At 29.0% G+C, this 57,671-nt stretch carries 50 protein-coding genes, 4 tRNA genes and 1 rRNA gene (1 of these 55 running past the window's edge); 45 read left to right on the forward strand and 10 right to left on the reverse strand.

Going from position 1 to position 57,671, the window contains the following annotated elements; all coding sequences use genetic code 11:
- Positions 1–106: 106 nt before the first annotated feature.
- The 4 genes from L3B98_RS10515 to L3B98_RS10530 all read left to right on the forward strand — a co-directional run bounded on the left by L3B98_RS10515 (position 107) and on the right by L3B98_RS10530 (position 1,461).
- Positions 107–183 (forward strand) — tRNA-Ile (locus L3B98_RS10515).
- 1 nt (position 184) lies between these two features.
- Positions 185–260 (forward strand) — tRNA-Ala (locus L3B98_RS10520).
- 281 nt (positions 261–541) lie between these two features.
- Positions 542–979: a hypothetical protein gene (locus tag L3B98_RS10525; protein ID WP_015395612.1), complete on the forward strand. Its 438-nt coding sequence runs from the start codon at positions 542–544 to the stop codon at positions 977–979.
- A gap of 35 nt (positions 980–1,014) precedes the next feature.
- Positions 1,015–1,461 (forward strand): VanZ family protein, encoded by a 447-nt coding sequence (locus L3B98_RS10530; RefSeq protein WP_015395611.1) that lies wholly within the window; start codon positions 1,015–1,017, stop codon positions 1,459–1,461.
- A gap of 66 nt (positions 1,462–1,527) precedes the next feature.
- Here L3B98_RS10530 and L3B98_RS10535 read toward each other — a convergent pair whose 3' ends face one another.
- Both L3B98_RS10535 and L3B98_RS10540 read right to left on the reverse strand, forming a co-directional pair.
- Positions 1,528–2,763, reverse strand: coding sequence for an LTA synthase family protein (locus tag L3B98_RS10535; RefSeq protein WP_238916589.1), 1,236 nt, complete (start codon positions 2,761–2,763; stop codon positions 1,528–1,530).
- Between the two features lie 697 nt (positions 2,764–3,460).
- Positions 3,461–4,942 (reverse strand): hypothetical protein, encoded by a 1,482-nt coding sequence (locus L3B98_RS10540; protein WP_238916590.1) that lies wholly within the window; start codon positions 4,940–4,942, stop codon positions 3,461–3,463.
- A 257-nt stretch (positions 4,943–5,199) separates the two neighbouring features.
- On the opposite strand from L3B98_RS10540, the gene fusA reads away from it, so the two are divergent.
- The 4 genes from fusA to L3B98_RS10560 all read left to right on the forward strand — a co-directional run bounded on the left by fusA (position 5,200) and on the right by L3B98_RS10560 (position 10,460).
- A complete protein-coding gene (gene fusA / locus L3B98_RS10545) occupies positions 5,200–7,281 on the forward strand; it encodes an elongation factor G (protein WP_238916591.1) in 2,082 nt (693 codons plus the stop codon).
- Positions 7,282–7,516: 235 nt separating this feature from the next.
- Positions 7,517–7,753: a hypothetical protein gene (locus L3B98_RS10550; RefSeq protein WP_017810321.1), complete on the forward strand. Its 237-nt coding sequence runs from the start codon at positions 7,517–7,519 to the stop codon at positions 7,751–7,753.
- Between the two features lie 112 nt (positions 7,754–7,865).
- Complete coding sequence (locus L3B98_RS10555; RefSeq protein WP_238916592.1) at positions 7,866–8,819, forward strand: ROK family protein; 954 nt, start codon at positions 7,866–7,868, stop codon at positions 8,817–8,819.
- A gap of 405 nt (positions 8,820–9,224) precedes the next feature.
- On the forward strand, positions 9,225–10,460 hold the full coding sequence (locus tag L3B98_RS10560) for a competence/damage-inducible protein A (RefSeq protein WP_238916593.1): 1,236 nt from the start codon (positions 9,225–9,227) through the stop codon (positions 10,458–10,460).
- Between the two features lie 213 nt (positions 10,461–10,673).
- Here L3B98_RS10560 and L3B98_RS10565 read toward each other — a convergent pair whose 3' ends face one another.
- The 3 genes from L3B98_RS10565 to L3B98_RS10575 all read right to left on the reverse strand — a co-directional run bounded on the left by L3B98_RS10565 (position 10,674) and on the right by L3B98_RS10575 (position 14,743).
- Positions 10,674–12,977: a HAMP domain-containing sensor histidine kinase gene (locus tag L3B98_RS10565; RefSeq protein ID WP_238916594.1), complete on the reverse strand. Its 2,304-nt coding sequence runs from the start codon at positions 12,975–12,977 to the stop codon at positions 10,674–10,676.
- Positions 12,952–13,647: a response regulator transcription factor gene (locus L3B98_RS10570; RefSeq protein ID WP_238916595.1), complete on the reverse strand. Its 696-nt coding sequence runs from the start codon at positions 13,645–13,647 to the stop codon at positions 12,952–12,954. Before L3B98_RS10570 ends, L3B98_RS10565 begins: the two co-directional genes overlap by 26 nt.
- A gap of 358 nt (positions 13,648–14,005) precedes the next feature.
- On the reverse strand, positions 14,006–14,743 hold the full coding sequence (locus tag L3B98_RS10575; RefSeq protein WP_238916596.1) for an NAD-dependent protein deacylase: 738 nt from the start codon (positions 14,741–14,743) through the stop codon (positions 14,006–14,008).
- Positions 14,744–14,896: 153 nt separating this feature from the next.
- On the opposite strand from L3B98_RS10575, the gene rrf reads away from it, so the two are divergent.
- Positions 14,897–15,013, forward strand: a 5S ribosomal RNA gene (gene rrf, locus L3B98_RS10580).
- Positions 15,014–15,018: 5 nt separating this feature from the next.
- A tRNA-Phe gene (locus L3B98_RS10585) sits at positions 15,019–15,094 on the forward strand.
- Positions 15,095–15,311: 217 nt separating this feature from the next.
- On the opposite strand, the gene L3B98_RS10590 is transcribed toward L3B98_RS10585, so the two are convergent.
- Complete coding sequence (locus L3B98_RS10590) at positions 15,312–15,722, reverse strand: DUF3785 domain-containing protein (RefSeq protein WP_238916597.1); 411 nt, start codon at positions 15,720–15,722, stop codon at positions 15,312–15,314.
- 110 nt (positions 15,723–15,832) lie between these two features.
- Complete coding sequence (locus L3B98_RS10595; RefSeq protein WP_238916598.1) at positions 15,833–16,510, reverse strand: uracil-DNA glycosylase; 678 nt, start codon at positions 16,508–16,510, stop codon at positions 15,833–15,835.
- Positions 16,511–16,694: 184 nt separating this feature from the next.
- Between L3B98_RS10595 and L3B98_RS10600 the strand changes: the two genes are divergently transcribed.
- Entirely contained in the window at positions 16,695–17,441 is a 747-nt protein-coding gene (locus tag L3B98_RS10600) for a peptidylprolyl isomerase (RefSeq protein WP_077366533.1), read from the forward strand.
- Positions 17,442–17,559: 118 nt separating this feature from the next.
- Here the strand turns inward: L3B98_RS10600 and L3B98_RS10605 are convergent, their stop codons facing one another.
- Both L3B98_RS10605 and L3B98_RS10610 read right to left on the reverse strand, forming a co-directional pair.
- Complete coding sequence (locus tag L3B98_RS10605; RefSeq protein ID WP_238916599.1) at positions 17,560–18,204, reverse strand: HAD family phosphatase; 645 nt, start codon at positions 18,202–18,204, stop codon at positions 17,560–17,562.
- Positions 18,205–18,352: 148 nt separating this feature from the next.
- Positions 18,353–18,428, reverse strand: a tRNA-Pro gene (locus tag L3B98_RS10610).
- Positions 18,429–18,766: 338 nt separating this feature from the next.
- On the opposite strand from L3B98_RS10610, the gene L3B98_RS10615 reads away from it, so the two are divergent.
- From L3B98_RS10615 to rsmI, 3 genes are all read left to right on the forward strand, one after another.
- Positions 18,767–19,999 (forward strand): C40 family peptidase, encoded by a 1,233-nt coding sequence (locus tag L3B98_RS10615; protein WP_238916600.1) that lies wholly within the window; start codon positions 18,767–18,769, stop codon positions 19,997–19,999.
- Positions 20,000–20,135: 136 nt separating this feature from the next.
- Positions 20,136–20,885 (forward strand): tRNA1(Val) (adenine(37)-N6)-methyltransferase, encoded by a 750-nt coding sequence (locus tag L3B98_RS10620; RefSeq protein ID WP_238916601.1) that lies wholly within the window; start codon positions 20,136–20,138, stop codon positions 20,883–20,885.
- A 1-nt stretch (position 20,886) separates the two neighbouring features.
- Positions 20,887–21,732, forward strand: coding sequence for a 16S rRNA (cytidine(1402)-2'-O)-methyltransferase (rsmI, locus tag L3B98_RS10625; protein ID WP_077366532.1), 846 nt, complete (start codon positions 20,887–20,889; stop codon positions 21,730–21,732).
- Positions 21,733–21,896: 164 nt separating this feature from the next.
- Here the strand turns inward: rsmI and L3B98_RS10630 are convergent, their stop codons facing one another.
- The gene (locus L3B98_RS10630; protein WP_313885883.1) at positions 21,897–22,148 is read right to left on the reverse strand and encodes an AbrB/MazE/SpoVT family DNA-binding domain-containing protein; all 252 of its coding nucleotides are present in this window, start codon (positions 22,146–22,148) and stop codon (positions 21,897–21,899) included.
- A 555-nt stretch (positions 22,149–22,703) separates the two neighbouring features.
- Here L3B98_RS10630 and L3B98_RS10635 point away from each other — a divergent pair.
- From L3B98_RS10635 to rapZ, 31 genes are all read left to right on the forward strand, one after another.
- Positions 22,704–23,294: a DUF1836 domain-containing protein gene (locus L3B98_RS10635; RefSeq protein WP_015395593.1), complete on the forward strand. Its 591-nt coding sequence runs from the start codon at positions 22,704–22,706 to the stop codon at positions 23,292–23,294.
- Positions 23,295–23,425: 131 nt separating this feature from the next.
- Entirely contained in the window at positions 23,426–25,711 is a 2,286-nt protein-coding gene (locus L3B98_RS10640) for an ATP-dependent DNA helicase (protein WP_238916602.1), read from the forward strand.
- A gap of 133 nt (positions 25,712–25,844) precedes the next feature.
- On the forward strand, positions 25,845–27,026 hold the full coding sequence (locus tag L3B98_RS10645) for a DegT/DnrJ/EryC1/StrS family aminotransferase (RefSeq protein WP_238916603.1): 1,182 nt from the start codon (positions 25,845–25,847) through the stop codon (positions 27,024–27,026).
- Between the two features lie 53 nt (positions 27,027–27,079).
- Positions 27,080–27,658, forward strand: a complete 579-nt coding sequence (locus L3B98_RS10650) for an acyltransferase (RefSeq protein ID WP_015395590.1) — start codon at positions 27,080–27,082, stop codon at positions 27,656–27,658.
- A 148-nt stretch (positions 27,659–27,806) separates the two neighbouring features.
- Positions 27,807–29,123, forward strand: coding sequence for a nucleotide sugar dehydrogenase (locus L3B98_RS10655; protein WP_015395589.1), 1,317 nt, complete (start codon positions 27,807–27,809; stop codon positions 29,121–29,123).
- 110 nt (positions 29,124–29,233) lie between these two features.
- Positions 29,234–30,415, forward strand: coding sequence for a D-alanyl-lipoteichoic acid biosynthesis protein DltD (gene dltD, locus L3B98_RS10660; protein WP_077366529.1), 1,182 nt, complete (start codon positions 29,234–29,236; stop codon positions 30,413–30,415).
- Positions 30,387–30,527 (forward strand): hypothetical protein, encoded by a 141-nt coding sequence (locus L3B98_RS10665; RefSeq protein ID WP_015395587.1) that lies wholly within the window; start codon positions 30,387–30,389, stop codon positions 30,525–30,527. Before dltD ends, L3B98_RS10665 begins: the two co-directional genes overlap by 29 nt.
- Positions 30,528–30,601: 74 nt before the next feature.
- Positions 30,602–31,747: a D-alanyl-lipoteichoic acid biosynthesis protein DltB gene (gene dltB / locus L3B98_RS10670; protein ID WP_238916604.1), complete on the forward strand. Its 1,146-nt coding sequence runs from the start codon at positions 30,602–30,604 to the stop codon at positions 31,745–31,747.
- A gap of 189 nt (positions 31,748–31,936) precedes the next feature.
- Positions 31,937–32,764 (forward strand): YihY/virulence factor BrkB family protein, encoded by an 828-nt coding sequence (locus L3B98_RS10675; protein WP_238916717.1) that lies wholly within the window; start codon positions 31,937–31,939, stop codon positions 32,762–32,764.
- Positions 32,765–32,845: 81 nt separating this feature from the next.
- Positions 32,846–33,193: a single-stranded DNA-binding protein gene (locus L3B98_RS10680; protein ID WP_015395584.1), complete on the forward strand. Its 348-nt coding sequence runs from the start codon at positions 32,846–32,848 to the stop codon at positions 33,191–33,193.
- A gap of 706 nt (positions 33,194–33,899) precedes the next feature.
- Positions 33,900–34,229 (forward strand): DUF6514 family protein, encoded by a 330-nt coding sequence (locus L3B98_RS10685; RefSeq protein WP_015395583.1) that lies wholly within the window; start codon positions 33,900–33,902, stop codon positions 34,227–34,229.
- A gap of 75 nt (positions 34,230–34,304) precedes the next feature.
- Positions 34,305–34,676 (forward strand): holo-ACP synthase, encoded by a 372-nt coding sequence (acpS, locus tag L3B98_RS10690; protein WP_015395582.1) that lies wholly within the window; start codon positions 34,305–34,307, stop codon positions 34,674–34,676.
- Positions 34,676–36,181 (forward strand): NAD(P)H-hydrate dehydratase, encoded by a 1,506-nt coding sequence (locus L3B98_RS10695; protein ID WP_238916605.1) that lies wholly within the window; start codon positions 34,676–34,678, stop codon positions 36,179–36,181. Before acpS ends, L3B98_RS10695 begins: the two co-directional genes overlap by 1 nt.
- Before the next feature lie 62 nt (positions 36,182–36,243).
- On the forward strand, positions 36,244–36,873 hold the full coding sequence (locus tag L3B98_RS10700) for a germination lipoprotein GerS-related protein (RefSeq protein ID WP_077366527.1): 630 nt from the start codon (positions 36,244–36,246) through the stop codon (positions 36,871–36,873).
- 202 nt (positions 36,874–37,075) lie between these two features.
- A complete protein-coding gene (locus tag L3B98_RS10705; RefSeq protein WP_015395579.1) occupies positions 37,076–37,333 on the forward strand; it encodes a hypothetical protein in 258 nt (85 codons plus the stop codon).
- A gap of 10 nt (positions 37,334–37,343) precedes the next feature.
- The gene (locus tag L3B98_RS10710; protein WP_017810322.1) at positions 37,344–37,697 is read left to right on the forward strand and encodes a type II toxin-antitoxin system PemK/MazF family toxin; all 354 of its coding nucleotides are present in this window, start codon (positions 37,344–37,346) and stop codon (positions 37,695–37,697) included.
- 220 nt (positions 37,698–37,917) lie between these two features.
- Complete coding sequence (locus L3B98_RS10715) at positions 37,918–38,739, forward strand: transketolase (protein WP_015395577.1); 822 nt, start codon at positions 37,918–37,920, stop codon at positions 38,737–38,739.
- Positions 38,739–39,683 (forward strand): transketolase family protein, encoded by a 945-nt coding sequence (locus L3B98_RS10720; protein ID WP_238916606.1) that lies wholly within the window; start codon positions 38,739–38,741, stop codon positions 39,681–39,683. Before L3B98_RS10715 ends, L3B98_RS10720 begins: the two co-directional genes overlap by 1 nt.
- 174 nt (positions 39,684–39,857) lie before the next feature.
- Entirely contained in the window at positions 39,858–40,712 is an 855-nt protein-coding gene (locus L3B98_RS10725) for a YitT family protein (RefSeq protein ID WP_015395575.1), read from the forward strand.
- Positions 40,713–40,965: 253 nt separating this feature from the next.
- A complete protein-coding gene (gene ftsE, locus L3B98_RS10730; protein WP_015395574.1) occupies positions 40,966–41,652 on the forward strand; it encodes a cell division ATP-binding protein FtsE in 687 nt (228 codons plus the stop codon).
- A complete protein-coding gene (gene ftsX, locus L3B98_RS10735; protein WP_015395573.1) occupies positions 41,642–42,532 on the forward strand; it encodes a permease-like cell division protein FtsX in 891 nt (296 codons plus the stop codon). The genes ftsE and ftsX overlap by 11 nt, the downstream gene beginning before the upstream one ends.
- A 153-nt stretch (positions 42,533–42,685) precedes the next feature.
- Positions 42,686–43,951 carry a S41 family peptidase gene (locus tag L3B98_RS10740; RefSeq protein ID WP_015395572.1) on the forward strand — a complete coding sequence of 422 codons (1,266 nt, stop codon included), beginning with the start codon at positions 42,686–42,688 and terminating at the stop codon, positions 43,949–43,951.
- Between the two features lie 10 nt (positions 43,952–43,961).
- Positions 43,962–45,308, forward strand: a complete 1,347-nt coding sequence (locus L3B98_RS10745) for a signal protein PDZ (protein ID WP_238916607.1) — start codon at positions 43,962–43,964, stop codon at positions 45,306–45,308.
- A gap of 122 nt (positions 45,309–45,430) precedes the next feature.
- Positions 45,431–47,398 carry an excinuclease ABC subunit UvrB gene (gene uvrB, locus L3B98_RS10750; RefSeq protein WP_077366522.1) on the forward strand — a complete coding sequence of 656 codons (1,968 nt, stop codon included), beginning with the start codon at positions 45,431–45,433 and terminating at the stop codon, positions 47,396–47,398.
- A gap of 194 nt (positions 47,399–47,592) precedes the next feature.
- Positions 47,593–50,415 (forward strand): excinuclease ABC subunit UvrA, encoded by a 2,823-nt coding sequence (uvrA, locus tag L3B98_RS10755; protein ID WP_238916608.1) that lies wholly within the window; start codon positions 47,593–47,595, stop codon positions 50,413–50,415.
- 270 nt (positions 50,416–50,685) lie between these two features.
- Positions 50,686–51,129 (forward strand): FHA domain-containing protein, encoded by a 444-nt coding sequence (locus L3B98_RS10760; RefSeq protein WP_077366520.1) that lies wholly within the window; start codon positions 50,686–50,688, stop codon positions 51,127–51,129.
- Positions 51,130–51,268: 139 nt separating this feature from the next.
- Positions 51,269–52,492, forward strand: coding sequence for an FtsW/RodA/SpoVE family cell cycle protein (locus tag L3B98_RS10765; protein WP_077366519.1), 1,224 nt, complete (start codon positions 51,269–51,271; stop codon positions 52,490–52,492).
- 3 nt (positions 52,493–52,495) lie between these two features.
- Entirely contained in the window at positions 52,496–53,971 is a 1,476-nt protein-coding gene (locus L3B98_RS10770) for a penicillin-binding transpeptidase domain-containing protein (protein WP_238916609.1), read from the forward strand.
- A 285-nt stretch (positions 53,972–54,256) separates the two neighbouring features.
- Positions 54,257–56,131 carry an excinuclease ABC subunit UvrC gene (gene uvrC / locus L3B98_RS10775; RefSeq protein ID WP_015395565.1) on the forward strand — a complete coding sequence of 625 codons (1,875 nt, stop codon included), beginning with the start codon at positions 54,257–54,259 and terminating at the stop codon, positions 56,129–56,131.
- A 123-nt stretch (positions 56,132–56,254) separates the two neighbouring features.
- Positions 56,255–57,169 carry a UDP-N-acetylmuramate dehydrogenase gene (gene murB, locus L3B98_RS10780; protein ID WP_238916610.1) on the forward strand — a complete coding sequence of 305 codons (915 nt, stop codon included), beginning with the start codon at positions 56,255–56,257 and terminating at the stop codon, positions 57,167–57,169.
- Between the two features lie 240 nt (positions 57,170–57,409).
- Positions 57,410–57,671 carry the start of an RNase adapter RapZ gene (gene rapZ / locus L3B98_RS10785; protein ID WP_015395563.1) on the forward strand. Its footprint extends 623 nt past the window's final position, so the window shows 262 of its 885 coding nt (coding positions 1–262); it begins with the start codon at positions 57,410–57,412; its stop codon lies off the right edge, out of view.

Consider the following 57,671-nt stretch of genomic DNA (forward strand, 5'->3'; position numbering starts at 1 on the left):
AGGAAAGTTAAGGTCTATAGCGCCGATGGTACTGCATGGGAGACTGTGTGGCAGAGTAGGACGTTGCGAGGTATTCTTGTAGAATACAAGAGTTTTATAAGTTAATGGATCTTTAGCTCAGTTGGTTAGAGCAACCGGCTCATAACCGGTAGGTCTAGGGTTCGAGTCCCTGAAGGTCCACCATGGGGGTATAGCTCAGCTGGGAGAGCACCTGCCTTGCACGCAGGGGGTCAAGAGTTCGAATCTCTTTATCTCCACCATTTGAAACTATGAATTTTAATTCATAGTTTTTTTATTTTGTAAGAATATATCACAATTTATATTTAATTCATAACAATATGTTTGGTTAAAATTGTTTAAGAAAAAAGTAGAATTATTTCGTAAAATAAACTGAAAATATCATATATTAGTATGTATAACAAGGGAAAAGCAGCATATAATTTACATGTAAAATACATGCAAAGATATAATTAAGTATCGTTGAATGTTATATAAGTTAAAAATGATTTATACTAAAAATATATGATGAGAGGGTATGGATATGGTAAGAACTATTGTGTGTAAAAAGGATGGATGTAGTGGAAATGAATTTCATATAGTGACTGAAGATGGTAGACTAAAATTAACATGTAAAGATTGTGATAGTACTTATTATTATGATGTAAGTTATTATGAATTTATGATGTTATCAAATTGTGAAAAATGTGGAAATGATACATTTAAAGTATTTACTAATTTAGAAAAACAGGGCTTGTATGCGAAGTGCACTAAATGCGGTTCTCCACCAGAAAAAGTGTTTATTGATGATGAAGGAGTTCAGGTAACATATGAAGCTAAGCTATTGCAAGATATTAAGCATTTTATGTATCAAATAGATCAAAGAATTTGTAACTTAGAAATAAAAATTGATGGATTGGAAAAAGGTCAAGAGTTATTAGAAGAATCACTTGCATATATAAATAGATATATGTCAGAATAGATTATATATGAATTTTTATTAAATGAGGATAAAAAATGAAGAACAAGAGGAAAATTTTAGATTGGATGTTGCTAATCGCTTGGATGATTTTAATATTTACAATGTCAAATCAGCCAGCAAATATATCAGACTCGCAAAGTGAAGGAGCAATAAAAGTACTTTTATTAATTGGGATAGATGCAAATAGTATTTTTGGGCAACTGGCTAATTTTATTGTTAGAAAGTGCGCACACTTTCTAGAGTATATGGTGTTAGCTTTATTGTATATTAATGTAGCAAAGCATTATTTCACAAAAAAAGTGGTGATTATAAGTACTGTAGCATTTGTATTTACTTATGCTTGCTCAGACGAAATACATCAGCTATTTGTTCAGGGAAGAGAAGGTGCATTTAGAGATGTTTTAATTGATACTTGTGGAGGTGTAACTTTATTATTGATTAGGTTAGGGATATCGAGTATAAAGCTATTAAAATTAAGATAAAAAGGTTCTATAAGTTAATTGATATAAAAATCAACTAAACTTATAGAACCTTTTTAATATATAAATCTAATGTTCCTTTTTTGTGTCTATAGAAAGGTAATTGTCTTTAATTATTTTTTCACCAATGCTATAAGCATCTAGTAAATGCTTTTCTTCCTCAGAATCTTTTATAGTTCCTTTTATATTATTCCCTTTTATAATGGTTGCGTCTCTATTAGTATTTACAAGGACTCTTCCCATAGAAGTATCCTTGTATAGAGACTTATCTAGTCCTAATAAATATGATATAGTTGGAAGCATATCAACTTGCCCTCCAGATGCTGTTATATTTTGAGCAGGAGCGTTTGCTGAATAAATTATTAATGGGAGTTTGTGATCATATTCTTGCCACCAATTATTATCGAAATCTAATTTTTGTATAGAGTCATTATAGTATTTATGAACACCTGCATGGTCACCATAAATGACTATAACTGAATTATCTAATAAGTTATACTGTTTAAGTTTGTTAAAAAACAGTTCTATTTGACTATCTGTGTAGTGTAAGCTTTCAAAATATCCACCAAGATAACTTTCATCAATTTCTTTAGGTAAATTTAATTGTCTATATTTATTATCTATATTAAATGGACCATGACTAGATAAAGTAGGCATTTGTAAGAAAAATGGTGGCTTAACATTTTTTAGTTTTTCACTCAATTGTGTAAAGAAACTTTTATCTGATAATCCATATCCAACTACTTCATCATAATTATAATCTTTAATACTCCAAAGATCTTGTGCACCAAATCCATTTTTGTGTAATTCTGTCCAATTGAATTCACCATGTTCTTCTGCATGAGTTGAGATTGTAGTGTAGCCTATATTATTTAAAAGTCTTGGTAAGGAGTTTTGATAGATATTTTCACCATAGTTTGTAGCAGTTATTCTATCACCTAAAGGGTAAACTGATGTGTTTATCATAAAATCACAGTCTATACTATTTGCACCATTATTTTGTTCATAAAAGTTATTGAAGTATAAGCATTGTTTTGTAAGTTTATTTAGAAAAGGTGTAATTTCTTTTCCATTGATTTTATGGTTAATTACGAAGTTTTCCATAGACTCAATTTGAAGAAAAATTACATTTTTATTTTTAAAGATTCCAAAATATTCATTAGGCTTTAAATTTTCATCATTATATTTAAACCAGTCAGTAATCTCTTTTTTATCATTAGTACTTGAGTTGTAAAAAGCTTTAGAGGCACTCTTAAAGGCTTCAAGGGTATGATAACCTAAAGGACCAGGAGCTTGAACTGACATTAGTGTGGACCATTGTTTATAAAGAATACTATTACCGAAATCACTGAGGGTAAAAACATCAAAGTATAATATAGAAATCATTATTATAATTATGGATGACTTTATAGCTATGATAAAATTGTGAATATTTTTTTTATATGGATTTTTTACTTTGAAAATAATAATCCAACTAATAATAATAATTAAATCTATGATGAAAAAAATATCGATAAATTTAAAATTAAATAATGGTAAACCAGTTGGATTAAAAGTTCCAGGGAATAAAAGATTTTTAACGCCTAAAAAATCTCGATTAGCTCTAAAGTACCATAAATCCCCTATTAGTAATATGCTATATAAAAAATTAAGAATTAAATAAAATAATGTTTGCTTATATTTTGAAAGTAAGTATCCAAATGAGTAAATAAAAAGTATGAAGCCTAAATATACTAAACTGAATTTTATACTAGTATATAAGGCATTATTGCGTGAAATAGCTGTATCGTGAAGCACTGTTAAAAATAATATTGTTTTTATTAGCATATCTAACACAGTCACAAAACGAAGTTTCTTAATTGACAGTGAAGATATTTCTTTTATTATTAGAATAAATTTTTTTATTAATGATATTGCATAATTTCGCAATTTAAACGCTAAGCTTGTTAATTTCATGAGATGAACTCCTTTAATCTTATAAAATCTTCTTTGGTAAAGTTACTCATTTTATTTTAATTAAATCAATTAGTTTAGAAATTACTATTGTGACAATTGATATGAGTAAACCATCAAAAATAAAATTAAATAGAAATAATTGTTTTGAAGTATCTGCATATCCATTACCAACAAATGGCATTGGAAACTGAATTACGCTTATTAACATTATAGTCCAAAGTAAAAGTATTTTAGTTTTTATTTCTAAATTTGCTTTGCTTTTAATATATTTATAAAGTGAAAAAACTAAAAGAATAATATAGCTTGAAATTATAAAATATAAGTTGTGAGGTAATACTGTCTGTTTTAAAGAAGACCAAAAAGTAAATCTGTGAAATTCTTTAACAGGTGTTTCACTATAACTTCTATAATATTTACCTAAACCTGTGCTAATATTAAATGACTTGCTTGCAGTATACTCCATGCCAGTTAATAATCTGCTAGGATGAGTCAAGTAGAAGATAGCAATTTTAAAATTGCTTATTTTATTATAAAATTCTTTGTCTGTCAATTCAGATTTTGTAGGCAAATATTTAACATATTTACTTTGGTCTAAGAAAGCACTTTTCCCAGCTTCAACAGACATATCTGGATTAAGACCTAAATCAATCAAATCTTGTTCAGGAGTTTTAGATTCCTTAAGGATACCATAAAATACAGAATCATATTGAGTAGATTTGTTTAAATTATGGCTATGATAACTAATTCCTGATGGATAAATAATTAGGATGCAATAAAAAGCACATAATATAGATAAATTCATTTTTCTTAAAGAATGCCTATTATCCCATATTATTTTACCAACGAGAAACAATATAAATGGTAATGAGGTTAGCACTTGTAATTTCGATCCTATAAATAAAAACGCTGTGAATAGCACAAAAAATAATTTGGACATTATTTTCTCGCTTCCTTTAATTACATACTTATAGTAAGTGTAATTTAGGACTGAAGCAATAAATAGCACTAAAGTGACAAACATCATTGGTTCACCATATAGACTATTGAACCAGATCAGATAGTTGCCATCAAAGAAAATAAATAGTATTAATATTATTAGTACAATTAGTTTAATATTATTCTTTATATTTAATGAACGTAATATTATAGAGAATGCAGAAATATATGCAATACTATATATAATAGATAAATACTGGGTTTTAAATACAGTTTGTCCAAATAACTTACATATGGTACTAATTATTATGATTATATAAGCTAAGCTGGAACCAAAAATAGTTAGAATTATATGTTGCAAATCAGATATTTGATAATCAGTAACAATATATTTAAAAAATCTACAAAAGTTTGGATCATTTACATCTGAATCTAATAATTTTAAACCAGATATACTCATAATTCTATCAAAATCACCTTGATCAGCAATTCCAATTTGAGGTTTTATGAATAGAACTCCAATAATTATTAAAGCTGCAAGTATAATGAACCAAATTTTATAATGATTTGCCAATCTTTTTTTTATCTTCATTAGATTCTTCCTCCAGAATAATAAATTAAAAGTTAGAATATCAACAAATAAGATTATAATGTTTTTTTTCTGATACTACAAGAAAACATAAAGATTAGTTAAAAAGTAAAGAAAAATATTAGAAATGAATTTTCAGAAAATTTAGAAAAAGAGAAGGATTTATGAAATAAAAATAGAAATATAATAACATACAGTATTATCAAGCGAAAGGCGGGTGGAAGCCAGCTTCTTATAGACTTAAGGGTTTGGCAGCGTTCATGAAAGATTATAGTATTAAAAATTTAAGAAATGTAGGATTAATGGGACATAATGGAACAGGAAAAACTTCTTTAGCAGAAAGTCTTCTATATTATTCAAAGATAACAGACAGATTAGGGAAGATTGAAGATGGAACTACTGTGTTAGATTTTGATACTGAGGAAAAGAAAAGACAATTTTCTATTGCACTTTCAGTGGCTCCAATTGAATTAGAGGATATAAAAATAAATATTATTGATATTCCTGGTTATGCTGATTTTCAAGGGGAATGCATCGAAGGTATGAGAGCTGTTGATGTTGGAATGATAGTTGTTAGTGCAGTTTCAGGAATAAAAGCTGGTACTGAAAGAGCATGGGAATATTGTAATAAGATTAAGCTTCCTAGAACAATTTTTATTAATAAATTAGATAGAGAAAATTCTAGTTTTGATAAGGTATTAGATGACCTTAATAGAAAATTTGGAATAAGTGTGGTTCCAATTCAATACCCAATAGGAAAAGAAGAGGGATTTACAGGAGTAATTAATGTAATTTCAAAGCAGGCTAGAATATATGATGTTAAAACTAAGGAAATAAAGGTATTAGAAATACCTGAAGAATTAAAGGAAAAAGTAGAAGATTGTAAGAGAATGATCATGGAAGCAGTTGCAGAAACTGATGAAGAATTACTTGATAAATACTTTAGTGAAGGTACATTAAGTGATGAGGAAATATATAGAGGATTAATAAAAGGCTGTGCTAGTGGAGACATTGCACCTGTTATGTGTGGAAGCGCTACTAAGGTTATAGGAATGGATTCTTTAATTGATGATATAGTAGAATGTTTTCCTTCACCAGAATATGCAATTCCTCAAAAGGCAATGGATGTTTCGAAGAATGAAGAAGTATTTATTGATCTTGATCAAGAAAAACCTTTTTCAGCATTAGTATTTAAAACGATTGCAGATCCATTTGTAGGTAGAATATCCTTCTTTAGAGTTATGACAGGAGAGGCTAAAGATGATATGACAGTATTAAATGTTAATAAGGATAAGATTGAAAAGCTATCTCATATTTGTTTTATTAGAGGAAAAACACAGATACCTACTAAGAAAATTATTGCAGGGGATATAGGAGCAATTTCAAAATTGCAATATACAAACACAGGAGATACTTTAGCTAGTTCAGATTTTAAAGTAATGTATGATAAGATGAATTTCCCAGGAACTGTTTGTTCTATGGCTATAATACCGCAAGCTAAAGGTGATGAAGAAAAGATATCACAAGCTCTAAATAAATTAAAAGATGAAGATCCTGTTTTTGAAATATCTAGAGATGTTGAAAATGCAGAGATTATTATTGCAGGATTAGGAGAGACACATATAAATGTAATTGCTAGCAAGATAAAAAATAAATATGGTGTTGATGTAGTGTTAAATTTACCAAAGGTTCCATATAAAGAAACTATCAAAGGAGTTGCAGATGTACAAGGAAAACATAAAAAGCAATCTGGTGGACATGGTCAATATGGAGATGTTGTTATAAAATTTGAACCTAGAAAAGATGGAGTTGATGACTTAGAATTTGTGGATAATGTTGTTGGCGGAGCTGTTCCAAGGAATTTTATTCCAGCAGTGGAAAAGGGATTAAGAGAATGTATTTCGCATGGTGTTTTAGCGGGATGTCCAGTTATCGGGCTTAAAGCTACTCTTCATGATGGGTCATATCATGCTGTAGATTCCTCTGAAATGGCATTTAAGATGGCAGCTTCATTAGCTTATAAGAAAGGGCTTGAGCAAGCTAAACCTATCTTACTAGAACCTATAATGAAATTAGATATAATAATGCCTAATGAATATATGGGAGATGTTATAGCTGATATTAATAAAAAGAGAGGAAGGGTAATGGGAATGGAGCCAGAAGGCGATAAGCAAAAAGTTTTGGCTGAGGTTCCACTTGTAGAGATTAGAAAATATGCTACTGAACTTCGATCATTAACACAAGGTAGAGGAGGCTTTACAAAGGAACTTGTTAGATACGAAGAAGTTCCAGAAATTGAATTAGTTAAAGCTATTGAGAGTATAAAAGAGGCAAGAAAATAGAAATAAATTAATATGTATATTAAATATAGTATGAAAATTATACTTATATTTTAGAAAGAATAAAGATTATGCTGCTATTGGTTTTGTGTAATATAATGCCAAATGGAAGCATAATCTTTTTCTTTATGCATTTTTTATATGTCAATTGATTTTTTATCAGGTTGGATGGCATAAAAGTAATTTTGTGAACATATACTATTTTTATTAGATAGTTCTCAAAGAGGGAGATGAAATGATGTCGGATTACAGCATGGACATAAAAGGGAATATGGAGCTGAGTGATTATAGTAATATTTTTGATTATTTAAATATAATAGATAAGGATGATAATTTTGTTATAAGGATAGATAAAAATAATAAAAATGATATTGATTTAATTAATTCTATGCTTAAGGATAATAAATTTATGATAAGTTATACTCAATGTGATGAATATGGAAACTATTACATAAGCGCAAATAAGATGTTTTAGAAAAATAAATATTTTAAATATAGGTTTTATTAACATGACATAATATAGTATAATATCAATTAAAAGAAATTGTTTTTAATTGGGAAATTAGAAAATGAAGGAGAGTTATGTTATGCAAAAATATGTAGTAGGAGTAGATCTAGGTGGTACTAAAATTAGTACAGCATTATCTAATTTAAATGGAGAAGTAATAAGTCAAACTACAGTGCCAACAAATGCACACGAAGGAGAAATTCCTGTATTAAATAGAATTATAGAATCTATAGAAAAAGTTATTAAGGATGGGTCTGTAAATTGTGAAGAAATTAAAGGTATTGGTATAGGTTCACCAGGTCCATTAGATGCAGAAAAAGGCACTATAATATATACACCAAATCTTCCTTTCAAAAATTTTAATCTAGTAGAGCCAATAAATAAAAAATTTGGATTACCTGTTTTTTTAGATAATGATGCAAACGTTGCAGCTATTGGAGAGTATATGTTTGGAGCTGGAAGAGGAGCTAAAGATATAGTATTCTTTACAGTAAGTACAGGTGTAGGCGGCGGTGCTGTCCTAAATGGAAAGGTGTACAGAGGACATACTTCAAATGCATTAGAAATTGGTCATATGACAGTTGCTCCAGATGGTCCAAGATGTAATTGTGGAAATATTGGTTGCGTAGAAGCAACATCATCAGGAACTGCAATAGCTAAGAGAGGACAAGAAGCATTAGCTAGTAAAGTTGAAACATCATTAAGAAAATATGAAACTATTACTTCATATGAAGTATTTACAGAAGCAGCAGCAGGAGATTCTGTTTGTAAAGATATAATTGATAATGCATTAAATTATTTAGGAATAGCAGTTGCTAATGCAGTATCTATTTTTGATCCAGAAGTAATAATTATTGGTGGAGGAGTATCAAAGGCTGGAGATATTGTTTTTGAAACAGTAAGAAAAGTTGTTGATAAGAGATGTTTTAAATCAATGGCAGAGTCAGTTAAGATCGTTCCAGCAGGATTAGGTACAGATGCAGGAGTAATAGGAGCGGTTGCATTAGCATTAATTGAAACAGAAAACAAATAACCTATAAAAATTATTAACTTTTAAAATAAATTGGTTAATAGGTATAAATAAGAGAAGTCATGCATACACTAGAAGTATGAAAGTTCTCTTAGCAATGAATTTTTTCTTCTCATACATATTACTAATCTTATTTTAAGTAAATACTTATTTTTAAGAGAATTTTGTTTTTTGTGATTTTGAGTATATACTTAAAATAGATTGAGATGAAAAAATTTTTTATATAAGCTATCTCTAAATTATATTTAGAGATAGCATATTATAAAAGAGATATTTTTACAAAGCCTATTCAATGTTTTATTGAGTAGGTTTTATTCTTTTATGTATTTAAAATATAGTTAGTTAATAGAATTAAAGACGTATAGACATATTTATAAGTTCATGAAGGTGTGATAGGAGGGAATAATAATGAAAGCAGAAATCATAGCAATAGGGACAGAAATTTTATTAGGTGACATAGTTAATTCAAATGCTCAGTATATAGCACAGGAATTAGCAGCACTAGGAATAGATATGTATTATCAACAAGTAGTGGGGGATAATGAAAAGAGAATTATTCATGCTTTTGATGAGGCATATAGTAGAAGTGATATTATAATAACAACAGGTGGGCTTGGACCTACAGAGGATGATTTAACTAAGGAAGTTGCTGCAAAATATTTTAAAAAAGAATTACTTCCAAATGAAGAAGCAATTGAAAAGATAAAAAATTATTTTAAGTTTAGGGAAAGAAAGATGACTGAAAATAATTTGAAACAAGGATTGATTCCAGAGGGAGCTATTATTATTAATAATGATAATGGTACAGCACCAGGTGTAATTATTGAAGAAAATAACAAAATAATGATTATTTTACCTGGCCCACCAAAGGAGATGAAACCTATGTTTGAGGATACAGTTAGACCATACCTTCAAAAAAAAGCTGATTCGATAATAATGTCTAGAGTAATTAAAATATTGGGAATTGGGGAAAGTGCTGTTGCTGAAGAACTGAAGGATATTATGACTGCACAAACTAATCCTACTATTGCACCTTATGCAAAAGAAGTTGGGGTAATGCTTCGAATAACTGCAAAGGCTAATAATGAAGAAGAAGCTATTAAATTAATAGAACCCGTAGAAAAAGAAATTAAAAATAGATTAGGAGATAATATTTATGCAACAGAAGATGTTAGTATTGAAGATGTTGTAGCCAGACTTCTAATTGAAAAGAAATTAACAATTTCTACAGCTGAATCATGTACAGGTGGAATGATAGCAGGTACTCTTATAAATTATCCGGGAATATCAGAAGTGTTTTTAGAAGGTGCTGTGACATACTCAAATGAAGCAAAACATAATAGACTTGGAGTTAAGAATGAAACTTTAGAAAAGTATGGCGCTGTAAGTGAGGAAACTGCAAGAGAAATGGCAATTGGTATTGCAAATACAGCTAAAACTGATGTTAGTATTGTAACAACTGGAATTGCTGGCCCAGAAGGCGGTACGCCAGAAAAGCCGGTTGGATTGGTTTATATAGGAGTTTATTTTAAAGGTGAAGTTACAGTAAAAAAATATGTTTTTAATGGTAACAGAAGCAGAGTAAGGCTTCAAGCAACAACAACTGGCTTGGACATGCTAAGAAGGGTTTTAATGCAAAAATAATATAAAAAGGTTAAATTTAATTATAATTAATTAGTAATTTAAATTGTAACATATATAACCTAAAAAACCATATTATATATCATTTTACTGACATATAATATGGTTTTTATAAATTGTATATAAATAAAAATGGGGGAGAGGCGATTAAATATTGAAGTTAAATACTTCATTATTATTTATTGCCAAGTTGAATTTATTTATACATAATTTAGATTAAAAATTTTCTTTTTTTAATAAAATTTTTACTTTAAATAAATCACCATCAAATTTAAGTTCAAAAATTCCTTTTTGAATTTCCACAAGGCTTTTGGCGATAGCTAATCCTAGGCCAGAACCTTCAGTTGTTCTTGAAGAATCACCTCTTTTAAATCTTTCTAGAATCTCATCTTCAGTAAAGGTTAATGGATATTTTGATATATTTTTAAAGGTTATAGACACGAAAGTATCCTTATCTTCGATATCTATATATACTCTGGTACCATTTAAGGAATACTTTAAAATATTCGAAATTAAATTTTGAAATACCCTAAAGGTTCTTTTACCATCTGCATATATTGTTAATTTATGCTCAGGTATAGTTTTAATAAAATCTAAATTTGAATTAATAATTCTATCTTCAAATTCTCCTAAAGTTTGTCTGAGAAGTGCCACAGGGTCTAGACTTTCCATATGCAGTTCTAAATTACCAGAAGAAGCTTTTGAGGCTTCAAATAAATCTTCGATTAAAACTTTTAATCTTGAGGACCTTTCTTTAAGAATAGCTAAATATTCACTTTTCTTTTCTTCTGTAAGGTTGTCTTTGTCTAATAAATCTACATAATTAATTATAGAGGTTAATGGAGTTTTTAAGTCATGAGAGACATTTGTGATTAATTCACCTTTCATTCTTTCACTTTTTACAGCTTTAGCTATAGCTTTATTTAGTCCAGCTTCTATATTAGTTATGTTATTTGCTAATTCTTTAAGAAGAAAAGAACCATGTATTTTAATTTCATTTTTATAATTTCCATTTAAAATGTTATCTGTTGCTGCCTTTATTTTTTGAGTATTGATAATTGAAAGAGCAGTATTTACAATTAGAGATATTATACCCAAAAGATTTATGGCTAAAAATGTAATAATGTAACCCGAAATACGAGCAAAAAAGAATACATTTTGTGATGTATAAACAGTACCCCAGATTATTAATGCGAGATATAAAGCAATTATAATTGATAAAATTGTAGTTCGATTGGTCGTTGATATACAAGACATGCTATTTTTAAATTTATTATAGAGTATACGTAAAATAGATTTCCTATGAACATATTGCTTAAATTCACGTATATTTTTACATAAATATAATTGATATAAGTCACAGATTATAAAATAACCTAATATAATAGAACCTATAAATAAAAAGAATACTTGTTCAAAAAATGTATTTGAGTTCACCTTAAGTAAATATATATTATCTACTATCTGCGAAATGTAATTCTCTATGATAGAATTTCCTAGGTAAACATTGCTATTATATAATCCAATTAATAATGCTATAAATAACCCAATTAACAATACTCTTGATTCTATAAAAAATCTATTAAGGAGTTTTAAAATAATATTTTTGTGAATTTCTAAATCTTTTTCTTTTATTATCTTTTTTACAGAAATAATAAGTATACACAAATCCAACAACAATAATGCTAAAGAACCATATGCAATGTAGTCATAAAAGGCATTTTTTTTGAATTTAGGGTAAATTTCATCACCTGGAAGTAGTGGATTTGAAAGTCTAACAATAATATTTTTGTAGTTATAGCTACTTAACATCCAATTAACTTTATTATTTTCAAAAAAGTCCTTATATGCCCATTTCATATTGCTTGTAATGTCTACTTCTGTTGGCAATTCTTTATTTATATCTAAAATAATTATATGATATTTAGAATTATTTTTAGTTTCCTGTACAATCTCATGTTTTGATTTATCCTTAATATTACTTATAATCTGTCCATCTTGACTTTCAACATAAAATTCAATGTTTTTTTGATTATCTGTAATTTTTTTGTCATCTAATTCATGATTAATCTGACTAATTGCTTCAGTTCTATATTCATTTTGACTTCTATTAATGTTTTTTTGAGCATAAATATAATTAGAATTTAAATCAGTATATGTTGAATAATCATCTTCAGAAATATTCTTATTTTCATTTGGTTTAACTTCTTCGTTTAAATTAAGTCCAAACTTTTTTGAAAAGTCTTCAAGTTCCCTTTTGCTTTCATTAAATTCATAGTTATCTTGGGCTTTAAGATTATTAATAGTGTCTAATATACGATCTTCTCGAATATTACCATCGCCATCTTTGTAGTGAATACTTCTTATAACATTAAGAAAATAATCTTCATAGCTAAATTTCTCTAATTGAAAAAATCCTTTTGATAAGCCTAAAAGAATAGGTAAAATAGCAATACATAGTGAGAGTATTATAAATTTTTTATTTATAGTTTTTTTAGTGATTTTCAAATTTGTATCCAATTCCCCACACCACCTTTAAATATCTTGGTTCTTTAGGATTTATTTCTATTTTCTCTCTCATACGTCTTATATGGACAGAAACAGTATCTACATTGCTATAAGCTGGTTCGTTCCAAATTCTTTCATAAATTTCTTCAATAGAAAATACTCTATTAGGGTTGTCCATAAGAAGCGTTAAAATTTTAAATTCTAATGGAGTAAACTTTATGTTTGTACCGTCAGCAAATACTTCCTTACTTTCTTTATTAAGCTCTATTCCTCCTATGCTGATTATATTTGTATTTTCTTTAAGAGGCGAAAACATAGCATATCTTCTAAGCTGAGAATTTACTCTAGCTATTAGTTCTAACGGATTAAATGGCTTAGTTACATAATCATCAGCACCAAAGTTTAAGCCCAATATTTTATCAGTATCCTCAGATTTAGCAGAAAGCATTATTATTGGAAGCTGCTTATCCTCCCTTATTTTAATTGTGGCTCTCATACCATCCATATTAGGCATCATTATGTCCATTAATATAAGATGTATGTTTTCAGATTGTAATACATCTAAAGCCTGTAGTCCGTCATAGGCTTTAAAAATATTGTAACCTTCATTAGTTAAATAAACTTCAATTGCATCAGTTATTGCTTTATCATCATCAACAACCAAAATATTATAGTTTTGCATTTTGTTCCCCCCAGAGTAGTTAAATTAATACTATTTTACCATATAAGTATAAGTGAATAAAAAATAGTGAAGTACATGAAAGAAAATAGGCTGGCAAATGAGCTTGATATCTTTTTGCATGTGTCTAAATCCTACAAAGATTATGTTAAAGTATAAAGATTACAAAAGAGTGATATAAATTCGAAAGAAAATCGAAAGATTATATTGAAGTGGTAATAATTCAAGATTTTTTAGATAATTAAAATTATATGAGAAATGAAAATAATTCCTATGAATGAATCTCAATAGGAATTATTATTTATTTCTTTTAAATTGAGAGTAAATTATTTGTTAGATATATATAAGGAATACGACGTTTTTAAAGGGCATCTACAGCAGCACTTAAAACTGCTCCAATAGAATCATTAATAACCAAATCAGCTTTAGAATCTGCAGAAGTAGAGCTCTTATTTATAAGTATAAGGTTTTTACCGTTAAAGTAATTTATAAGCCCAGCAGCGGGATATACTACAAGAGAAGTTCCTCCAATAATGAGTGTATCAGCTTTAGATATTGCATCTACTGCACCTCTAATTACTGTATCATCTAAACCTTCTTCGTAAAGTACTACATCGGGCTTAACAGATCCACCACATTTAGTGCAGATAGGAGCACCTTTTGCTTCTAAAACAAATTTTGCATCATAAAATTCATGACATTTAGTACAATAGTTTCTATGAACAGAACCATGAAGTTCAAAAACATGTTTATTTCCTGCCATTTGGTGAAGTCCATCTATATTTTGTGTTACTATAGCCTTTAATTTGCCTATAGCTTCAAGTTTAGCTAATGCTAAGTGCCCACTATTTGGTTTAGCTTCAGGATAAATAAGTTTTGATTTATAAAAGTTGAAAAATTCTTCTGGATATCTAATATAAAAGGAATGTGATACTAATTGCTCAGGTGTAAATGTAACATTCAATTTTTCATTAAATAATCCAGTGGAACTTCTAAAATCAGGGATGTTAGATTCTGTGCTAACGCCAGCTCCACCAAAGAAAACTATGTTGTTACTTGCTTTTAAAATTTGAGTTAACTTTTCTATTTCAGTACTCATAAAATCATCTCCAAACATTTAATAATTTTATTATTGCACAAATAATGAAAAAATCAAAATAGCATAATTCATCAATGTTCAAAATAAATTTTATCAAAAATATTAAAAAGTTGTTGACATAATATCTATATCTAGATATAATAAGTTTTGTGATCTGGTGATGACGGCGTAGAGGTAACACTCCTTCCCATTCCGAACAGGAAAGTTAAGGTCTACAGCGCCGAGGGTACTGCACGGGAGACTGTGTGGAAGAGTAGGACGTTGCCAGGTAAGATGGCTCGATAGCTCAGTCGGTAGAGCAGAGGACTGAAAATCCTCGTGTCACTGGTTCGATTCCAGTTCGAGCCACCATATTTAAAGCACTAACGTAAGTTAGTGCTTTTTGTTTTTATGAAATAACCAAACTTAATAATTAAAATTAGGTGTGACAATGTTCAACATTCATTGATTATGTTGAGTATTGATAATTACAATATACATAATTTAAAAGTAAAAATAAAAGGCTATCAGTTTGATAGACCTTATATTTTTGATATTTGCAACTAAATTCAATTGTAAAGCATAGTTATTAAACAGTGCATTGTTCAACAGATATTGAATATAAGCCGCAATTAGGACATACTGTGACAATAACTATGTAACTATCATCAATTTTTCCAGCATTAAAGAGTTTATTAAAAGACGTAACTTTATATTCATTTTCAATTGTATTTATTACATATTCTTTATTTTTTGTATAGATATAAAAATGATATTCCAAATAACGATAAGATTTATTTACTTCATCTTGCGTATTGCAAGAACATTTACCAGAATAGTATTCATTAGAAAAAGCAACTTCTTCACCTTCATTTAATGCATTTAAAATCAAGTCTAAAGATAAACCCGTAATTTCATTATCATCCTCGAAAAATAATCCTTCACAATTTTCATTTGTTAAAAGGTAGTCTTTATTATCATAAGCAAATTTATAATCCACAAAATAACCTCCTGATAGTAATTTTATAAACACATTATACACCAAACAGAGAAAATCACATATTATTTAATTGACTTAAAAGTCATTAAGAATAATTATAATTTTAGTCATTATATGTTTTCAATTTGCCAATCTATAGGCGTTTGACCTGTTGAAGTTAAAAATTCGTTTGTTTTTGAAAAAGGTTTGCTGCCGAAAAAACCTCTTGATGCAGATAGAGGACTCGGATGCACTGATTTCAAGATAAGATGCTTAGGATTAGTAATTAAGCTAGTTTTTGAAATAGCGTTATTACCCCATAGAATAAATACTATAGGGGTTTCTTTTTCATTTAAAACGGTAATAATTTTAGTAGTAAACTCTTCCCAACCTTTATTTCTATGAGAATTAGCTTCACCGGCTCTAACTGTAAGAACTGTATTTAATAATAATACTCCTTGATCAGCCCATTTTTTTAAATAACCATTGTTTGGAATATAACATCCTAGATCAGTATGAAGTTCTTTGTACATATTAACTAAAGATGGAGGTGCTTTTACTCCTGGGTTAACAGAAAAACTTAGACCATGAGCTTGATTTGGACCATGATAAGGGTCTTGACCTAGTATAACGACTTTCACATCTTTATAAGGTGTGAAATGTAATGCATTAAAAAGGTCGTACATATTAGGATAAATAATCTTTGAATTATATTCATTTACTAAAAATTTTCTTAAGTTGAGATAATAATCTTTTTGAAATTCAGATTCTAAATAGTTCTTCCAATCATTTTTTAATATTTCTGACATAACATCACCCAAAGTTATTATAGCATTATATTATAAATTTATGTATATTATGTTATTAAGAGTAGAAAATTAAAAATAATTTTTTTTATTATTGTGAGTAAATGTAGATACTGTTAAAATAAGAGGTATATTGAAATTTTAAATGGAAAAAATACAAAAATAATAATATTAAAGGAGAATTTACATGGAAAATAAAGTATTAGCTGTTGCTGCAGGAAATGAAATAACAGAAAAGGATTTAAGTGCAATAATTAGCAGATATCCTCAAGAACAAAGAGCAGCTCTTCAAAACGAAGTGCAAAAGAAACAATTAATTGAGCAATTGATTTCATTTGAATTAATGAGTAAGTTTGGAAAAGAAATAGGATTAAACGAAACTCAAGAGTATAAAGAAGCTATGGAAAACATATCTAAAGAAGTAATTACTTCAATGGCTATAAATAAAGTATTAGCTGATGTTACTGTTACAGATGAAGAAGTTAAGAATTATTATGATAATAATAAAGAAGCTTTTAGTAGCCCAGCAACAGTTTCAGCTAGACATATATTAGTTGAAACTGAAGAAGAAGCTAAAAATGCAAAAGAAGAAATCTCAAATGGAAGTATTTCATTTGGAGATGCAGCAATGAAGTATTCAACATGCCCATCTAATCAACAAGGTGGAAATTTAGGAGAATTCTCTAAGGGAATGATGGTACCAGAATTTGAAGAAGCTGCTTTCAATGCAGAAATAGGAAAAATTACTGAACCAGTTAAGACTCAATTTGGATATCATTTAATAGTTGTAGATGCAAAAAATGAAGCGTCAGTTAAGAGTTTTGAAGAAGTAAAAAGTAATGTTTTAAATGAATTATTAAAACAAAATCAACATACAAAATATGACCAAATGTTAAAAGAATTAGAAGGAAAATATGGAGTAGAGAGAAAATAAATTTTGCTTCTAAAATTTATAAATAAACAATAAAATGGCAGGTTATTCATACAATTTCTGTACCAGCAGTATATGTTAGTAACAGTGAATGAATAATCTGCCGTTTAAAATTTAGAAATTACAATAAGTCTAAAAAAGAATTAATATATATATCCGCATATTCAAGCAATTCTTCTTTAGAATTTGTACATTCATCATCTTGTACTGCAACAACTTTCATATTGGCTGCCTTAGCTCCTTGCATAGCTGGTAAAATATCTTCAAAAACTAAGCAATTCTTTGGTTTAACTTTTAATTTTTTTGCAGCCAATAAATAAACATCTGGACAATTTTTCCCATTACTAACTTCATCTGTGGTAGTAATGGAATCAAAATAATTGTAGATACCATTATTTTTTAAACAAGCTTCAAGCAAAGGCATGGAGTTGCTGGTTGCTAAAGCAATTTTAATTTTTTTTGATTTTAAATAATTAAAGAATTCTTTTACCCCAGATTTTAATTTAACATTATTGGCATAATGATCAAATGCCATGTCATGCCACGCTTGTAACATTTCTTCTACTGAATCAGCAAGTTTAAATTTTTCTTTAATATAAACAGCAGTTTGGGTAAAACTCAAATGTGATATTTCATTTTTAAGATCTTTGGGCGCATTATATCCTTTTGATTTAAGATAGTCAACGTCGATTTTAGACCAAACCCACATAGAATCAACTAAGGTTCCATCCAAATCAAATATTGCACCATTTATATTGGTAAGCATAAAGTACCTCCATAATATTATTAATAAGTAATTAAATTAGATGTGCTTAAAAATAATATTTTTAATTTCATTATATGAAAAACGAGCTTTCATAGGTTATTTAAGAAAGCTCGTTTTATATGGGGATGGCATCAATAGCCATAAAATTTGGTCGGGGTGACAGGGATTGAACCTGCGACCTCATGGTCCCAAACCACGCGCGCTCCCATCTGCGCCACACCCCGAGAACATATTTAATTATATAGTCAAGTTATTCATGTGTCAAGAATTTTGAGAGATTTAAACTAATGTAGGATTAATTAAATAGAAATTATATTAGTTGAAACAAGTGATACTATTCTCATAAATTAGTTAAATTTGTAGATTTAGGAGTAGGTTTGGCTTAAAACGAGCAATATAAAGAATAACTTAGAAATAGTGGGGAATATGGACGATATATAAATTTTATTAAAATAAATTAAAATCTTGGAGGATGGATTAATTGTCTATCTTTAGTGAAAGTGTTATAATGTTAAAGGTAGTATATAAATGAAGGAGGGAAGGTTTGGAAAACCGAATATGAATGAGACAGAGAATTCTAGCTATTATGTTAGCGAGCGTAATCGTTATAGGTGGTTCAGTGCCAGTATATGCAGCTCCAGATAGTCAGCAGTTAAGTGATTCGAGACAGAAATATGCAGAAATTCAAAGCAAAATAACGGACATTCAAAATAAGATTTACGATTTAGATGCGCAGATAGAACCACTACAATTAACGGTGGATAAGAATAAAAAAGAAATAGCTAACATTAATAAGGTTATTGACAACACTACAAAAGATATCGAACAATGTAAAAAAGATATCAACATAATGGATTTAGCATTAGGACAAAGAGTTAAAGAGATGTATAAATCCGGTGATTTAGAATTCAGTTATTTAAATTTTATGCTTGAATCAGAATCAACAAGTGATTTCTTTACTAGAGCAGAAGCGGTTAGTAAAATAGTAGGGAAAGATAAGTCCCAAATAGAGGAAGTTACAAGTAAAAAACAAGAATTAAATGATAAAATGCAATCTCTAGAAGATAAAAAGGCTGAGATAGATAAGCTTAATCAGGAAATACAAGCTAATTTAAGTCAATTAGAAGGTAAGAAAAGTGAAGCATCAGCTTTAGCAAAACAAGCTCAAGATGAAAAGAAGAATTTTGATTCACAATATTTATCACAATTAGAGAGAGATATTGTTAAGCCTCAAATTGATGTGTTGAGTAATTCTAATAGTTCAGCAGATGAACTTCAAACAGCAATAGAGCAATTAAGAAAGATTAGAGATAATCAAATTAAGAGTGAAATTGTTACATCAGAAATTAATGATAAAATTACGAAAGCTAAGGCAGTAATAGATGAAAAGAAAAAGGCTCAAGTAAGAGCAGCAACACCAAGCAGAGGTGGAAAAGTATCAGTACCATCAGCAGGAAATGCACAGGCTATTTTAAATATGGCTTATGCACAATTGGGAAAACCTTATGAATGGGGAGCAACTGGTACAAGAACTTTTGATTGTTCAGGATTTACTAGTTATGTATATCAAAATGCTGCGGGAGTAGGGATAGGAAGAACAACATATGATCAAGTCGATAGTGGACAAGCTGTAAGCCAAGATCAACTTAGACCAGGAGATTTGGTGTTTACTCATGCAGGTCATGTAGGAATATATGTTGGAAATGGACAAATGATTCATGCACCACAAACTGGTGATGTTGTTAAAGTTGGTCCTGTATATAGTTTCTATGCAGGAAGAAGAATTCTTAATTAGTAAACATAAGAAGTTAGTTGTTAATATCTGATTTCAAGACTAAGTTTTTCTGTCATTAGACAGAAGAACTTTTTTTTATTTATTTGTGATGCTATAATATGAAAGGTATGTTTATTTTATAGTAAAGGAAAATATTATGAATAATTATTTGAAATATATAAAAGATGATGAAACTATTGATGATTTACAGCTTAAGGAATTACAATTGATACAAAAGAAAGATGGATTTAAATTCGGTATTGATGCAGTATTATTATCAGATTTTGCTCAGGTTAAAAAGAAGCACGAAGTTATGGATTTGTGTACAGGAACTGGGATAATTCCATTTTTAATATATGGCAAGTATAATCCTAAAAGTGTGTATGGGTTAGAAATTCAAGAAGAAATGGTTGATATGGCAAAAAGAAGTGTAAAATTAAATTCACTAGAAGAAAAGGTTTCTTTTATTAATGAAGATTTAAAAAACATAGAGTATTTAAAGAAGCTAAAAAAATTTGATGTTATTACTGTGAATCCACCATACAAATTAAATAATGCTGGAATTATCAATCCGAATGACAAATTGGCTATAGCTAGACATGAAATATTATGCAATTTAGAGGATGTTATATATGCAGCAAGAATTTTATTAAAAGATAATGGAAGACTTTTCATGATTCATAGACCAGAAAGGTTGGCGGATATATTTACCCTAATGAGAAAATATAAGATTGAACCGAAGAGAGTAAAAATGATTCATCCTAAAATAGGTAAAGCTCCTAATATTGTGTTAGTTGAAGGACAAAGAGATGGTGGAGCATATCTAAAATGGGATGCACCACTATATGTTTATGATGAAAGTGGTAAATATACCAAGGAAATAGATTCGATATATTGGAGGAAGTAAAATGAATAGTGGAAAATTATATTTAGTACCAACTCCTATTGGAAATTTGAAGGATATTACGTTAAGAGCCTTGGAAACATTGCGTGAAGTCGATATTGTAGCGGCGGAAGATACAAGACAAACACTAAAATTACTAAATCATTTTGAAATAAAAAAGACATTAATAAGTTATCATAAATTTAATGAACAAGATAAAAGTAATAAGATTATAGATTTATTATTTGAAGGAAAAAGTGTTGCAGTGGTATCTGATGCAGGAACGCCAGGAATATCAGATCCGGGAAGTGTTATAGTTTCAAAATGCATAGAAGAAAATATTGATTTTGAAGTACTTCCAGGTGCAACAGCTATAACAACGGCTTTAGTATACTCTGGATTAGATACTACAAAGTTTTTGTTTAGAGGTTTTCTACCTAGAGAGAATAAAGAACGTAAAAGAATCACTGACGAATTATTAAAGAGTCAAGAAACACTTATTTTTTATGAAGCACCGCATAGGTTGCTGGATACTCTGTCATTTTTGTTTGAAACATTTGGTGACAGAAAAATTGCAGTTTGTAGAGAGCTGACTAAGATTTATGAGGAAATATATAGAGGAACATTAGAGGAAGCAATAGAATATTTTGTTAGGAATAAACCTAGAGGAGAATTTGTTCTAGTTCTAGAAGGGAAGAAACTTGAAGATATAAAAGAGGAACAACGAGAGTTATGGATTAATTTATCGATTCAAGAACATATAATTAAATATATGAATGATGGATTAAATAAGAAAGATGCCATAAAGTGTGTAGCTAAGGAAAGAGAAATACCTAAGAGTGAAGTATATAAGTTTTCAACTGAAATTTAAAAGAATTTGTAAATATATTTATCGAAATATTTGTTAAGATGATACTAATGTAAAATAATAGTTTCTGTAGTTATTATTAAGTAAAAAAAGACTATCTCGAGTTGAACTGAGATAGTCTAATAAACAATACTATATTTGTGATAGGAAATTACCTACATCAAATATTATCTGTTAGCTTTAATTTCGTCTAAGCATTTTGTACAGATATTTTTACCTTTATAGTTGATAACATCTCTAGCGTCACCACAGAAGATACAAGCTGGCTCGTATTTCTTTAAGATGATTTGCTCTCCGTCTACATAAATTTCTAATGCATCCTTTTCAGCAATATCTAGAGTTCTTCTAAGTTCTATAGGAATAACTATTCTTCCTAATTCGTCTACTCTTCTAACTACACCTGTTGATTTCATAAAAATTCCTCCTCATTCCATTATTCGACATTCTACTATGATATATTACCAAGGATGTAATATAAAGTCAATGGATTTTTTCAAAAAATTTATAAAAAATTACAAAATTCAACTTTAATAAACATCTTAAGTAAAATATACTACCATATTTTAGAAAAGTCAAGTGGATTTTTTTGACAATTTGATAGGAGAATTGGGAAAAAAGTTTTTTGTGATGTTATAAATATTAAAGTTGAGTTGCTATATATAATAGTTGGTGAATAAAAAATAGAATAATTAAAAAAATACATAGAAAAATGAACAAAAAAGTAATAAAAAAGGCTTTTTGCGGAATGGAAGGTTATGTAAGAAATAATGTCGATTAATTACATAAATTAGATATTTTTTAAATAGGTATGAAGAAGAGCTCTAATGCAAATTAGAATTAAAATTATTAATATCTTAATAGTTATCAATAATGTGAAATAAGATAAAATAAATGGTGTTTAATGTAACTTGTAATAAGTTGATAATTACTATATAATGTATGCATAAAGTTCAATGAAAGAATAGGTGTAAAGAATGGGGAAAAATTTTGATTCAAATTATATTAAAGAATTAGCTGAGGAAATATCGAAAAATAGTTTGATTTCATATGAAGATTTTCCTAAGTACGATTTATTTTTATCACAAGTAATTGATTATTTAAATGATAAATTTTTGGATGAAAAGTTTACTAACAATATAGTTCAAAACTATACTAAAAGTGAAGTAATAACCAAACCAGAGGATGGTAAAAAGCGAGGATATACAAAAACTCATTTGACACAATTAGTATTGCTTGGATATATGAGACCTATTTTAACGACAGAAGAAATAAAAAAAGTATTTAGACTTGCTTTTAATGAAATAAATGATAGAAATGATGATATTTTAGCATGGGAAGAAACTTACAAGACTTTTATTCAAATTCAAAAAGAAAGCTTGGAGAATAATTTAATTACATCTTTAGCAAGTGAAGATAAATTAGAAGAAATTATTAAGACTTTTAATTTGAAAGATAAAGATAAGGAAAGAATAAAAATTTTTCTATTAGTTTTATCGTTAATTGCAGAAGCAAGTGTTATAAAAAAACTAGTTCAAAAAATAGTTAATGAATATGAAACAGAGTAGTTATAAATAATTTAGAAATACTTACTTAATTGGTATCTATAATTTTAGAGGACTGATTGAGTAAGTTTTTTCATATCAAATAAGTATTTTGGAAGTTTTAATTTAGCATGTTAAATAATGGAGACAATATTATGGATAAAATTATTATAAAAGAATCTGTAAGAAACTTAGTGGAATTTTGTTTAAAACAAGGTGATATAGATAATAGGTTTTCAGGAAGTGGCAGAGCTTTAGAAGGTACAAAAGCACATCAAAAACTTCAAGAAGATAATGGAAATATTTATAAAAATTATCAAAAAGAAGTCTATTTGACTCACGAATTTGAAATGAAAAAAAGTGTTATGAATATTGAGGGACGAGCAGATGGAATAATAAATGAAGAGGATAAAATAATTATTGAGGAAATTAAATCTACATATAAAAATTTTGCATATATCGATGACTCAAATGAAGTTCATTGGGCTCAAGCAAAAGTATATGCATTAATTTATTGTGAGCATAATAAAATAGATACATTACATATAAGGTTATCTTATGTACAGCTTGAGACAGATGAGGTTAAAAGCTTTGAAAGGAAATTTACTTTGAATGAATTGAAGGAATTTACATTAAAGCTATTAGAAGAGTATGAAAGATTTAGTATTTTAATATATAAGAAGATGTGTAATAGAAATGAGTCTATAAAGGATCTTGAATTTCCGTTTGAAAAATATAGAGAAGGTCAAAGAAAATTAATAAATATAGCATATCAGACGATTAAAGAGAAAGAAATGTTGTTTACTCAAGCTCCAACAGGAATAGGTAAGACAATATCAACTATATTTCCAGCAGTAAAAGCTTTAGGGAGTGGAATTGGAGAAAAAATAATATATTTAACAGCGAGGACAATTAATAGGCAGGTTGCAGAAGATACTTATGATAAACTTAGGCAAGGTGGCTTAAAATTTATAAGTATTACAATTATGGCAAAAGAAAAAATATGCATAAATAAGGAGTTTGATTGTAACCCGGAAAAATGTATATATGCGAAAGATTATTATAGTAAAGTAAAAAAAGTAATATTAGATATTATTGATGGGGAGGATAGGATTTCCTCGGAAATATTACAGAATTATGCTGAAAAATATGAGGTTTGTCCTTTCGAACTTTCTTTAGATTTAAGCTTGTATTGTGATGGAATTATAGGAGATTATAACTATATTTTTGATCCGAGAGTATCATTAGGAAGAATTTTAGAGAATAAGGGAAATATAGTTCTTATTGATGAAGCACATAATTTAATAGACAGAGCAAGAATGATGTATTCGGCATCTTTATCAAAGGATAAAATAATGGAATGCAAGAAGATTGCTAAAGGTAAACTTAGTAAAATACATTCAGTATTGGGTAAAATAAATAGTTATTTTATTGATTTGAGAAATGAGTGTGAGCATAAGAGCGTAGAATGGTTTTATGAAGTTGAAGAACCTAAAGATTTAATTAAATATTTACAGTTGTACCTAAAAGAAAGTGAAGAAATTTTAATAAGAGGAAATAGATTTGAAGGATATGGAGAGATACTACAATTATATTTTGATATAAATGCTTTTATTTCCACCATGCAATTATATGATGAGAATTACAGGACATGTATTGAAAAGGAAGCACAAGATTTGAAGCTTACGTTATATTGCGTAAATCCAGCAAAAAATTTAAAGGAATATCTATCAAAATGTTATTCTGCAATTTTCTTTTCAGCAACTATATCGCCGATAATGTATTATGTCAATATGCTTGGAGGAAATGATGAAACCTATAGATTGAAACTTCCATCACCATTTAAAAGAGAAAATTTAAATGTGTATTTGAGTCCAATTAATATAAGATATAAATATAGGGAAAGAACAATAGGATTAGTAAAAAACAAAATTTTAAAGTTTGTAGAAGAACAAGTAGGGAACTATATAATTTTTTCACCATCATATGTATATATGGAGTTACTATATGATGAATTAACAAAAGAAACTATAAAGGAATTTGAAATTGTAAAGCAAAAACAAAATATGAGTGAAGAAGAGAAAAGGGAGTTTTTAAGCAAGTTTAAAGAAAATAGAAATCTATTAATGCTTTGTGTACTTGGTGGGATGTTCTCAGAGGGAATAGATTTACCTGGAGAACAATTAATAGGAAGTGTTATAGTTGGTGTTGGTTATCCAATGATATCAATGAATAATGAAATAATAAAGGATTTTTACAATGAAAATGGTTATGATTATGCGTATGTGTTTCCAGGGATAAATAAAGTGCAACAGGCAGTAGGAAGAGTTATAAGAACTGAAACTGATAAAGGAAGAATTTTACTTATTGATGATAGATATGCTACAAATAAATATAAATTGCTATTACCGAGTGAATGGTATCCTATAAAGAAATATTAACCTAGAATTGTCATTTATAAGTAATTATTGTACATTGTTAATTAAAAATAAGTATGTTAAAATATTCATGTTAGTTTTATAGAATAAAATAGATTACGATAAAATTTTTATGTAGAATTAAGGAGCGAGGGAAATGAATATTCCATTAATTGATTTAAAAGCTCAGTATAAATCTATTTCTGAAGATTTAGATAGAGTAACTAAGGAAGTACTTTCTTCAGCAAATTACATCATGGGCAAAAATGTAACAGAATTTGAAATGGAATTTGCAGAATACATAGGTGTTAAGCATGCAATATCCGTAGGAAACGGAACAGATGCATTAGTTATTGCATTAAAATCTTTAGGAATAGGAAATGGTGATGAAGTAATAACTTCTACATTCACTTATTTTGCTTCAGCAGAAGCTATTTCAGCAGTTGGTGCAACACCTGTTTTTGTTGATGTGGAAAAAGAAACGTTTAATATAGATCCAACTAAGATAGAAGAAAAAATTACTGATAAGACAAAAGCTATTATACCAGTACATATCTTTGGTCAATGTGCAAAGATGGATGAAATAAATGAAATAGCTAAGAAACATAATTTAAAGATTGTAGAAGATGCAGCACAAGCATCAGGTGCTAAATATAAAGGTAAAAGAGCAGGAGCATTAGGAGATGCTGCTTGTTTTTCATTCTTTCCAACAAAGAATCTTTCATGTGCTGGAGATGGTGGTATTATAGTAACAAATGATGATGGAATAGCAACCATAGCAAGAGCTTTAAGGACTCATGGAAGTGGTGAAAATGGTCAAAAAGCATACAATCTATTAAATAATATTAAAGAAGAAATTGAGACATCAAAAGAAGGTGATGATACAGTATATAATCCATTAAAGTATTATAATTACTTAATAGGATATAACTCAAGACTAGATGCTATCCAAGCAGCTATTTTGAAAGTAAAATTACCGTATTTAGATAAATGGAATGCTGGAAGAAGAAGAATTGCTAAAATATATGATGAAAAATTTAAAGATTCAAATGTAGTGACACCAATCATAGCTGAAGAAAACGAAACTATCTATCATCAATATGTACTTCAGTGTGATGATAGAGATGCTATGCTAGTTAAACTTAAGGAAAAGGGAGTAGCGACAGGAGTGTATTATCCAGTTCCGCTACACTTACAAAAGGTATATAAAGATCTTGGATATAAAGAAGGGGATATGCCTATAGCTGAATACTTATCGCATAGAACTTTTGCAATTCCTGTTTATCCAGAACTGACAGAAGAAGAAATTAATTATATAGTTGAAAGCATTCAAGCTTAATATTATTAATTAATGTTTCAATAGAAAAATTTTTAAACATGTGAGGATTATTTATGGATAATGGTTATTTTGTACATGAATCCAGTTATGTAGACGATAATGTCAAAATAGGAGCTGGAACAAAGATATGGCATTTTTCTCACGTTATGAGCAATAGTGAAATGGGAGAAAAATGTAACATAGGACAGAATGTTGTAGTATCACCAGGTGTAAAACTTGGAAATGGTGTAAAGATACAAAATAATGTTTCTGTTTATACTGGAGTGATTTGTGAGGATGATGTTTTCTTAGGACCTTCATGTGTGTTCACAAATGTGGTAAATCCGAGAAGTTTTATAGAAAGAAAGAGTGAATATAAGGAAACTATAATTGGCAAAGGTGCATCCATAGGCGCAAATGTTACAATAGTATGTGGGCATAATATAGGTAAGTATGCCTTGATAGGAGCAGGTGCAGTAGTTACTAAGGATATACCAGATTATGCTTTAGTTGTTGGAAATCCAGCAAAAATGTTGGGATATGTATGCCAATGTGGTGAGAGGCTGAATTTTAATGATGAGCATGCAACATGCAGTGCTTGCGGAAAGAATTATGATATAAACGGTGAAAAAGTTAAATGCATAAATGACTAGTTCAATTAAGTATGTATAAGATAATATGTAATAAATGAACTATATACATTGGTTTAATAATATTTATTAAAGAAATTCTGTAAGAATTTCATCAAAAACTGTTAACTGTAAACTGTGAACTGTTAACTGAAATAAGTGGAGGTATAAGATGTCAGCATTAAAACAACAATTATTAGATAAAATAAATAATAAAACTGCCAAAGTTGGAGTGGTTGGTCTTGGATATGTAGGATTACCATTAGCTGTAGAAAAAGCTAATGCAGGATATAAAACTATAGGTTTTGACGTTCAAGAGCAAAAAGTAAAAATGGTTAATGACGGACAGAATTATATAGGAGATGTAGTTGATGAAACTTTAAAGAAATTGGTAGAAGCAAAAACTCTACAAGCAACAACTGATTTTAGTTTTGTAAAAGATGTAGACACCATATGTATTTGTGTTCCGACTCCGTTGGATTTATATAAGCAACCTGATTTATCATATGTAGTTGACTCAACAAAAAGTGTTGCACAATATTTACATAAAGGTATGCTTGTTATTCTTGAAAGTACTACTTATCCAGGAACAACAGAAGAAGTTCTTAAGCCAATTTTAGAGGAAAGCGGACTTAAATGTGGAGAAGACTTTTTCTTGGCTTTCTCACCAGAAAGAGTTGATCCAGGTAATAAGGATTTTAATACTAAAAATACTCCAAAAGTTGTTGGAGGATGTAGTGAAGAATGTACTGAAGTTGCAGCAGCATTATATAGAAACATTTTAGAAGGAGATATACATACAGTATCATCACCAGCTGTGGCTGAAATGGAAAAGATATTAGAAAATACTTTTAGAAATATAAATATTGGATTAGCTAATGAAATGGCTATATTATGTAACAGAATGGGGATAGACGTATGGGAGGTTATAGATGCAGCAAAAACTAAACCATATGGATTTATGCCATTTTATCCAGGACCAGGACTTGGAGGTCACTGTATTCCGCTTGATCCATTTTATTTAGAGTGGAAAGCAAAAGAATATGATTATCATACAAGATTAATCGAAACATCAGGAGAAATTAATGATTCAATGCCTGAATTTGTACTTGATAATGTTATGAAAATTTTAAATAAGAATAAAAAAGCATTAAATGGAGCAAAAGTTTTATTATTAGGTGTAGCTTATAAAAATGATATTGATGATTATAGAGAATCACCAGCATTTAAGGTAATAGAATTACTAGAAAAGAATGGTGCTGATCTTAAAGTAAATGATCCTTATTGTGCTGTATCAAAGTATAAAGGAAAAATATATAATTCAGTTGACTGGAAAGAAGTTATCGATGACTCTGACATTGTTATAATTACAACAAATCACAGCTGTTATGATTACGAATCGATTGTAGCTAGAGCTAAGGTTGTGTATGATACAAGAAATGCAACTAAGAATGTAATAAATAACAGAGAGAAGATTTATAAGTTATAATTATATTATAGACAGATGAGGTATATTCGTAAAAATTTAATTTAGGAATATACCTTTTTATATGATAACTATGTAAATTAAAATTATAACGGCAAAGAGGTTGCTACACAATGAAAAAAATAATAAGTTTACTAATACCAATAATGATTGCTGTACTTGTAACAGTTGCAGTAAATTCATTTTTGGATAAAAAAATAGAGGTATTAACCAAGCAAAAAGATATTAGTGTAATGGGAAAAAAGTTTTCTGATTTTGTAAAGGATAAGAGTTCTCTAGATAAAAAATTATTGTCTGACAAGGGAGATTTATTCTTGCTTGCTTCTTCCGAAATGAGTATAAAGGTACCACAAAATCCGTTGAAGTTATTTCCTATTAAAGGAGAAAACTATGATTTAAGTGGTTTTGGAAGGGCATTTTCACAAAGTTTACAGCAAGCTAATTATCTTGGTGGTGCAGATATTAATGATAATCAAAAAGTTGCATATGTCCTATCGATTCAATGGTTTGAAAAACAAAATGAATTAGATCCAGCTAGCTTTGTGGCTAATTTTTCAGAAGTGCAATTTTATAAATTTTTAAATAATCCTAAGATAAGTGAAAATAATAAAAGATATTATGCAGATAGAGTCTATAACTTTCTAACAAAAGCTAAAAAGTATTCACCAGAAGCATATTACGCTAAGTTATATTTGGATTCTAGCAAATTTTCGACGTTTCAAAAGGCTGCATTTAAACCATATTATGAGATGAAGCAATATTTGCTAGATGTTCAAGATAAGGCATTAATTTATGAGGAGCTTAAAGATTTGCCAAACATAGCTGATAAAAAACAGCCAAAAGAAATTAATTGGGATGAAGAATATAAAAAAATTGAGAATGAAAATGAAAAATTAATATCAACAAATGAGTTGAAGTTAGAGGATAACTATTATAAGGAGTACTTGGGAAGTACAGTGAGTAAACATAAAGGGGAATGTAAATCAGATGATTTGCTTTCAGCAAAGGAAATGGATGATTATAAATTTTTCTTGAGTGTTTGCAAAGATTTAAATATAAAACCGTATATTATATTGCAACCAGCTAATGGATGGTATGCTGATTATGAAGAACTTAGCAAAGATGCTAGACAGAATTATTATGAGGAGATTAAGAAGTTATCTAAGGACAGTGGATTTGAGGTTCTTGATTTATCTCAATATGAATATAAACAATACTTTTTATTTGATACTCAACATTTTGGAAAAGAAGGGTGGCTTAAGGTAGATGAAGAAATTTATAAACATTTTAAATAAAAATAGAGATTTGAGCAGAAGTATAATTTTATCAATTGTGCTAGTTTCAGCATTAATGGCATATTTCTTCTACTCTGCAGCAGATTTACCATTTGTATATAGTCAATTTTAGTACAATAAATAGCCTTGTGGATATTTGAGTAAATTAACCTATAATTATCCACTAATAACCATGGAGGAATTAAAATGACATTAGTTGAATATGGCGATTACTTTTATTTATATGTGCTAGCAATTGCCTTAATACCTGCTATTATTATGGGATTGTTTGAAAAAAAAATTAAATATTATGGGATTTTCTTATCAATATTAATGATAATGGCAATAATGGGAATGGGGAAAATATTTCCTTTATTTTTACTTTTTGAAATTACATTAATTAAAACTTACTCTGTTTTAAGAAAAAAGACAGATAACAAATATTTATATTTTTTAGTACTGCTTTGTTCAATGTTGCCAGTTGTTATTTTTAAAATAAGTGCTGTAACGATTGAAAGAAGTATAGGATTTATAGGTCTTTCGTATATGAATTTCAAAGCTATTCAAATGGTTATAGAAATATATGACGAGACTATTAAAGAAGTTAGTATATTAAAAACACTATATTTCTTCTTGTTTTTTCCAACTTTAATTTCTGGTCCTATTGATAGATCAAGAAGATTTGAATCGGATTTAGATAAGAATATAAGCAGGAATGAATATGTTAATGAATATTTGTATTATGGGATAAAATGCATAATAAGAGGGATAGTATATAAATTTATTATAGCTAGTATAATTAATTCAATATGGATGAGTAAAATACCTACGCATATAACCTTTATTAATAGTATGAATTATATGTATTCATATAGCTTATATTTGTTCTTTGATTTTGCAGGATATACAGCTTTTGCAGTTGGTACAAGCTATATTTTAGGGATAAGAATGCCAGAAAACTTTAATAAACCATTTATTAGTAAGGATATGAAGGAGTTTTGGACTAGATGGCACATCTCTCTATCGAAATGGTTTGGAGATTACATATATTCAAGATTTGTATTAAATAGCATGAGAAATAAGAGATTTAAGAGTAGGTTTGTAGCTTCTCATGTTGGACAATTGCTTACAATGTTAATAATGGGAGCATGGCATGACTTAAAATGGTATTATATTATATATGGACTATATCAGGGCTTAGCATTAGTTGGAACTGATATATATCAAAGAAAATCGAAATTTTATAAAAATCATAAGAAAGAAAAATGGTTTCAATATATGCAAATAGTGATTACCTTCCATATAGCATGTTTTGGATTGTTAATATTTTCAGGATATTTGTATAGTAAGTAGAGTTATAAGATGATTTTAACAAAGATTTTAAACTGGTTATTTTGAGTTTTCATATAACCAGTTTTTTTATAAACAAATCACATAAAAATAACAATATTAGAATAAAATATATATGTTTAAATTATAAATTAGTTGCCGTATATTGTAATTAAAGAAGAATATAGAATAAGAAATGGCGGTAAAATGTGTATGAAATATAAAAATATAATGAAGTTTTTAATATATTTTATAGTTAAGATTAAGAAAGATGATGTATTTGCCTTAGCCTCTCAGCTAGCATACTATTTGGTGTTGTCATTTTTCCCATTCATGCTTTTTCTGATGACATTAATTGGCTTTAGTAGGTTTAATTCTGCTCAAATATTAGCACAACTTAGTATTATGTTTCCCAAAAGTATACTAGAATTAACAAGAACAACAATAGAAGAAGTATTTGATAATCAACATACTGGTTTGTTAGGAATTTCAATTCTGTTGACGGTATGGACAGCATCCTCGGCATTTAAAGCTATAATTAAAAGTGTAAATAAAGCTTATAATTTTAAGGAAAACAGATCGTTTATTAAGTTGTCAATAATATCTATGTTGGGAATATTATCATTAGCAATAACTATAATGCTATCACTGATACTTTTAGTTTTTGGTAATGTAATAGGAGAATACATTCAATCGATTTATCAATTCTATATAATATCAGTTTTTTGGAATGTATTGAGATATTTTTTAATACTTGTTATTATGATATTTATTTTTATAGGGATTTATACATTTGCTCCAGCTAAGAAGCTTATATGGAAAGAGGTGATTCCTGGAGCTATATTTAGCACACTAGGATGGGGGATAGTATCTTTTGGATTTTCATTTTATATAGATAATTTTAATAATTACGCAAGATTATATGGAAGTCTTGGAGCAGTATTTATTCTAATGACATGGTTATTTTTGATATCAATAATATTTATTTTGGGAGTTGAAATAAACTGCGTTACAGCAGAAAATAAAAAAATCAAATATTAATGAAAATTAATTTGCTTCTGATGAATATAAGTTATTGAAGTGGATATAACTTTAAAAGAAAAAAATTCAGGAGGTAAAGAAATGAATAAAATAATACTGTTAGGAAGATTAGTTAGAGACCCTGAACTTAGGCACACTGAAAATAGTGATAAGATTTATACTAAATTTACAATCGCTGTACAAAGAAATTTTAAGTTGCCAGATGGAGCTAGAGAAGCTGATTTTATTCCAATTAGAGTATGGGGAAAAAAAGCGGAAGTTATTGTTAAATATATGAAGAAAGGAAGCCTTATCACAGTGAGTGGAAGACTAAGAACTGGTAGCTATGAAGATAAGGATGGGAATAAAAAGTATATAATAGAGGTTGTAGCAGAAGACTTTAAATTTATTGAAAATAAAAAACAAAAAGATGAGATTTTAGAAGGTTAACTAATTACTTGGGATTTTGAAGACATTATGTTAAGAGAATAATATAGAATATCAATAATAAAGAGTTGCCTAAATATTTTTTAAATATAAGGCAATTTTTTTTATGCAATATATAACATATAAAATAGTAAAAAGTTATATTGGGATAAAATAACATAATAACATTGATTATTTAATATGATGTTATTATAAATATTTAATAAAATTAAAGGTATTCGTATAAAAGTAAAATGAATTTAAATGAAAAATATAAAGTAAAAGGACATAAAACTTAATATAATTAATTAATGAAATTTATTGAAAAAGGGTTGTATTTAAGAATGAATGTGTTATAATAAAGATGTAAACGGTATCTAAAAATATTTTTCAATTATGGAATGAAAAGAGAGATTATGAGGTAAAAAAAGAGCTAATAGCTCTTTTTTTATGCATTAATATAAGTAGAATTGAATATATTACGGCAATCGACAATAATTACATTTGGATGATGATATTGGGTGGAAAGTTATTCTTTTATTCGACAATGAGAGGTAAAAAACACCAAACTGAAGAATGTACGTGTAATAAAAGTGAAAGGAAGAAATTTTATTGTCAATAAAAAGATAAATAAAATTGAAAACGTGGACATGCTTTGACAATTTATTGTTATGTTTTGTGATAAGATTATTTTGTAAATGAGAATTATTAATTAAAGGAGTTGAAGGGTATGAATTTAGTTGAGGAGTATGCATCGGTTAATAGTGAAGCGGATCTTGAATTTCGATATGCATATAGACTCATAAAATCAAATTTTATGGGTGTAACGGCATATGGGATAGAGATTGAAAGAAAAGATTATGTGGGATTAAAGAATGTGAATTTGGAAAGAGAAAAAGTCGAAACTATATCAATTCATAGACACAAGGTGAAACAATTACTAATGAAATTATACAATAATCAAGTTTCACCAATACATTTGATTGATGTGATAGGTAATTATGTTGATGAACACGTTTGCGAGTTTGATGTAGGAACAAATGAAAAAATTATAAATTAATAAAAATTATTATAGAAATAATTTTATATTTGCGCTAAGATTGTGAAAAGAGATTACTAAGGAAAGGCGATAAACATGATTATAGGTATTGGCACAGATATAATTGAGATTGGCAGAATTGAAAAAGTAATAAGTAGAACTAGAAGCTTTATTGAAAGATCATTTACTACAAAGGAAATCGAGTATTTTAGTTTACATGGATTTAAGGGAAATGTAATAGCAGGAAATTTTGCGGCTAAAGAAGCAATAAGTAAAGCTTTAGGAACTGGATTTAGAGGATTTGGGTTAAAAGATATTGAAGTGTTGAGAGATGAACTTGGAAAACCTATTGTATATTTAAATGATAACATTAATAAAATAGTGGATATAAAAAAAGTAAATATCCATGTTAGCATTTCGCATAGTAAAGAAAATGCAATAGCATATGCAGTTATGGAGGTAATATAATGATTGAAATTTTTTCTGCAGAGAAGTGTAGAGAAATGGATAGCAAGAGTATTAATGAAATTGGCATTCCGAGTATTGTCTTGATGGAAAATGCAGCAATACAATTATTAAGGGTATTGAGAGATAAAGGAGAATCTTTTTTAATATTATGTGGAAAAGGAAATAATGGTGGTGATGCATTAGCATTATCTAGACATCTAATATTAGAAGGAAAGAAAGTAAAAGTCTGCATAATAAGTGGAAATCAAAATTACAGCAATGATTTTAGGACTAATTTTAATATTATAGAGAAGTTAATTGATAAGAAGGAGCTATTGTTTATTCAGTCAGAAGAAGATATAGATGAAAATTTTATTGATGACTTGAATAATTATGATGTAGTAGTTGATGGGATTTTTGGAGTTGGACTCAACAATGAACTAACAGGCATGTTTAAGAAGGTAATAGAAAAGGTAAATATGTATGGAAAATTTATTGCAGCAATAGATGTTCCATCAGGGTTGGATTCTAATTTCGGAATTGAAAGGGGAGCTTCCATTAGGGCTCATGTAACCTATACATTTGAAGTTATTAAAAGAGGTTTCCTAAAATATAAAGCAATTAATTATGTGGGAAAAATAAAGATATTAAAAATTGGAATACCAGAACAGGTGAAAAAAATAAATACTGAAAATACGTATATTCTAGAAGAAAAAGAATATAAATTTTTACTTCCAAAGCGAGAAGTATTTGGACATAAGGGTGATTATGGTAGAGCTTTGGTTTTCGCGGGAAGATCAGGTTTTACAGGTGCAGCATTTATTACTACAGAATGTACAGTTAGAGCAGGGGCTGGATTAACAACATTAATATGTGATAAAGATATTCAAGGAATATTAGCAAACAGACTAGTAGAGGCTATGACATCAAATTTTGATAGCAATATAATAGAACTTATAAAAAGTGCAAATTCTATTGCACTAGGGCCTGGATTTGGAATTGGAGAAAGACAAGAAGAAATATTAAAACAGGTGATTGATAATAGCAACTGCCCAATTGTTATTGATGCAGACGGGATAACTTTATTAGGAAAAAACAAGAAACTGCTTAAAAATCTAAAGAATAGAGCAATTATAACCCCTCATCCAGGAGAATTAGCAAGATTTTTAGAAACAACTGTTGAGGAGGTTGAGGATAACCGAAGTGAAATTGCTAAGGAAGTTGCTAATAAATATGGAATAGTAGTATTGCTAAAGGGTTACAATACTGTGATTTCAAATGGTAAAGAAATTTATATAAATTCAACTGGAAATAGTAAGATGGCATCTGGTGGAATGGGAGATGCATTAACAGGAATAATAAATGCATTTATTTCTCAAGGTGTTAATATAGAGAATGCAGCACTTTTAGGTGCATATATACATGGTAAAATAGCTGATAGATTAGGCGAGCAGGTTTACATAATAAATGCGAGAGATATTATAAATGAATTACCAATAGAAATTAATAATATATTGGTTAATTGAGAATAAATCTTCCAAATAGTTCATAAATACTATTAACATAGTAATAAATATTTGGAGGAATTATGAACTTGAGAAGTAACTTATTTGATAAAAAGATGATAATTGGAATATTGGTATTAATTCCAATATTAGTGATTGTGTTAGTCATTATAGGCAGGAATTTAATTATTCCGTCAAATGAAGATATAATAAATCAATTAAAGAATGAAAAATACTATAGCAGTAAAGTCCATTATTTATTTAAAAATTCAAAATCACAATTTGAGGAAAACACAACTCAGTATTATAGCTTTGATAAAGGGTTAAGAATAGAATTTTTAGATGGCTATAAACGGGTTAAAGTATATAAAGGCGGAGAAATAAAAGTGGAAAAAGATGGTGACGAAGATTATACTCTTGATAAAGATATAGATAAAATTTATCCATTAGCATTTTTACAAAACATTTTATCTAATTATCAGGAAGGTGATGCAGAAGAAGTTAAGGAAGAATGGGGATCAGGACTTTATTTGAAAGTAAATATAGACTATAAGAATATGAATAAACACTTAGATAAAGCTGAACTTTATATAGATAAAAATAAAAAGGTTCCAGTTTTATTAAAGATTTTAGATGATAATAATAAAGAAAGAGTAATAATAACTTATAAGGATTTTAAGATTGAGAAAACTTTAAGTAATGATTTATTTTAGAAAGTATATTAAATTGAAATCAAGCCAGCATTAACATTAAAGCTATAAAATAAAAGTACATAAATATTAAAGCGAAAATTATCAGAGATAAGGGAATATGTAAAAATTGAGAAATAAGTAATACAAATCCTTTGACAAATTGACATAATTTGCAATATAATCATAGTTAATAAGAATATTTTACTACGATGGAGGCGGAAATATGTCAATAAAAAATCTGAATAATGTGAAAAACGTTAAAATAAAAGGTATAGAAACTCCAAAAAATAAAAAAAGTAGTGGAATTATGGAGAAATCGTTAATACAATATATTAACGAAGGTTTTTCAGCTGAATTTGAAGTATTAATGAGAAATGGGTATAAAGATATGGCTGAAATAAACTTAGAATATTCTAAATTGGGAATTGAATATTTGTTAGATGATGTTAATGAGTATGAGGCATGGATTTGCGGAGTGTGATTATTTAAAAATGGCAAACATTGTGGTAAAAAGAGGGGAAATTTTCTATGCTGATTTAAGTCCAGTTATAGGATCTGAGCAGGGTGGAATAAGACCTGTAATTATTATACAAAATGATATTGGAAATAGATATAGTCCTACAGTTATTGTTGCAGCAATAACATCTCAGATTAATAAAGCTAAACTTCCTATTCATGTTGAAATTTCATCAGAGGAATATGGATTAAATAGAGACTCAGTTGTTCTATTAGAACAAATAAGGACACTGGATAAAAGAAGGCTAAAAGAAAAAATTGGACATATGACTGAAGCAGACATGAAGAAGGTTGATAGGGCATTAGCTGTTAGTTTAAATCTAAATTAATATAAAATGTGTTAAAAATTTTGGAGTAGTATAAATGTTAGTATATTTATACTACTCTTTTTGGTTTAATAATATGATATATTATATGGTATATTTATAGAAAAAAGTATACTACATATATAAATAGTATATACAAAATATAGCTTATATGCTAGAATAAATTTGTTAAAAAAATATATAATATAAATAGGTTAAGGAATTAATAACAGGGGGTTGTTTAATGAATAAAGATTACAAACTTGAAGAAGTATCAAAGTTAATTAGAAAAGATATAGTTTATATGCTTACTGAGTCGGCATCGGGCCATCCAGGAGGATCTTTATCAATAGCAGATATTATGACTGTATTATTCTTTAAGGAAATGAATATAGATGTGAACAAAATTAATGATCCTGATAGAGATAGATTTGTTTTATCAAAAGGCCATGCTGCACCTGCATTATATAGTGTATTGGCAAGAAAAGGATATTTTCCAGTAGAAGAATTAGCTACATTAAGAAAAACTGGTTCAAGATTACAAGGACATCCTAATATGAATGATTTACCAGGAATTGATATGTCAACAGGTTCTTTAGGTCAAGGGATTTCTGCAGCAGTAGGAATGGCACTAGCAGGAAAACTTGATAAAAAGGATTATAGAGTATATGCAATTTTAGGTGATGGAGAACTTGAAGAAGGTCAGGTTTGGGAAGCATCAATGTCAGCTGCTCACTATAAATTAGATAACTTAACTGCATTTATAGATAATAACGGATTACAAATAGATGGAAATATAGAAGATGTTATGAATCCAGGACCAATAGATAAAAAATTTGAAGCCTTTGGTTGGAATGTTTTAACTATTAATGGTCATGATTATGATGAAATCATTAATGCAATTTCAAAAGCAAAGGAAGTTAAGGGAAAACCAACAGCGATTATATGTAACACAATAAAAGGAAAAGGTGTTTCGTTTATGGAAAATCAAGCAAGTTGGCATGGAGCGGCTCCAAGCAAAGAGCAATGTGAGCAGGCATTACAAGAGATTGGAGGAGCAAACTAATGGGAAATAAAATAGCAACTAGAGAAGCTTACGGGAAAGCATTAGTAAAGCTTTCAACTTTAAATAAAAATGTTGTGGTACTTGATGCAGATTTATCAAAATCCACTAAAACTGCAGATTTTAAGGCTGTTTCACCAGAAAGATTTATAAATGTTGGGATTGCAGAGTCTAATATGATGGGAATTGCTGCAGGTCTTTCAACTTGCGGAAAAATTCCATTTGCAAGTACTTTTGCAATGTTTGCAGCTGGAAGGGCATTTGAACAAATTAGAAACTCAATATGCTATCCTAAATTAAATGTGAAAATTTGTGCAACTCATGCTGGTTTGACAGTTGGTGAAGATGGAGCTACTCATCAATCAGTTGAAGATATATCATTAATGAGAAGTATTCCAAATATGACAATAATAAACCCAGCTGATGCAGTAGAAACAGAAGCAGCAATATTAGCAGTAGCAGAATATAATGGTCCGTGCTATGTAAGATTAGGAAGATTAGCAGTAAGTATTATAAATGATGCACAAAGTTATAAATTCGAAATTGGAAAAGGAATAACTTTAGCCGATGGTAATGATGTTACTATAGTAGCAACTGGAATGATGGTTGAATTAGCCTTAGAGGCAAAAGGCATCTTGTCAAAAGAAGGAATTAATGCTAGAGTAATAAATATACATACAATAAAACCAATTGATAGAGAACTATTAATTAAAGCAGCTAAGGAAACTAAGGCAATGGTTACTGTTGAAGAGCATAGTGTAATCGGTGGTTTAGGTTCAGCTGTTGCTGAGGTTGTGACAGAGGAATGTCCAATTCCAGTATTAAAAGTTGGAATAAAAGATACTTTTGGTGAAAGTGGTAAGCCAAATGAACTTTTAAAAGTTTATGGTTTAACAACAGAAGCAATAGTAGAGCATAGTAAGAAAGCTGTTTCATTAAAGAAATAATTTGATTTTAAAGTGAGTAAATACTTTAAGATTAACGATAATAAAATATAGTATAACAAAATGCAGGATATAAAGCTTATGAAATAGCTTCGTATCCTGTATTTTTTGTTTTAATTTAGTGGAAACTTAAAATAAAGTTTTAATAAATATTAAGTAAATTAAGGAGAGGGTAAGATGAAAAATTCAGTATTAAAAGAATACAGTATAATAACACTAGGGATAATATTGGTTGCATTTGCAATAGAGTACTTTTATGCTCCTAATAATATCGCTGCTGGTGGAGTTACAGGAATAGCAATCATTTTAAATGCAGTTTTTCCTAACCTATCAATAGGAGTAGTTACTTTAGTTCTTAATGTTGTCTTGTTTGTAGTTGCATTTATGTTTATAGATGGAAAATTTGGAATAAAAACAATTTATGCTAGTTTGGGATTGTCGTTAATAATATGGGGAATTGAAAAGTTTTTGAATCCATTTGCAATTACTAATGATTTAATGATAGCCACTATTTTTGGTGCATTAATTTCAGCTGTTGGAATGGCGCTTGTATTTAACGAAAATGCATCAACTGGAGGAACTGATATTTTAGCTAAAATATTAAATGTGTTTTTTCATTTAGATATTGGAAAATCTTTGTTAGCTGTTGATTTTTTAATAACTCTTGCAAGTATATTTGTATTTGGAGTTAATGTGGCTTTATATTCTATGCTAAGTATAATATTACTTGGAATAATTGTAGACAGGTTAATTGAAGGATTTAATGTTTGTAAAAGTGTATTTATTATTAGTAAAAATAGTTATGAAATAAGCAAATATATTATTGATACCTTAGAACGTGGATGCACATTTTTAAGTGGAGTAGGAGCATATACTGGAAAAGATATTAATGTCCTTTATGCAGTTATTAGTCGAAATGAATTTATAAAATTGAAAAAGTTTATTAAAGAAACTGATCCAGAAGCCTTTATAACAGTTGGAGAAGTACATGAGGTATTGGGAGAAGGATTTAATGATATAAGACAATACTAATTTGTCAATAAATACCGTTATATTTAATAAATTTGTATAACATTAACGAGTATTCTTATGTTATAATTATTTTTGTAGGTTTTGCAATAAATTTGCAAAATATACGATAAAGATAAGTTTAAGGTGGAGTATTGTAAACCGGTTGAAATTACTTTTATACCCATAATTTGGTATAAGAGCTGATAAATAATCTCTTCAGTTAATAGCCAGGTAACTAGAAACACTGGGCAGGAGAAAAAAGGAGTGTTAGAATATGATTCAATTTAGAGGGATATCTAAAATTTACGATAATAATGTAAAAGCTTTATCAGATGTTAATGTTGAAATAGAAGCAGGGGAATTTGTATTTTTAGTTGGGCCAAGTGGATCTGGAAAATCCACATTTATAAAAATGATTTTAAAAGAAGTTGAACCTACAAATGGAAAAATAATTGTTGGAGAGAAAGATTTATCAACAATTACTAGGAAACAGATTCCATATTATAGAAGAAAAATAGGAATGGTATTCCAAGATTTTAGATTAATACAAACTCTTAATGTATATGAAAATGTTGCATTTGCTATGAGAGTAGTTGAGGCGTCTCCAAAAGAAATTAGAAGACGGGTTCCAATGGTATTATCTTTAGTTGGATTATCTCATAAGTATAAAATGTTTCCGAATGAGTTGTCAGGAGGAGAACAACAAAGAGTTTCTTTAGCAAGAGCATTAGTGAACAATCCAACAGTTTTAATTGCGGACGAACCTACTGGTAATTTAGATCCAGATACAGCGAGAGAAATAATGTCATTATTAGAAGATATAAACAAAGCTGGTACAACTATCTTAATGGCTACTCATGCTAAGGAAATTGTTGATTATATGAAAAAAAGAGTTATAGCTATTGAAAAAGGAGAAATAGTAAGAGACGAGAAAAGAGGTAAGTACGAAGATGAAAATTAATACTATTACGCATTTTATTAAGGATGCATTTATAAGTTTGAAAAGAAATAAAACTATCAGCATTGCTTCAGTAATTACTGTTCTTATAACTTTTTTTGTTCTAGGAATATTTTTATTGATAGCTAACAATATAAATAATGGAATTAATACAGTTCAAAATAAAGTAGAACTAAAGGTATATTTAAAAGATGATATAAAGCTTATTGATCAAAGAGAAATTGAAATTAAATTAAGAAAAATTGAAGGCGTAAAAGATATAGTTTATCAATCTAAGGATGATGAATTTAGGAATTTCCAAAATACCACAAATAATAATGAAGGATTATTAAAGGGATATACACTTCAAAATAATCCATTTAATGCATCATATACAGTAAAATTAGAAGCACCAGAATATGCTTCGAATGTAAGTGAAGGAATAAAGGATTTTCAAGGAGTTGAAAGTATTGAAAATCAACAAGCCTTAGTAGATAAAATTGTTGGTGTAGTAAAAGGAATAAGAATAGTTGGATTTGGATTATTTGTAATATTAGTAGGAGTTTCGCTTTTCTTGATAATGAATACAACAAAGTTAACTGTATACTCAAGAAGAAGAGAAGTTGGAATTATGAAATTTGTAGGGGCTACGGATTGGTTTATTAGATGGCCATTCGTTATAGAAGGTATGGTAATTGGATTAGTAGGAGCAATGTTAGCATGTGGAGCATTATTTTTTGCATACAACGGTTTAATTAATTGGGCTTCTTCACAATTGGCCTATATAAGTCTTGTACCAACAGCTTACATATTGGCATCTTTATCATGGCAATTTGCACTTGGTGGAATTGTTGTTGGTGGAGTTGCAAGTATAATTGCATTAAGAAAATTTTTAGAGGTATAATTTTTGCAAATAAGTATAAAGATAAATATAATGAGATGAATTAATAAAATCTAACACCATAAAATCGTGGGGTTCTACATAATAATCCACTAAGTCTATGAAGATGCTCATTGGGATTATATGTATAATGCATATGAAAGGAAGTCTTTATAGGTGAAGGAATCAAAAAGATATATATTTGCAAACAAAAAAGAAAGAAGAAAATTAGGATTAATTCCAGTAACACTTTTTTTAGTAGTAATAATGTTAGCTGCATTTTTATCAGGAAACTATATAGCAACTAAAGGCATATTTTTAGTGAATATGCCATCTCAAGATGTTGTGAGTGCTGCAAAGCAAATTAATGATAAAAGCAAGTATTCAGCACTTTTTACAGTTAGAGATACACTTTTGGAGAAGTATGATGGAGAAATTGATGATAATAAATTACTCGTAGGTGCAATTAAAGGAATGACAAATTCATTAGGAGATCCATATACAGTATTTAAAACTCCTGAAGAATTTCAAGCATTAATTAAAGAAAGTAATGGAAATGTAACACATATAGGTATTACTGTAGCTGCAAAAGATCAACAACTAGTAGTTGTAGAAACTGTCAAGGGTGGACCAGCAGATAAAGCAGGAATAATTGCAAATGATGTGATTGAAAAAGTCAATGATGTTGAAGTGTCAGGGAATGATATTGATAAGGCGGTTGCTTTAATTTCTACCTCTAATGATACTGGTGTAAAATTGACAATCAAAAGAGCTAATGCTGGAGAAATTGAGATAAAATTAGTAGGTGATACAGTAAAAACTGAACCAGTAATAGGAAATATGTTAAATGAATCAATAGGATATATAAGAATAAAGACTTTTAATGATGAAAATACAGCTGACAATTTCAAAAATACTATTGATCAGTTGAAAAGTCAGGGAATGAAAGGCTTAATATTAGATTTAAGAGAAAATCCTGGTGGTTTATTATCACAAGCAGTAAAGGTTGCATCGCAGTTTATTCCAAAGGATAAAATAATAACTTATACAATTGATAAATATGATAATAGGTATGATTCTTTGTCAATTGGAGGTGATGCAGAAGGAATGCCACTAGTGCTATTGGTTAATAAAAATAGTGCAAGTGCATCTGAAGTTGTAACAGGAGCACTTAGGGATTATAAGGCTGCAACATTGGTAGGAAAGACTACATTTGGAAAAGGGATAACTCAATTACCAATTCAGCTTAAAGATAACATTGGCGGCCTTAAAGTGACGATTTCAAAGTATTATACACCCAATGGTGAAAATATTCATAATATAGGAATTAAACCTGATTTCGAAGTCGAAACGGCTGTGGGTATAGATGAAACCGGATATGATAAAAATACAGATGAACAATTGAAAACAGCGATTCAAAAAATAGAGGAAAAATTGCAGTAGGGGGGATAAAATGAGTTTATTAATATATACATTGCGAAATGTAGCTGGTGCTATAGTTACACCCCCATTAGTTTTTTTATTAATTTCTTTAATGATAGTATTGTATTTGAAGAATAAAAAAGTAGTATCTATGCAAAAAATGATTTTAGGAGGTAGTGTAAATTCACTTGTTGAACTTACGCTATCTCAACTTGTTTTAGGGATTATAGGGGGATGTATCGGAAGTTTGATTCTTACAAGCCTAGGAGTAGTATTTAGTGATAATTCAGGAATATCTTATCTCTTTATGATATCTATATTATTAGCATTTATTAAACCAAGGCTAATATGCTTTTCTTATTCGGGAGCTATTTTGGGATTTGTGAGTATTATTATTAAGTTACTTAATATAGCGGTGCCACAATCTTCACAGATTTTAAAACTAGATATTGATATACTTTATTTAATACTTCTTGTAGGGGTATTTCATATTGTAGAAGGTGTGTTAGTAATGATAGATGGAGATAGAGGAGCAGTTCCAGTATTTACAAATAGGAATGGTAAAATTTTGGGCGGATACGCACTTAGAAGATATTGGGTGCTGCCTATAGCTATAATGATTGCAGTGAATATTGACAGATCGACTTCAAGTTATACAACAGAATTAATACAAAATCCTAATTGGTGGCCGTTAATTGAATCACCTTCAGCACTTGCATTGTTAGCAAGCAGTGTGATTTCAATATTTCCTTTTTACACAATATTGGGATATTCTTCAGTTACTTTTACAAAGACTAAAAGAGAAAAGGCAATATCATCAGGGGTTCACATATTAATTTATGGATTAATTTTGATAGCAGCATCTCAAATTACTAGGATTGGGATTGTGGGAGAAATGTTAGTACTAGCTTTCATGCCAACTGCCCATGAATTTATGTTAAAGCGTCAAGTAAGGAATGAAGAAAGAGGAGTACCTAAGTTTGTAAGTGATAGTGAAGGCTTAGTGGTTTTAGAAATTTCAACAGATTCTAAGATGAAAGAGTATGGAATTGATATTGAAAGTAAAGTTTTATCTATAAATGATAAGATCATCAATTCTGAGACAGAAGTTTACGCAATTATAAAGGAAAATTTATATAATACTATAATGAAAATTAAAGATTCTAGTGGTGTAATAAAAGATATTAATTTTAGACATAATAAAAATACTAGGCTGGGAATTTTATTAGTACCCAGAAATGTAGAAAAAGAAGAAATGGTACCAATTGAAGATGATAGTTTTAATAGTGTGCTTAGCAAAATAAAAAAATCGGATAGTATAGAACACAAAAAAATAGATATAAAAGATAATAAAGAAGATGATAAAGAAAATAAATAATAAAAGTGGCTTTGCCACTTTTATTATTATATAGAAAATTAATATAACTTATTGACTTAATACTTAATGGAAAGTAGAATATAATTATATGCGAATGCTTGTTCGAGATGGAGGCGATACATTTGGGAGAATTTAAAATACAGTCTAAATTTAAACCAACAGGAGATCAGCCACAGGCTATTGATAAGTTGGTTAACTCATTAAACAATAAACATAGAGGTCAAACATTGCTTGGAGTAACTGGATCGGGAAAAACATTTACTATGGCAAATGTAATAGAACGAGTTCAAAGACCTACTTTGATTTTAGCTCATAATAAAACTCTAGCAGCACAATTATGTTCGGAATTTAAAGAGTTTTTTCCTGATAATATAGTTGAATATTTCGTTTCATATTATGATTATTATCAACCAGAAGCATATGTGCCTCAAACAGATACGTTTATTGAAAAAGATGCATCTATAAATGATGAAATTGATAAATTAAGACACTCAGCCACATCAGCACTTTTCGAAAGAAGGGATGTAATTATTGTAGCATCTGTTTCTTGTATATATGGATTAGGTAATCCAGATGAATATAAGAAATTAACCATAAGTCTTAGGACTGGAATGGAAAAAGAGAGAAATGAAGTTATTAAAGAATTAATTGAAATTCAATATGAGAGAAATGATATAGATTTTTCTAGAGGAACCTTTAGAGTTAGAGGAGATTCTTTAGATATAATTCCAGCATCCTATTCAAATAAAGGTATCAGAATCGAGTTCTTTGGGGATGAAATTGATAGAATAAGAGAATTTGATGTTTTAACTGGGACAATTATCGGAGAAAGAAATCATGTTGCTATAACTCCTGCCTCCCATTTTGCTACTTCAAGGGAAACTATCGATAAATCTATTGGTAGAATTGAAGAGGAATTAGAAGAAAGATTAAGGGAACTTAATGCTCAAGATAAGCTTTTAGAAGCGCAAAGGTTAAGGCAAAGGACAAACTATGACATTGAAATGATTAAAGAAATGGGATATTGTAGTGGAATTGAAAATTATTCTAGAATATTAGATGGTAGAGCGGGTGGAACTCCTCCTAAGACACTAATAGATTATTTTCCAGAAGACTTTTTAATGTTTATTGATGAAAGTCATGTGACTTTACCACAAGTTCGAGCAATGTATGCAGGAGACAGGTCTAGAAAGAATACATTAGTTGATTATGGATTTAGACTTCCGTGTGCATATGATAATCGACCTTTAAAATTTGAAGAATTTCAAGAGAAAATTAATCAAGTGGTTTTTGTAAGTGCAACTCCATCTGCCTATGAAATAGATAATTCAGAAGAAATTGCAGAACAAATTATAAGACCAACAGGATTATTGGATCCAGAAATAGTTATAAAACCAATAAAAGGTCAAATTGATGACTTGTATGGAGAAATTAATAAAACTGTAGAACGTGGATTTAGGATTTTAATAACAACTTTGACTAAGCGTATGGCAGAAGATTTAACTAAATATTTGACAGAGCTTGGTGTAAAAACTACTTATATGCACTCTGATATTGATACTATTGAAAGAATGAAAATTATAAGAGATTTGAGACTTGGAGAATATGATGTATTAGTTGGAATCAATCTTTTAAGAGAAGGGTTGGATATACCAGAGGTTGCTTTAGTTGCAATTTTAGATGCTGATAAAGAAGGCTTCTTAAGATCAGAAACTTCATTGATTCAAACAATAGGTAGGGCAGCAAGAAATTCTGAGAGTAAAGTTATAATGTATGCAGATAATATAACTAAATCTATGGATAAGGCTATGAAAGAAACAGAAAGAAGAAGAGCAATACAAAAGGAATATAATGATAAAAATGGAATTGTTCCAACTACAATAATTAAAGAGGTAAGAGAAGTAATAGAGGCAACAAAAATTGCTGAAGAAGTTGAAGAATATAAAGTTGATAATAAGAAGAAACTTAATAAAAAAGAAAAAGATAAGTTGATTAAACAACTTACAGAAGAAATGCTTTTAGCAGCTAAAAATCTTCAATTTGAAAGAGCAGCAGAGCTTAGAGACATAATAAATGAGTTGAAAGCTTAGAGTTAGGAGTTAAGAGTTGAGGAAGAAGAAATTTAGACAGCTCAATCAAGGTAAAAAATAAGAATGAAAAGACTGAAATTAAAAAATAAAATTAAGAAATCCCGCAAGGGATTTCATCAAAAAATTGTTAACTGTAAATTGTCCACAGGATACCCTAAAGGGCACAAACTGTTAACTGAATCCAGGGGGTTGTTATGAACGATAAAATAATAATTAAAGGTGCAAAAGTAAATAATTTAAAAAATGTTAGTTTGGAAATACCAAGAGATAAGCTAGTTGTATTCACAGGATTATCAGGATCAGGTAAATCTTCTTTAGCTTTTGATACATTATATGCAGAAGGGCAAAGAAGATATGTGGAATCTTTATCTTCTTATGCAAGACAATTTTTAGGGCAAATGGATAAGCCAGATGTTGAAAATATTGAAGGATTATCACCAGCAATATCAATAGACCAAAAGACTACAAGTAAAAATCCAAGATCTACTGTAGGAACAATCACAGAAATTTATGATTATTTAAGATTATTGTATGCAAGAGTTGGAATTCCACATTGTCCAAAGTGTGGAAAGGAAATATCTAAACAGTCAGTTGATCAAATCGTTGATAAGATCATGAGCTATGGTGATAAAACAAAGCTTCAAATATTATCGCCTGTAATTAAAGGTAGAAAAGGTACTCATGAAAAAGTATTAGAAAATATAAAGAAAAATGGATTTGTAAGAGCTAGAATTGATGGAGAAATTTATGACTTAACTGAAGAAGAAGTAAAGTTAGATAAAAATAAAAAGCATAATATTGAAGCTGTTATAGATAGAATTGTTATAAAAGATGGCATTGAAGGAAGGCTTACGGAATCTATAGAATCATCATTAAAAATGGGAGAAGGACTAGTAATAGCAAGTGTTATTGGTGGAGAAGACACTTTGTTTAGTGAAAATTTTGCTTGTGCAGATTGTGGTATAAGCATAGATGAGTTAGCGCCTAGATTATTTTCATTTAATGCTCCGTATGGAAAGTGTGATCATTGTGATGGAATTGGAACCTTGCTTGAGATAGACGAAAAGCTGGTTATACCTAATAAAGAATTAAGTATTATGGAAGGTGCTGTGGCAAGCTGGGGAAATGGTAGACTTAAAGAAGATTCTTGGACATATGCAATATTAAAGGCATTAAATAAAGAATATGGATTAGATTTAAATATGCCATTAAAAGATTTAGATAGAAAACATATTGATTTGTTACTATATGGAACAGAGGGAAAGAAACTTAAGGTTGAGTATGTTAAAGATGGAGTTAAGGCATTATACAACTATGCCTTCGAAGGTGAAATCAATGCATTAAATAGAAGATATAGAGAAAGTAATTCTGATATTATTAAGACTGAAATTGAGCAATATATGAGTAATGATCTATGTCCTAAATGTAATGGCGCTAGATTAAAAAAAGAAGTATTGGCAGTTACTGTTGGCGAAAAAAATATATATGAATTCACAAGTATGTCTATAAAAGATGAATTAGAATTTATAAATGGAATAGAATTTTCAGAAAAGAATAAAATTATTAGTGATCAAATTGTAAGAGAAATTAAGAATAGATTAAAATTCTTATTAGATGTTGGTCTTGATTATTTAAGTTTATCAAGAAATTCTGGAACTTTATCTGGTGGTGAATCACAAAGGATAAGACTCGCTACACAAATTGGTTCAGCACTTATGGGAGTATTATATATTTTGGATGAACCTAGCATCGGGTTACACCAAAGAGATAATGATAGGTTAATAAATACTTTGAAAAATTTAAGAGACGTTGGAAATACAGTAGTTGTGGTAGAACATGATGAAGATACTATGAAAGAAGCAGATTATATAGTAGATATTGGTCCAGGTGCAGGGGAACATGGAGGAGAGGTTATTGTAGCTGGAACTATTGAAGAAGTGAAGGCTTGTGAAAAATCAATAACAGGTCAATACCTAACTGGTAAGAAATTCATAGAGACGCCAAAGATAAGAAAAAAAGGAAATGGGCAAAATATTAAAATTGTTGGTGCAAAAGAAAATAATTTAAAGAATGTAAATGTATCTATCCCACTTGGTACTTTAACAATGGTTACAGGAGTTTCTGGTTCTGGGAAAAGTACATTAGTAAATGAAATTCTCTACAAAGGCTTAAATAAGTTAGTAAACAGAAGTAAAAATCCAGTCGGAAATCATAAAGAAATAACTGGGTATGAAAACATAGATAAGATTATAGACATAAATCAAAGCCCTATAGGAAGAACACCACGTTCTAATCCTGCTACATATACAGGAACTTTTGATATAATAAGAGAACTGTTTTCACAAACTACAGAAGCTAAAATGAGAGGCTATAAACAAGGCAGATTTAGTTTCAATGTTAAAGGTGGAAGATGTGAAGCTTGTTCTGGAGATGGAATTATAAAAATTGAAATGCAGTTTTTATCAGATGTATATGTGCCTTGTGAAGTATGTAAAGGAAAAAGATACAATAGGGAAACTTTAGAAGTGAAATACAAAGGAAAGAATATAGATGATGTTCTTAATATGACAGTTGAAGAAGCATTAAGGTTTTTTGAAAACATACCTAGAATTGAAAATAAGCTAAGAACTTTAAATGATGTAGGATTAGGATACATTAGGCTAGGTCAGCCATCAACTCAATTATCTGGTGGTGAAGCTCAAAGAATAAAATTAGCATATGAATTATCAAAAAGAAGTACTGGAAAGACTTTATATATTTTAGATGAACCAACAACAGGATTGCATGTAGATGATGTAAGTAGGCTGATTGAAATTCTGCAAAGGTTAGTAGATGCAGGAAATACTGTTGTTGTTATTGAACATAATCTAGATATGATAAAATGTGCAGATTATTTAATTGATTTAGGACCAGAAGGTGGAGATAAGGGAGGTACTGTAATTAAGACAGGAACTCCAGAACAACTATGTAAAGAGAAAAAGTCATATACAGGGATATATTTAAATAAGATATTATAGTAAGAAGTAAGTATTAGATTAACAATTGTATTATGCAATTGTTAATCTAATTGTAATACTTTTTTATGTCATAGTTGTTTTTTTGTTGTATAATCATTAAGAAGGTATATAAAGATTATGAAAAGTTTAAAAGTGAATTTTATATAGCAAAAAGAATTTTTCAAAACTTAAAGATTCTCTAAGAAAATCAACATTGATTTATAATTGAGTATTGAATATGGATAATTGCAATATATGCCATTATGCAGGAATAAATATTGAGGTGAATATATGAGTTTTTCGAAAATAATAGCTGGAATTTTTGGATTAGTTTTTATTGTTATACTATATGTAATAATATATTATGCATTGAAGATAATGTATAAGGATGTTAAAAATGGAGGCAAAAAAAGGCGTCCAACAGTTGTAAAAGGGAATTATGGATTAGAAATTATGAGCTCTGGAAGTGTGAAAGAGTTAAAGGAAGGTTCAATTATTCCAATTAGATCGGACTTAACTATAGGTAGAAAAAGTGATAATTTAATTGTACTGAATGAGCAACATATCTCAGGAAATCATGCTAAAATTTTAGTCAGAAACGATTCGCTGTTTTTAGAAGATTTGAATAGTACAAATGGGACTTATTTAAATGGAACAAAAATAACTGGTAAAGTGAAGTTATCAAATAAAGATGAAATAAAAATTGGAAATGTAATTTTTAAAATCTTAGGATAAAAAATGTATTATGATTAATTGGATATATAAATATAGCTATAAATAACGAGGCTCAGTATAAGATTAATTATAAAATTATATCTTTTACTGAGCCTTGCAAAAGCTAAAAGGACGTAAGTATATAATGAGGTGATATAGTTTGAAGATTAAAAAGGATGAGGTAAAGTTGTTACTTTTAACTTATCTATTATGTATGGCATTATTTACAAATCTTGCAATATTAAAAGATGATGTGGATAAAGGTGCTTTATATATGGGGCTTATAGTATGTGCTTTAATAACAGCAACGCAAATCTTAATTAGAAAGTTTTATCCTCATGGTGATAAATTTTTAATTATGTTTGCATGCATATTAGCAGTAATAGGAATAGCTGTATTATATAGATTAGATACTAGTGTTGCTATTAAGCAATTAGCATGGTTCACAGGTGGAGTGATAGCATTTATTTTTCTTGTTGTGGCTATACCAGATGTGCGGGATTTTGGAAAATATGAAAAAATATATTTGATTATGACAATAGTTATAATGCCTATGGCATTGCTTGCACACCAAGAAACTTATGGAGCAACCAACTGGGTTACTATACCAGGAATAGGGGGATTTCAACCATCTGAATTTGGAAAGATAACCTTTATATTGTACTTGGCATCAGCGTTGCAGAAATATGAAGATAAAAGCAATATAGTAGAAGATTTTAGGCAGCTTTGGAAGCCTGCCTTAGTGGTGATGTATGCACTAGGGTGCTTGGTTTTACAGAAAGACTTAGGGTCAGCATTAATATTTTTTGGAATAGCCTTAACAATGGTTTATCTTGCAACTGGCAAGAAGAAGTATGTTGTAATTTGTTTTGTACTGTTTGTAATAGGATCAGTCATTGCATATAATTTATTTTCACATGTAAGAGTAAGAGTTCAAGTTTGGAAAAATCCGTGGAAATCTATTGACACTGGAGGATATCAAATAGTTCAAGGACTATATGCCATTTCATCTGGTGGAATGTTTGGTTCAGGTTTAGGGCAAGGATATCCTGGTTTTATACCTGTTAATACTTCAGACTTAATCTTTGCTGTAATTTGTGAAGAATTGGGAATGGTATTTGGACTTGGAATTATGATAATATATTTCTTGTTTTTCTACAGAGGAATGAGGGCAGCATTTAGAGTTAAAGATAGATTTTCTATGCTTAATACTGTAGGATTTAGTGCTATGATAGCATGTCAGGTTTTAGTTATAATCGGAGGTGTCTTTTCGGTAATACCTCTTACAGGAATTACACTGCCTCTTATAAGTTATGGAGGATCTTCGATAGTAACTATGTTTTTTGCACTTGCAATACTTCAGAAGATATCAGAGGAGGACTAAAAATTGAAGAATGTTTCAAACAGTGTAAAACAAGTAATGGTTGTTTTCTTATTTTGTTTTGTAGCACTTATATCTTATATAGCATATTTTCAAGTTTTTTTGGCTGATAATTTGGCTAATGAGCAAGGAAATAAAAGACTTTGGGCAATACGAAATGAAGTTTTAAGAGGAACGATATACGATAGAGACAAAAATCCATTAACAACAAGTTCTAGAGTAAATGCTTTAAATCAAAAGAGAACTTACGTCAATGGGGATTTATATGTTCATGCTTTAGGTTATGTTGATCCAATTTATGGATTAGCAGGTCTAGAAGATAGTTATGATAAGGAACTAAGAACTTATAGTAAGCTTACAAATAATTTTTTGAATCTGACAAAAGACTTTAGCTTTGATAAAGTCAAAAAGATGTTTGAAAGTAGAAAAGAAGATGAAGATAAAGTGGGGAATGGGCTTATAACAACCTTAGACCCAACGCTTCAAAAAATTGCATATGATGCGCTTGGAGATAGAAAAGGGGCTGTGGTTGCATTAAATCCTAAAACAGGGGAAGTGTTAGCTATGGTATCTAAGCCAACTTATAATCCAAATGATTTGGGAAACTCAATGAAGGCAGCTAATTCAGGAAGTGCAGATGATACCCCTCTTATTAATAGAGCAACTTTTGGTCTTTATCCACCAGGCTCTACTTTTAAGACAGTTACTCTTGCTAGTGCATTAGAAAATATGCCTGGAGTTACAAGTAGAACCTTTGACGATACAGGAAAAATAATATTTAATGAGAAACAATCTTTAAGTAATGATGATGGAGAAGTAAATGGAACTATAAATTTAAAAGATGCTTATAGATTGTCTAGTAATTTTGTTTTTGGAACATTGGCAATGGAGCTTGGAAATGATAAATTGAAAACCACAGCTGAAAACTTTGGTTTTAACAATAGTGTTGATTCAGATGGTTTTGCTATAGCAAAAAGCAATTTTCCTAAATTGTCAAAAGCAGAAGTTGGGAATATTGCTCAATCAGGAATTGGGCAGAGCAGTATCTTAGCAACACCAATGCAAATGGCTTTGGTTGCAAGTACAGTAGCTAATGATGGTAAAATGATGGAGCCTAGACTTGTTAATCAAGTTGTAGATAAAGATGGCAATGTAATTAGAACAATTTCACCTAAAGTTAGTAAGAGAGTTATTAGCGAAGCTAATGCAGCTATTATAAAGGATTATATGAAAAATTTAGTTGATTCAAAACTTGATATATGGAGTTTTTTCCAAGGGACTAATGCAGCTGGAAAGACTGGTACAGCGGATTATAATCTTAAAAATGGCGAAAGCGCTACGCCTCATTCCTGGTTTATAGCCTTTGCGCCTGCAAATGATCCTAAAATTGCAGTTGCGGTAATAGTGGAAAATGGTGGATATGGAGCAAGTGCAGCAGCTCCAATAGCAGGAAAACTCATAAGATCAGCGGTGCTTAAGTAATATTTTACCTCAGAGTAATTTTCTCTGAGGTATTTATGTATATGCAAAAACGTTATATTATGTATTTAACAAAGTAAATATATAAATTAAAATTATACATACTAATTCAAGAAAATCTAAAAGAAAAGTAAGTGTACCAGAAGTGAGGAGCGAAAGTTTATATTTAATTCTTCGAACTTTTTAATTGGAGCTTATATATTTGGAAACATGAACTTTCTAATTGGAGCTTTTTTGAAATTGACAATTGTTAATTATAAGTTATTAGGCGAGGAGAAGATAGAGTATATGTTTGATTTTAAAGAACAGTTAAAGATTTTGCCTGATAAACCAGGTGTTTATTTGATGAAGAACGCCCTTGGAGAGGTCATTTATGTTGGTAAGGCAAAAATATTAAAAAATAGAGTGCGACAATACTTTCAAAATTCAAAAAATCATTCAGAAAAAGTAAAAGCAATGGTTAAAAAGATTGCTGAATTTGAGTACATAGTAACAGATTCTGAGATGGAGGCTTTAATACTTGAATGTAATTTAATAAAAAAATATAGTCCTAAATATAATATCTTATTAAAGGATGATAAGTTTTATCCTTTTATAAAAATAACCGTTAATGAAGATTTTCCTAGAGTTTTTATAACTAGAAATTATGCAAAGGATGGAAATAAGTATTTTGGACCATATCCTAATGCAGGAGATGTACATGAGACAATTAATTTAATTAAAAAAATATTTTTATTAAGGACCTGTAAGAAACTAATCACTGAAAATGGAACTCCAACAAGAGCTTGTTTAAACTATCATATAAAAAGATGTAATGCACCATGTGAAGGACGAATCTCAAAGGCTGAATATGGAAATATGATAAGTGAAATCATGGATATTTTAAGTGGCAGAGATAAGTCACTTTTAAATAAATTAAAAGAAGAAATGCAAGAAGCTTCAACTAATTTAGAATTTGAGAAAGCAGCATCCTTAAGAGATAAGATTTTAGCAATTAAAAATATAGCTGAAAAGCAAAAAGTTTTTAAATCTCAGGAAAATGATGAGGATTTTATTAATATTTATAAAGATGAAAAAGATTGTTGTATCCAGGTATTTTTCTTAAGAGATGGTAAGATTATAGGAAGGGAACATTTGATTATAGAAAATAGTGCAGATGAAGATAATAAAGTAATCATTTCACAGTTTATTGTTTCTTTTTATGGAGGAACACCTAAAGTGCCTAAAACTATTTATATTCCAGAAAGTGATGAAATAGATACCTTAGAAGAATTTTTAAGTGTAAAACGTGGTTCGAAGGTTTTGGTTAAGGTTCCAATTAAAGGTGAAAAAAAAGAAATGCTTGAATTAGTAAAAAGCAATGCAAAAGTTACATTAGATCAATTTAAGGATAAAATATTAAGAGATAAAGCAATAAATTTAAACTCTTTAGAGCAAATACAAGAATTACTAGAACTTGATGATATTCCATTTAGAGTAGAAGCTTATGATATATCTAATATACAAGGGGTTGATTCAGTTGGTTCAATGATTGTATTTGAAGAAGGTAAAGCTAAAAATAGTGATTATAGAAGATTTAGAATAAAAACTGTAAAAAATGCTAATGACTATGATAGCATGAGAGAAATTTTAGAAAGAAGATTTTCCCATGGACTAAAGGAAATTCAAGAAATTCAACAAAAGGAACTTAAATTTTCAAATGGAAAGTTTTCTAATTTTCCAGATCTAATTATGATGGATGGTGGAAAGGGACAAGTGAATATAGCATTAGAAGTTTTAGATAAGTTAGGCATAGATATCCCTGTCTGTGGATTGGTAAAAGATGATCATCATGCAACAAGAGGTATAATTTATAATAATAACGAGCTGATAATTAATAGAAATTCTAATTTGATGCAGTTAATAAGAAGAATTCAAGATGAGGTTCACAGGTTTGCAATTACTTACCATAGAAGTTTAAGAGATAAAAGAACATTACATTCAATACTAGATGATATCCCCAATATAGGACAAAAGAGAAGGATGTCGCTTCTCATGAAATTTGGAAGTATAGATAATATTAAGAAAGCTACTTTAGAAGAACTACTTGAAACTGAATCCATTGATAATAAGGCTGCAAGCAGTATTATGGCATATTTTAAAAAACATGAACAAAGTAAATAAATTATGCTATAATAATACGGAAGAAAGTTTACTTGTATTAAGGTAATAAATAGATTATTATAACATGTATGAATTATTATACATAATGCAAATAAATATAGATAAATTTTGAGGAGTTTTGGCATGGAACATTATGGAAAGTATAAGAATTTGTTTGAGGAAATATATGAAGAATCGCAAATTCAATTAAATGCAAAAATGAGTGAGCATATATATTTTAAGGTTGGTGGGCCAGTAGATATACTTTTAATCCCAACAAATATTCAACAAATAAGAGATAGTATTACAATTTGTAAAGAAAATAAAATTCCTTTTTATGTTATTGGAAATGGATCTAACCTTTTGGTTAGGGATGGCGGAATTAGAGGCGTAGTTATAAAATTATGTGAGTTAAATAAAATAGAATGTATTGATAATAAAGTTATTGCTGAATGTGGTGCATTGCTTAAGGATGTATCTGAGAAAGCCACAGAAAACTCTTTATCAGGATTTCAATTTGCATGTGGAATTCCAGGAAGTATAGGTGGAGCTGTATTTATGAATGCAGGAGCATATGATGGAGAAATATCATTTGTTATTGAAAGTGCTGAAGTATTAGATGATAATCAAGAGTTAAAAATATTATCTAAGGAAGAATTGAATTTAGGATATAGAAAGTCTGTAGTTATGGAAAAGGGATATGTTGTATTAAAAGCAACTTTTGCGCTAGTTCCAGGACAAAAGGATGTAATTCAAGCTAGAGTTGACGAATTGACTACAAGAAGAGTAGAAAGGCAACCGCTAGAATATCCATCAGCAGGAAGTACCTTTAAGAGACCAGAAGGACATTTTGCAGGTAAATTGATTCAAGATGCTGGATTAAAAGGATTTACTATAGGTGGGGCATGTGTTTCAGAAAAACATGCAGGATTTGTTATCAACAAAGGTAATGGGACTGCTAAAGATGTATTAGCTGTAATATATCATGTCAAGGACGAAGTAAAAAAGCAGTTTGGTGTGGATTTATATCCGGAAGTTAGAATTTTAGGCGAAGATTAAAATATAAGGCATATCGTGAGGTAGCTTACATATTTTATTAAATTAATGCACAATGCATAATGTATTGTGCATTAGTTTTTATATTTCAAAATTATTATATTGGTGTTGAAAGGACAAATTGAAATAGTATATATTCAATTGTCTATTGAGCATTTTTAGGGATAGTATGATATAATTTTACTGTTAACATTGTACTAAGAATTAATGAATTATTTATCTTTGGCAAAGGGAGTGTGTAGTATGAGATTTGTTATAGTTACAGGATTATCAGGAGCAGGAAAGACACAAGCAACAAGAACTTTAGAAGACTTGGGGTATTTTTGTGTAGATAACCTTCCACCAAAGTTAATCTCAAAATTTGCAGAAGTATGTACTCAAAGTGGAGGAAATATTGAAAAAGTAGCATTAGTTATAGATATTAGAGGCGGAGTATTCTTTGATGATTTTTTTGAAGCATTAAGTTATTTAAAAACAAACGAATTTAAGTATGAGATTTTATTTT

This window comes from Clostridium sp. YIM B02555 (genome assembly GCF_022320955.1).
In the GTDB taxonomy this organism is placed as follows: domain Bacteria; phylum Bacillota; class Clostridia; order Clostridiales; family Clostridiaceae; genus Clostridium; species Clostridium saccharoperbutylacetonicum.

What these genes read in the sequence shown, in the direction of transcription:
- L3B98_RS10525 (WP_015395612.1), top strand. Translation starts at nt 542, where the DNA reads ATGGTAAGAACTATTGTGTGTAAAAAGGATGGATGTAGTGGAAATGAA.
- L3B98_RS10530 (WP_015395611.1), top strand. Translation starts at nt 1,015, where the DNA reads ATGAAGAACAAGAGGAAAATTTTAGATTGGATGTTGCTAATCGCTTGG.
- L3B98_RS10535 (WP_238916589.1), bottom strand. Translation starts at nt 2,763, where the DNA reads ATGTCAGTTCAAGCTCCTGGTCCTTTAGGTTATCATACCCTTGAAGCC.
- L3B98_RS10540 (WP_238916590.1), bottom strand. Translation starts at nt 4,942, where the DNA reads ATGAAGATAAAAAAAAGATTGGCAAATCATTATAAAATTTGGTTCATT.
- fusA (WP_238916591.1), top strand. Translation starts at nt 5,200, where the DNA reads ATGAAAGATTATAGTATTAAAAATTTAAGAAATGTAGGATTAATGGGA.
- L3B98_RS10550 (WP_017810321.1), top strand. Translation starts at nt 7,517, where the DNA reads ATGTCGGATTACAGCATGGACATAAAAGGGAATATGGAGCTGAGTGAT.
- L3B98_RS10555 (WP_238916592.1), top strand. Translation starts at nt 7,866, where the DNA reads ATGCAAAAATATGTAGTAGGAGTAGATCTAGGTGGTACTAAAATTAGT.
- L3B98_RS10560 (WP_238916593.1), top strand. Translation starts at nt 9,225, where the DNA reads ATGAAAGCAGAAATCATAGCAATAGGGACAGAAATTTTATTAGGTGAC.
- L3B98_RS10570 (WP_238916595.1), bottom strand. Translation starts at nt 13,647, where the DNA reads ATGCAAAACTATAATATTTTGGTTGTTGATGATGATAAAGCAATAACT.
- L3B98_RS10575 (WP_238916596.1), bottom strand. Translation starts at nt 14,743, where the DNA reads ATGAGTACTGAAATAGAAAAGTTAACTCAAATTTTAAAAGCAAGTAAC.
- L3B98_RS10595 (WP_238916598.1), bottom strand. Translation starts at nt 16,510, where the DNA reads ATGTCAGAAATATTAAAAAATGATTGGAAGAACTATTTAGAATCTGAA.
- L3B98_RS10600 (WP_077366533.1), top strand. Translation starts at nt 16,695, where the DNA reads ATGGAAAATAAAGTATTAGCTGTTGCTGCAGGAAATGAAATAACAGAA.
- L3B98_RS10605 (WP_238916599.1), bottom strand. Translation starts at nt 18,204, where the DNA reads ATGCTTACCAATATAAATGGTGCAATATTTGATTTGGATGGAACCTTA.
- L3B98_RS10615 (WP_238916600.1), top strand. Translation starts at nt 18,767, where the DNA reads ATGAGACAGAGAATTCTAGCTATTATGTTAGCGAGCGTAATCGTTATA.
- L3B98_RS10620 (WP_238916601.1), top strand. Translation starts at nt 20,136, where the DNA reads ATGAATAATTATTTGAAATATATAAAAGATGATGAAACTATTGATGAT.
- rsmI (WP_077366532.1), top strand. Translation starts at nt 20,887, where the DNA reads ATGAATAGTGGAAAATTATATTTAGTACCAACTCCTATTGGAAATTTG.
- L3B98_RS10635 (WP_015395593.1), top strand. Translation starts at nt 22,704, where the DNA reads ATGGGGAAAAATTTTGATTCAAATTATATTAAAGAATTAGCTGAGGAA.
- L3B98_RS10640 (WP_238916602.1), top strand. Translation starts at nt 23,426, where the DNA reads ATGGATAAAATTATTATAAAAGAATCTGTAAGAAACTTAGTGGAATTT.
- L3B98_RS10645 (WP_238916603.1), top strand. Translation starts at nt 25,845, where the DNA reads ATGAATATTCCATTAATTGATTTAAAAGCTCAGTATAAATCTATTTCT.
- L3B98_RS10650 (WP_015395590.1), top strand. Translation starts at nt 27,080, where the DNA reads ATGGATAATGGTTATTTTGTACATGAATCCAGTTATGTAGACGATAAT.
- L3B98_RS10655 (WP_015395589.1), top strand. Translation starts at nt 27,807, where the DNA reads ATGTCAGCATTAAAACAACAATTATTAGATAAAATAAATAATAAAACT.
- dltD (WP_077366529.1), top strand. Translation starts at nt 29,234, where the DNA reads ATGAAAAAAATAATAAGTTTACTAATACCAATAATGATTGCTGTACTT.
- L3B98_RS10665 (WP_015395587.1), top strand. Translation starts at nt 30,387, where the DNA reads ATGAAGAAATTTATAAACATTTTAAATAAAAATAGAGATTTGAGCAGA.
- dltB (WP_238916604.1), top strand. Translation starts at nt 30,602, where the DNA reads ATGACATTAGTTGAATATGGCGATTACTTTTATTTATATGTGCTAGCA.
- L3B98_RS10675 (WP_238916717.1), top strand. Translation starts at nt 31,937, where the DNA reads ATGAAATATAAAAATATAATGAAGTTTTTAATATATTTTATAGTTAAG.
- L3B98_RS10680 (WP_015395584.1), top strand. Translation starts at nt 32,846, where the DNA reads ATGAATAAAATAATACTGTTAGGAAGATTAGTTAGAGACCCTGAACTT.
- L3B98_RS10685 (WP_015395583.1), top strand. Translation starts at nt 33,900, where the DNA reads ATGAATTTAGTTGAGGAGTATGCATCGGTTAATAGTGAAGCGGATCTT.
- acpS (WP_015395582.1), top strand. Translation starts at nt 34,305, where the DNA reads ATGATTATAGGTATTGGCACAGATATAATTGAGATTGGCAGAATTGAA.
- L3B98_RS10695 (WP_238916605.1), top strand. Translation starts at nt 34,676, where the DNA reads ATGATTGAAATTTTTTCTGCAGAGAAGTGTAGAGAAATGGATAGCAAG.
- L3B98_RS10700 (WP_077366527.1), top strand. Translation starts at nt 36,244, where the DNA reads ATGAACTTGAGAAGTAACTTATTTGATAAAAAGATGATAATTGGAATA.
- L3B98_RS10705 (WP_015395579.1), top strand. Translation starts at nt 37,076, where the DNA reads ATGTCAATAAAAAATCTGAATAATGTGAAAAACGTTAAAATAAAAGGT.
- L3B98_RS10710 (WP_017810322.1), top strand. Translation starts at nt 37,344, where the DNA reads ATGGCAAACATTGTGGTAAAAAGAGGGGAAATTTTCTATGCTGATTTA.
- L3B98_RS10715 (WP_015395577.1), top strand. Translation starts at nt 37,918, where the DNA reads ATGAATAAAGATTACAAACTTGAAGAAGTATCAAAGTTAATTAGAAAA.
- L3B98_RS10720 (WP_238916606.1), top strand. Translation starts at nt 38,739, where the DNA reads ATGGGAAATAAAATAGCAACTAGAGAAGCTTACGGGAAAGCATTAGTA.
- L3B98_RS10725 (WP_015395575.1), top strand. Translation starts at nt 39,858, where the DNA reads ATGAAAAATTCAGTATTAAAAGAATACAGTATAATAACACTAGGGATA.
- ftsE (WP_015395574.1), top strand. Translation starts at nt 40,966, where the DNA reads ATGATTCAATTTAGAGGGATATCTAAAATTTACGATAATAATGTAAAA.
- ftsX (WP_015395573.1), top strand. Translation starts at nt 41,642, where the DNA reads ATGAAAATTAATACTATTACGCATTTTATTAAGGATGCATTTATAAGT.
- L3B98_RS10745 (WP_238916607.1), top strand. Translation starts at nt 43,962, where the DNA reads ATGAGTTTATTAATATATACATTGCGAAATGTAGCTGGTGCTATAGTT.
- uvrA (WP_238916608.1), top strand. Translation starts at nt 47,593, where the DNA reads ATGAACGATAAAATAATAATTAAAGGTGCAAAAGTAAATAATTTAAAA.
- L3B98_RS10760 (WP_077366520.1), top strand. Translation starts at nt 50,686, where the DNA reads ATGAGTTTTTCGAAAATAATAGCTGGAATTTTTGGATTAGTTTTTATT.
- uvrC (WP_015395565.1), top strand. Translation starts at nt 54,257, where the DNA reads ATGTTTGATTTTAAAGAACAGTTAAAGATTTTGCCTGATAAACCAGGT.
- murB (WP_238916610.1), top strand. Translation starts at nt 56,255, where the DNA reads ATGGAACATTATGGAAAGTATAAGAATTTGTTTGAGGAAATATATGAA.